The sequence below is a fragment of the Hallella colorans genome (assembly GCF_003096815.1).
GTDB lineage: Bacteria > Bacteroidota > Bacteroidia > Bacteroidales > Bacteroidaceae > Prevotella > Prevotella colorans.
On record NZ_QENY01000002.1, the window covers coordinates 173,014 to 220,798 of the forward strand.

General features: G+C 46.3%; 29 protein-coding genes and 1 rRNA gene (1 of these 30 cut by a window edge). 20 read left to right on the plus strand and 10 right to left on the minus strand.

The annotated features are described in order from the left end of the window. Window positions 1–587: the 5' portion of an MORN repeat-containing protein gene (locus C7379_RS01730; RefSeq protein ID WP_243406678.1), read on the minus strand. 538 nt of this gene lie to the left of the window's left edge; the window shows 587 of its 1,125 coding nt (coding positions 1–587); the start codon lies at window positions 585–587; its stop codon lies off the left edge, out of view. A 164-nt stretch (window positions 588–751) separates the two neighbouring features. On the opposite strand from C7379_RS01730, the gene kdsB reads away from it, so the two are divergent. After that, the gene (gene kdsB / locus C7379_RS01735; protein WP_116615714.1) at window positions 752–1,501 is read left to right on the plus strand and encodes a 3-deoxy-manno-octulosonate cytidylyltransferase; all 750 of its coding nucleotides are present in this window, start codon (window positions 752–754) and stop codon (window positions 1,499–1,501) included. 59 nt (window positions 1,502–1,560) lie between these two features. Here kdsB and C7379_RS01740 read toward each other — a convergent pair whose 3' ends face one another. The 3 genes from C7379_RS01740 to C7379_RS12650 form a co-directional block, all read right to left on the minus strand. Beyond that, a complete protein-coding gene (locus C7379_RS01740; protein WP_116615757.1) occupies window positions 1,561–2,112 on the minus strand; it encodes a 3'-5' exonuclease in 552 nt (183 codons plus the stop codon). Window positions 2,113–2,371: 259 nt separating this feature from the next. After that, a complete protein-coding gene (locus tag C7379_RS01745) occupies window positions 2,372–6,916 on the minus strand; it encodes a T9SS type A sorting domain-containing protein (protein WP_207773382.1) in 4,545 nt (1,514 codons plus the stop codon). A 197-nt stretch (window positions 6,917–7,113) separates the two neighbouring features. Beyond that, on the minus strand, window positions 7,114–7,278 hold the full coding sequence (locus tag C7379_RS12650) for a hypothetical protein (protein ID WP_165815001.1): 165 nt from the start codon (window positions 7,276–7,278) through the stop codon (window positions 7,114–7,116). Window positions 7,279–7,681: 403 nt separating this feature from the next. On the opposite strand from C7379_RS12650, the gene C7379_RS01750 reads away from it, so the two are divergent. Further along, a complete protein-coding gene (locus tag C7379_RS01750) occupies window positions 7,682–8,554 on the plus strand; it encodes a hypothetical protein (RefSeq protein WP_116615758.1) in 873 nt (290 codons plus the stop codon). Window positions 8,555–8,625: 71 nt separating this feature from the next. Here C7379_RS01750 and C7379_RS01755 read toward each other — a convergent pair whose 3' ends face one another. Further along, window positions 8,626–10,773 (minus strand): DNA topoisomerase 3, encoded by a 2,148-nt coding sequence (locus C7379_RS01755; RefSeq protein ID WP_116615716.1) that lies wholly within the window; start codon window positions 10,771–10,773, stop codon window positions 8,626–8,628. Window positions 10,774–10,888: 115 nt separating this feature from the next. On the opposite strand from C7379_RS01755, the gene C7379_RS01760 reads away from it, so the two are divergent. Genes C7379_RS01760 through C7379_RS01770 form a run of 3 tightly spaced genes read left to right on the plus strand, consistent with a single transcriptional unit; the run spans window position 10,889 to window position 13,611 of the window. Next, window positions 10,889–11,629: a (Fe-S)-binding protein gene (locus tag C7379_RS01760; protein ID WP_116615717.1), complete on the plus strand. Its 741-nt coding sequence runs from the start codon at window positions 10,889–10,891 to the stop codon at window positions 11,627–11,629. An 11-nt stretch (window positions 11,630–11,640) separates the two neighbouring features. Further along, the gene (locus C7379_RS01765) at window positions 11,641–13,014 is read left to right on the plus strand and encodes a lactate utilization protein B (RefSeq protein WP_116615718.1); all 1,374 of its coding nucleotides are present in this window, start codon (window positions 11,641–11,643) and stop codon (window positions 13,012–13,014) included. Window positions 13,015–13,029: 15 nt separating this feature from the next. Next, entirely contained in the window at window positions 13,030–13,611 is a 582-nt protein-coding gene (locus tag C7379_RS01770) for a LutC/YkgG family protein (protein WP_116615719.1), read from the plus strand. A 547-nt stretch (window positions 13,612–14,158) separates the two neighbouring features. Here C7379_RS01770 and ispE read toward each other — a convergent pair. Beyond that, window positions 14,159–14,998: a 4-(cytidine 5'-diphospho)-2-C-methyl-D-erythritol kinase gene (gene ispE, locus C7379_RS01775; protein ID WP_116615720.1), complete on the minus strand. Its 840-nt coding sequence runs from the start codon at window positions 14,996–14,998 to the stop codon at window positions 14,159–14,161. A gap of 196 nt (window positions 14,999–15,194) precedes the next feature. Here ispE and dnaB point away from each other — a divergent pair, with 196 nt between their 5' ends. The 4 genes from dnaB (at window position 15,195) to C7379_RS01795 (ending at window position 24,392) form a co-directional block, all read left to right on the plus strand. Continuing rightward, entirely contained in the window at window positions 15,195–16,715 is a 1,521-nt protein-coding gene (gene dnaB / locus C7379_RS01780; RefSeq protein ID WP_116615721.1) for a replicative DNA helicase, read from the plus strand. 505 nt (window positions 16,716–17,220) lie between these two features. Next, the gene (locus C7379_RS01785; protein WP_116615722.1) at window positions 17,221–19,212 is read left to right on the plus strand and encodes an NAD(+) synthase; all 1,992 of its coding nucleotides are present in this window, start codon (window positions 17,221–17,223) and stop codon (window positions 19,210–19,212) included. 393 nt (window positions 19,213–19,605) lie between these two features. Next, entirely contained in the window at window positions 19,606–22,872 is a 3,267-nt protein-coding gene (locus C7379_RS01790; RefSeq protein ID WP_116615723.1) for a TonB-dependent receptor, read from the plus strand. Between the two features lie 17 nt (window positions 22,873–22,889). After that, window positions 22,890–24,392, plus strand: a complete 1,503-nt coding sequence (locus C7379_RS01795; protein WP_116615724.1) for a BACON domain-containing protein — start codon at window positions 22,890–22,892, stop codon at window positions 24,390–24,392. A gap of 225 nt (window positions 24,393–24,617) precedes the next feature. Here the strand turns inward: C7379_RS01795 and C7379_RS01800 are convergent, their stop codons facing one another. Next, window positions 24,618–25,751, minus strand: coding sequence for a glycosyltransferase family protein (locus tag C7379_RS01800; protein ID WP_116615725.1), 1,134 nt, complete (start codon window positions 25,749–25,751; stop codon window positions 24,618–24,620). A gap of 1,818 nt (window positions 25,752–27,569) precedes the next feature. Between C7379_RS01800 and C7379_RS01810 the strand changes: the two genes are divergently transcribed. The 4 genes from C7379_RS01810 to C7379_RS01825 all read left to right on the plus strand — a co-directional run bounded on the left by C7379_RS01810 (window position 27,570) and on the right by C7379_RS01825 (window position 33,912). Next, entirely contained in the window at window positions 27,570–30,956 is a 3,387-nt protein-coding gene (locus C7379_RS01810) for a DUF2723 domain-containing protein (RefSeq protein WP_116615727.1), read from the plus strand. A 62-nt stretch (window positions 30,957–31,018) separates the two neighbouring features. Beyond that, window positions 31,019–31,645, plus strand: a complete 627-nt coding sequence (locus C7379_RS01815; protein ID WP_116615728.1) for a polysaccharide deacetylase family protein — start codon at window positions 31,019–31,021, stop codon at window positions 31,643–31,645. Next, window positions 31,623–32,558 (plus strand): tRNA epoxyqueuosine(34) reductase QueG, encoded by a 936-nt coding sequence (queG, locus tag C7379_RS01820; protein WP_116615729.1) that lies wholly within the window; start codon window positions 31,623–31,625, stop codon window positions 32,556–32,558. Before C7379_RS01815 ends, queG begins: the two co-directional genes overlap by 23 nt. A 31-nt stretch (window positions 32,559–32,589) precedes the next feature. After that, the gene (locus tag C7379_RS01825; RefSeq protein WP_116615730.1) at window positions 32,590–33,912 is read left to right on the plus strand and encodes an MFS transporter; all 1,323 of its coding nucleotides are present in this window, start codon (window positions 32,590–32,592) and stop codon (window positions 33,910–33,912) included. A gap of 171 nt (window positions 33,913–34,083) precedes the next feature. Here C7379_RS01825 and C7379_RS01830 read toward each other — a convergent pair whose 3' ends face one another. Both C7379_RS01830 and C7379_RS01835 read right to left on the minus strand, forming a co-directional pair. Next, the gene (locus tag C7379_RS01830; RefSeq protein ID WP_116615759.1) at window positions 34,084–34,710 is read right to left on the minus strand and encodes a hypothetical protein; all 627 of its coding nucleotides are present in this window, start codon (window positions 34,708–34,710) and stop codon (window positions 34,084–34,086) included. Between the two features lie 5 nt (window positions 34,711–34,715). Beyond that, on the minus strand, window positions 34,716–35,237 hold the full coding sequence (locus C7379_RS01835) for a lipocalin family protein (RefSeq protein ID WP_116615731.1): 522 nt from the start codon (window positions 35,235–35,237) through the stop codon (window positions 34,716–34,718). A 228-nt stretch (window positions 35,238–35,465) separates the two neighbouring features. Here C7379_RS01835 and C7379_RS01840 point away from each other — a divergent pair, with 228 nt between their 5' ends. The 7 genes from C7379_RS01840 to C7379_RS01875 all read left to right on the plus strand — a co-directional run bounded on the left by C7379_RS01840 (window position 35,466) and on the right by C7379_RS01875 (window position 47,263). Further along, window positions 35,466–36,020: a glutathione peroxidase gene (locus C7379_RS01840; RefSeq protein ID WP_116615732.1), complete on the plus strand. Its 555-nt coding sequence runs from the start codon at window positions 35,466–35,468 to the stop codon at window positions 36,018–36,020. 110 nt (window positions 36,021–36,130) lie between these two features. Then, the gene (gene trxB, locus C7379_RS01845; protein WP_116615733.1) at window positions 36,131–37,060 is read left to right on the plus strand and encodes a thioredoxin-disulfide reductase; all 930 of its coding nucleotides are present in this window, start codon (window positions 36,131–36,133) and stop codon (window positions 37,058–37,060) included. 869 nt (window positions 37,061–37,929) lie between these two features. After that, window positions 37,930–38,991 (plus strand): DUF4876 domain-containing protein, encoded by a 1,062-nt coding sequence (locus C7379_RS01855; RefSeq protein ID WP_207773383.1) that lies wholly within the window; start codon window positions 37,930–37,932, stop codon window positions 38,989–38,991. A 106-nt stretch (window positions 38,992–39,097) separates the two neighbouring features. Continuing rightward, window positions 39,098–41,824 carry a TonB-dependent receptor gene (locus C7379_RS01860; RefSeq protein ID WP_116615736.1) on the plus strand — a complete coding sequence of 909 codons (2,727 nt, stop codon included), beginning with the start codon at window positions 39,098–39,100 and terminating at the stop codon, window positions 41,822–41,824. Window positions 41,825–41,828: 4 nt separating this feature from the next. Beyond that, complete coding sequence (locus C7379_RS01865) at window positions 41,829–43,445, plus strand: DUF6850 family outer membrane beta-barrel protein (protein WP_133241854.1); 1,617 nt, start codon at window positions 41,829–41,831, stop codon at window positions 43,443–43,445. Window positions 43,446–43,461: 16 nt separating this feature from the next. Then, window positions 43,462–46,326, plus strand: coding sequence for a S8 family serine peptidase (locus C7379_RS01870; protein WP_116615738.1), 2,865 nt, complete (start codon window positions 43,462–43,464; stop codon window positions 46,324–46,326). Window positions 46,327–46,330: 4 nt separating this feature from the next. Beyond that, window positions 46,331–47,263 (plus strand): PorV/PorQ family protein, encoded by a 933-nt coding sequence (locus C7379_RS01875; protein WP_133241855.1) that lies wholly within the window; start codon window positions 46,331–46,333, stop codon window positions 47,261–47,263. A gap of 428 nt (window positions 47,264–47,691) precedes the next feature. On the opposite strand, the gene rrf is transcribed toward C7379_RS01875, so the two are convergent. Beyond that, a 5S ribosomal RNA gene (gene rrf, locus C7379_RS01880) occupies window positions 47,692–47,785 on the minus strand; the annotation flags it as partial.

Genomic DNA, 47,785 nt, shown 5'->3' on the forward strand with positions numbered 1-47,785 from the left:
CCGTCTGCATATTTGTTTACGCCATAGCCCGACCGTTGGTTATTGTCCCACTCTCCTTCGTAAATGGTGCCGTCTCCCCAATCGAAAATGCCTCGGCCTTGTTTTTTATCCTCTTTCCACTGGCCGTCATAATAGGCTCCATTAGAATATGTATACTTGCCCTTTCCCTGACGCATGTCATGAAACCAGTTGCCATCATATTTGTCACCATTGAAGTAATACATGACACCATGCCCCTGCTGATAGTCGCGAAACCATAGCCCCACGTATTTATTGTTATTGCTGAAATAATAGGTTCCTTTGCCATGCTGTTGGTTAAGCAGCCATTGGCCCTCATATTTCTCACCGTCGGCAAAGGTGTAGGTGCCATAACCTTGGCGTTTGCCTTTGACAAAATCGCCCTCGTATGTATTTCCATTGTCAAAAATGACATTACCCTTGCCGTGTGGTTTGTCAGAAACCATCTGACCTTTGTAAACGCCCTTAACGCCCATCTCTTCTACTTGACAAGAGCCTAAAGTTATCTTTTGTGCACAGACATTGAGAGATGAGACTATAAATAATAAAGATAATATCAGATTTTTCACTATCAATGGTGTATGTTAAATTCAATTTCAAAGATAGTAATAATAATTGGATTAGATAGTTTAGGGTGGGATATTTAAGGCATTAAACTAACTATTTAACATTATTAAATATCCGATGATGGGGTAAAATTCGTAATTTTGTAAAGATTTAAATACGAATGAGAATGAAAACCATCGCTATTATTCCGGCTCGATACGGCTCTTCACGTTTTAAGGGCAAGCCATTGGCCATGCTTGCCGGCCGACCTGTGATACAACATGTGTACGAAAGGGTTTTGCAAGTGGTCGAGGACACATGGGTGGCAACCGACGACGAGCGCATATATGATACGGTCAAAGCTTTCGGAGGAAAGGTCGTGATGACACGCACCGACCACAAAAGTGGCACCGACCGAATACAAGAGGCGGTGGAAAAGATTGGAACCAAAGCCGATGTGGTGGTCAACGTACAAGGAGACGAGCCGTTCATACAGACCTCGCAGATTGAAACCATCTGCCGTTTATTTGACGACCCGGGCACGCAGATAGCCACCATAGGAAAGCGTTTTGAAAGCATGGAGGCGGTGGAAAATCCCAACTCGCCCAAGATTGTGACGGATGTCAATGGGTTCGCGCTATATTTCTCACGTTCGCCCATACCATTTGTAAGGGGCGTGGAGCGTGAGGCATGGCTCGGGCGATACCCATTTTTAAAACATCTCGGCATTTACGCCTACCGCCGCACGGTGCTGGCAGAGATTACCCAACTACCAATGTCGCCACTTGAAAAGGCTGAAAGTTTGGAGCAACTGCGCTGGTTGCAAAACGGCTATCGCATCAAAGTGGGACTGACCAATGTGGAAACCATTGGCATCGATACCCCGACGGACCTTGAGAAGGCTGAGAAATTTATTCAAGAAGCGCAACGCCATTGAACAAAAGGGGCTTTCACTATAAACCCTCGTCAATCATTCGCATAGTATGGCAGGCTCAATCAAAGCACGCCATCGCATCCAGACATGTCGGAAAGCCGCATAGCGCCAGCATCTTGCATCTCGCGCAAAAACAAACGGGCACACATCTCGGCGTCGGCCCCGGCCCGATGGTGACACTCACAAGGTATCTCGAACACTTGACAAAGATAGTCTAACTTGTTGCAAGGATAGCGATAAATGCGGCGGGCGGCTCGCAACGAGCAATAATAAGAAACGGCAGGCTTGGGCAGCCCATAACATTCGAGCGATTGTCGGATACAACTGATGTCGAAAGCCGCGTTGTGAGCAATAAGCACAGGACTATCATCAAGGTATTTTTCTATCTCGGTCCACACGGCAGGAAAATCAGGAGAGCACTCTGTGTCTTGCGGAGTGATGCCGTGTATGCGTATGTTCCAATAGTCATACCAGTTGTCTTGTGGTTGCACCAACCATGAACGGGTCTCCGTGACCTCGCCGTCGCGCACCACGCAGATACCCGCCTCACAGATGGAGGCATGGCTACGAGTGGCTGTCTCAAAGTCGATGGCTATAAAATTAACTCCGTGTATCATTTGCTTTCTTTTTCGTCTTTGCAGCATTAAAATCTACTCGCTCACTGATTTGTCCATGTTTTGCGATTAAAGCGTCGTAGAAACATTCAAAAGTACAAAAAAAAGGAGAAAACATCCAAACTTTCACGCACAAAAGAAGTGCGCCATTCCAATATCGTATTTGTACGACACGTCATCCATATATAGCATCTTGAAAACAAGAAGTGGCTTTCACAACATATTGGAAAGCCACTTCTTTATTTAAGATGAATGGTTATCACTTGACTATCAACTTGCGATTGGTCGTCACAGTTCCATTTTTGGCCGAGACAATATAAACTCCTCGGCTCAAGCTCTTCTTCATCGTGGTCATGTCATGAGGTAGGTTGAAACGTGCCACCACATGTCCGGACAGCGTGTAAACGGTGGCATCGCCATTGATGTCGCTGTCAACAGACGACACGCTCGTGGCCCAATCCGCAAATGATGTTGCCGTTGTGTTGACCAATGTAAATCGGTCTGTAGCCGTCTCGCCTTCACCAGCGGTAAACATGTAAGACAGTTTGTTGTCATCAAAGGGTACCAACTGCTGCAGCTTCAGGTCGACAAGCTTCAAGTCGGAATACTGGTTAAGCCTTCTACGGGTAAGGGTTAAGGTGTAATTGCCTGCCTTTCCTGTTTTCACGGTGATGTTCGCCTTGGTCAAATCGTCCGTGGTGTTGACCTGCAACATACCTGGTTTGGCATTGGAATAGATGGTTGTAGGCATCGATTCGGCTCCAAGTTTGAAACCATCCCAACCGTTATCAAAATCGTCAGACGTGTTGACATTTTCCAACAACCACATCGTCTCGTGTGCATGCTCACCAGTTAGCTCAAACTTCACAGAACCAGAAGTCTCGCTTGGAGCAGCACCAAAACGCTTAGCCAACTGTGGACTATTGGTATCTAATGTCACAACCCTGTTATAATCCAATGTCAACACTGCGTTGTCACCATTTGGTTTGACTTCCTCTGGCGTAAATTGCAACAAGAAACCTTGCATAGAAGGAATTACATAGAAAGCCAAATCAGAAGCAGCGAACAATGGAACGGCCTGGTAAGAACCCGCTCCGTCTTCAAAGTTAGTTTCGAACTTATCTCCCCAGTCTTTTCCACTGCCTGTATGATACAGGTAAGCGGTGTTCTCCACCTTATGGGTGGATGCGACAACTTGTGCCAAAGCAGCTGAGCTTATGGGTGCCGTATATGAGTTTCCAAATAGGTTTTGCCCCAACCCCCAATAATTCACGGCGTCTTTTTGATTTGTGGCGCCATTCACTTTCGGGGCTTTTTGGGTGAGCGTCAACGTCACATTGTTAAAATCGAGGTATCCCTTCATGGTTTTCATCTTAGGCGTTGTAGACGCGTTTCGAATTGAATAGCCAGCAAAAGCGGTCATCGGTGCCTTAGCTTTCAAACCAACAAACTTTTGATAGAACTGGTTTTGAGCGTTATGCGCCTCATCATATTTGTAAATATATGAACCGCCGAGCATACCCGATGACATCTCTTTGAACGGTATTCCAAAGAATTGATCCGTATATTTCACAGGGAAAGTCGTTCCCTTGGTAGGCGAACCCTCCAAATTATCCGTCCATGATGTAGGCTGCTCAAGCTTACGTGACCTGACATACATTTGCACCTCGGCATATACTTTGTCTGATGCCGCACCGGGATATTGTGCAATGAATGTTCCGTTTGGCACATCTTTGGCGGATGCCTCAATCTTCAAGCGAACAGGATCTACGCTTCCATCTTGTTTAATTTCATGCGCGAAGCCCACCGTTCCACTCTTAACAACCAAGGCACTACCTGCTGGAATAACCATCGCCTTGCCGCTTTCATTAATCAAACTGGCCGCCCAAAACGAAAGAGTAGACTCTCCTTCTGTCAGTCGGCAATCCCTTTCGGCAGCATGTCCGTTGTTATTCTCTTCCGTAGCAAACACGATGTCCTCGTCATAGGTAGGTACCTTGTTTGCTGTCCAGTTGGAAGCGGTGCTGAAATCTTCGCTCGTCGAGCCTACCCAGAAGTTGGGTTTGTCGGTCTTCGTGACGTAGAACTTCACAATTCGGTCACCACCTGAGCTTCCCGGACACGATGTGCGGTCAGTAAACGTGGTGCGAACCTGATAGGTGTACACACCTGGCTCGTTGAATGTCACGTTGATATCGTTACCGTCAAACACTTTCTTTTCGGGAGTGTTGGTAATGTCGTACCATTCCACATTATATATATAAGGAGAAACTGGCAAATAAAGATGCAGCGGTTTCATACCGTCGGTAATGTCAAGATTGATAATGCTCTTCACCTCGAAACCGTTTTCAGTCTCCACCGAAGGCTCAGGAATGTCGGTAGGTGATACTTGAACAAATTTCTTTCCTTCGCATGTGCCGTTATAAATGGTACGAACGAGGTACTTCCCTACCTCCACATCTTTCCATACTACATTGAGAACATCCTGTGTGGTGGTGGCTTTGTAAGTTCGAAGCGGCTCTCCTGTTAGGGTCGAACCATCCTCCGTCTTATACAATTCGTATTTAACGGGCAACGCTACATTCACGCCTTTAGCGACGCCAACACTCACCATGCCAGTACCTTTACCATCGCGATTGCACATGGCACCAAAGACTTCGAACGCTGCCTTGTCAGCATAATCGGTGAAATCAAACTTGTATGTCTTGCGGGCATAATCACCTGGCTCCGCAGGTCGGATAGTAAACTCGTCACTATTATAGTATCTGTCTTCTTTCGCTATGGCAGAGTAGATGTTGTTCCCTTCAGAATAGCTGTGACCATTATATAAACTCGGAACAAAGGCAGCACCGAAATAGTTGGTGCCTGTCAGTTTTTCCAATGGAGTGATAGGATCTACATTAGATGCCCAAGTCTTTCTGCTACTCGACGCTCCTTGTTCCCCCGTGCTGGCTCTATAAGCATAAGCAACATTGTCTCCTTCCGGACCGAAATCAAACTTCACAACATTGTTGCCATTGCAATCAACTCCTACATACACTCCGTCCTTGTATCCCTCATCGCGCTTGGGCTTGTAATGCTGAAGCTTGCTCTCTGGAATTTCAAAGTTATAGGTTGCGGTATTGTTGCAATTGTCTTTCAAATCAAGTGCGTATTTGCCAGCAGGCAGGTCAGCGATGAAATAAGCGCCACGCAACTTGTCGTAGGTTATATCCTGTGGGAAATCTATATGCTTGGTGTACGGTTTGTCATCCGCAAAGTCGGTTATGACAAAATCTCTCTTGTCATCAAGGCGTTTCACGGTCAGAGTCAACGGAGCGGAAACATTAGCAAGGCCTATTGCCAAGCCAGCGGTATTGCCATGTATTCCCAGATTCTGGTTAATCGTAGGAGACATCCAATCGTTTCGTACAACAAATTCAGGCTTGATGGGGTCAATCACAATTTCCTTTTCTATACGCACTTGGTCGCAATCAGAGCCATATACGAATTTATACGTTCCCGGTTCAGCCACTTCTATTGTCTGTGACCATCGGGTATCAAACTCGTTGATGGGCATAGGCACATCCGTCTTGACAGGTGTATCAGGATAAGTGCCATCCTCATTTTGCTTGAACAATTTGGCATAGCGGTGCGCTTCGTCCATGAAGTAATAAGAAAACATATAGTCATCATCGTTGCCACGACTATACCCTCCCTGAAAATCATACTTAATGGTGAACTTAGCGTCTTGGTAAGAACAGTCAGCAGGGTTCAAACTTCCCTTTGACGAAGTGCTAAAGTTCATCATTTTATCAAGTGTACGCACATGCGCATAGTACTCACCCGTTGTTTTTTCTCCACTACAAAGAGTGGAATATTTCAAGCCATAAATCCTATTTCGTCCTTGTGACGAGAGTTTGGCAGCAGATGCAACCTTGTAAAAACGATAATACTCGCCTGGCGAATATGGCACCGGCATGTCGTAAGCCGGCACATGATCCACATCGTAATATTTACCATCAGCATAACTACGCAACTTCAATGTCTGCGCAAGGAGTTCGGTCTGAGCATCCAGCGCATCTTGGTTTTTCGTTTCAATGGTTGCTCTGAGGTAATAATCAAATGTGCAATCGCCTGTCTGCTTGATGAATATATTCTGCCCAAAAGACACAGTTGTCTTGCCGAAGCCCACCAACTCAGATTTTTTTGTGTCGGTCTTGCCTTTCGAATCTGTAACGGTCACGTCGATATACTCACCCGATGCCAATCCGTCTACAATCCATGCGCGGTTCGGGGTGTTCTCCAAGGTTTTCTCCTCAGTGGTGTTGTCTGCGTGATGGATTGTCGCTTTATAGGTAAAAGGAGCTACGCCCTTCTCCACATTCACTGTTATGCTACCATTTTTTGTGTCTGTTGGCGACGTGTTACATGTGGCGTCTTTCACTTTGAACGAGATAACAGGAGGATCTGTTGAAGGTATCTCCACTATCTCCACGTCGTGCAAGAATGTGTGTGTGGTTCCACCGGATTGCTGGAAATACACCTTATATTTCCCTACTGGCACATTCAGCCATGTTATTTCCCACACATTGGGATTTACGGTTTTCTGTTTCAGCACATTGTCAGAAAGAAAGCCACTACCATTATTGACAAGGGCTGTCTCATCGGTACTTGTCCGCAACTGTGCCTGTCCGTTGAGAGCCTCGTCGGCACCCAACGTCACGGTCAACGTGATGCTGCTTAGCTTCTCACCCACGTCAACCTTCGTCACTGTGCTGTTTTCAGGGGTCACATTGACAAATGTAACCGCTGATACTACCATACATAATGGCAACATCAACAGCAATAACGCCATTCGTTGTAAATAATTTCTCATCATTGATATCAATAAATTTATTTTGTACTTCATATCACATGCCACGCTGCATAGACAAATGCTGGCAGGAAGAATAAAAAGATTAGCGACACACTCCCCAAAAAGCTATATCATCAACCGTACAGCGTATCATTAGACATGCGTCACTCATCTATCCAGCCAGACCACTTTGCGGGTGTAGTGTTGTCATCATTCTCATTGGTCTCTGGCTGCAATTCCGCATCATCATCACCAGAGCCAATGTTTGGTCCCACAAAGGCTTGAGACGCCAATACTATAGCACTGGGAGAAATGTAATTTTTCTTCATTGTTAGTTATTTTCTATTTATTTTATTTTTCAAAAGACATCAATTCGCCATAGGATTAGACTGCCATACGCACATCTATACATGTCAAAAAGCACATGTATCAGCAATGACACATCGTACCATCTATACCCTAAGCTAAAAAATCGTTTCCGCACAAGCCCCAAATAACAATTGGAGATTGCGCTGCAAAGGTAAAAATTTTACCCCCCCATTATTATAAAATATGTTAATGTTATCTAAATTAAATATATTTTAAAAGCCTGCAGCAGTAAAAAAGCATTGCGTTTTACGATAAAAAACTTAAATTTGCACGACGATAAAATAACATTTACACATTCTAACAATGTGATTTCGGCAAAAACCAATGCTCCGCATAGTGACGAACTCACACAAATTGAAAACAATGAAAAAGAAAATTCTCGTTCCTATCATATTGATTATCGTGCTCCTCGCGGGTGCTATCGTATGGCTTTTCATTGACCGTGACAAGCAACAACAAGAAAAACAACAGATGATAGAGTTGGCCGAGATGGACAAGAAAGAGATGGAGAACCAATATGAACAGTTCGCTATGCAATACAGCGAGATGAAAACACAAATAAACAACGACTCCATCATTGCCCAACTGACTCAAGAACAGGAGAAAACACAGCGTCTGCTGCAAGAGCTTCGACAAACCAAAAGCACCGACGCTCGTGAGATAGCGCGGCTCAAAAAAGAGTTGGCCACGGTCAGGGCGGTACTGCGTAGCTATGTCATCGAGATAGACTCTTTGAACCGTCTCAACCAAAACCTCACGGCAGAGAACACGCGTATAAAGGGGCAATACGAGGAAGCCAACAAACAAATAGCCGGTCTCAACACCGAGAAAGAGAGCCTTTCCGAGAAAGTGGCCATCGCCGCACAGCTCGACGCCATCGGTATAGACCTTACGGGACTTGACAAACGCAACAAGCCCACCAAGAAAATAAAAAAGACCAAAGCCTTGCAGGTAAGCTTCGCATTGGCTAAAAATGTCACGGCACAGAGTGGCAACAAAGTGGTTTATGTGCGCATCAACACTCCCACGGGCACTCTCCTTGGCGGCGCAGGCACTTTCGCGTATGAAAATCGCAGCCTCGAGTGCTCCATGAAACGCAATGTCGAATATGGCGGCAAAGAGACTCCGGTGACACTCTATTGTGGGGTGACCGAGAGCTTGCAAGCCGGAACCTATCGCGTGAGCATCTTTGCCGACGGCAATATGATAGGAAGCAAGAACTTTGTGCTACAATGAGATCTGATTGGGCACATGAGTTGACATATCACATAGAGCCATGACTCCAATCGGTCATGGCTCTTTTCATTTTATAACGGCATGCGAAAATCGCATCCCTCTCGCCAACGCGAGCAGCCCAAAGCGGTCTTGCCCCTGATGACCGTGCCCTGTCCACACTTGGGGCACACGTCTCCCACCTTGACAGCAAGATTTGTGGCTTTGGCGGCCGTGAGGTTATCGCCAACGCTCTCTTTGTTGACCGTGTGCCCATCTTGCGCCGACGCAGCCGCCATGCCACCCTCGCCCACCATTTTGGCTGGCCTCTTCGATGTTTTTGAACCACTCGCTTTGACGCCTCGCACTGTCTTTTTCTTGGCCGAGCCAGTGGGTTTTGGAGCTGGCTCCGGCTCCGCGCACGCTATCTGTCGGTTGCTACTGTCGTGCATCACGTCTTGAACAATCTTGTAGACCTGCTCTTTCAATTCGCCAACAAACTGTTCGGCGCTGTATCGATGATGCTCTATGTCGCGCAGTTTCTTCTCCCAAATGCCCGTCAGCTCACAACTTGTGAGCAGTCGTTCGTGTATGGTGTCTATCAACTGGATACCCGTTGGTGTGGCCACAAGGTTCTTGCGTTCCCTCCTTATGTAATGACGCTTGAAGAGTGTCTCTATGATTCCAGCCCGCGACGATGGCCGCCCAATGCCGTTTTCCTTCATGGCAGCCCTCAGTTCGTCGTCGTCAACAAACTTGCCAGCCGTCTCCATAGCCCTCAAGAGAGTGGCCTCGGTGTAGTGTTTGGGTGGCGTGGTCTGCTTCTCGGTCAGCGTGGGATGGTGCTCTCCCGTCTCGCCTTTCACAAAAGTGGGCAGCGTGCGCTCCTCATTGGCTTTTTTGCCATCGTCCTCGTCCTGCTCATCATCCTTGCTATAGACAGTTCGCCAGCCCGCATCCAAAATTTCCTTGCCGGTGGCTTTTAGTTCCACCTTGTCAACGACACCCAGCACTGTGGTGGTGGAAAACTTGCAATCAGGATAGAACGCGGCCACAAAGCGACGGGCAATCAGGTCGTACACCTTCATTTCCATATCCGACAGCCCCACCGCTTGCTGACCCGTGGGAATGATGGCGTGGTGGTCTGTCACCTTGGACGAGTCGAAAACACGTTTCGGCTTGGGCAACTTGGCACTCGTCATGGCCAATGTCTTGATGATGTCGAGATAAGGTTTCTTGCCCGACACCTTAATTTGGCTCACACCATTCAATATATTGGGACATTGCGGATAGATGTCGTCAGGGAGATATTGAGTGTCCACGCGAGGATAGGTGGTCAGCTTTTTTTCGTAAAGCGCTTGTATCAAGTTGAGTGTCAACTCCGCCGAGAATCCAAATTTTCGATTGCAATCCACCTGCAACGAAGTCAGGTCATACAACTGCCGAGGCTGCTCCTTGCCTTGTTTTTTCTGCACGCGAGTCACCGTGAAAGGCGTGCCGTCTATGAGCGCAAGGTCTCTCTCACCCTCCTCCTTGACCATGTACCTGCCCTGCGTGGCCGTGAACAGGGTGTCTCTATACACCGTGGACAGCACCCAATAGGGTTCTGGCACAAAATGGTCTATCTCTTTCTGTCTACTCACGATGAGCGCGAGCGTTGGCGTCTGCACTCTTCCCACCGACAGCACCTGCCGATCGCGAGCGTACATCAGCGTATACAAGCGCGTGGCGTTCATCCCTAACAGCCAGTCGCCTATGGCGCGGCACAGCCCCGCCATGTACAGGCTGTCATAGTCGGCCTGTGCCCGAAGGTTCTTGAAGCCGTCCTTGATGGCCTCGTCAGTCATTGAGGATATCCATAGCCGCCTGACCGGGCACGTCGCCTTGGCCAACTGCATGACCCACCGCTGTATCAACTCACCCTCTTGCCCAGCGTCACCACAGTTCACTATCTCGTCAGCGTTGGCATAGAGACGCTCAATGGTTTTGAACTGACGCTCTATGCTGTCGCCCGGTATGAGCTTAATGCCAAACCTATCCGGCACCATGGGCAAGGCTGCCAATGTCCAAAACTTCCAATTGGTGAGATAGTCATTAGGCTCTTTCAATTCGCACAGATGCCCAAAAGTCCATGTCACTTGGTAGCCATTGCCCTCCATGTAACCGTCCTTGGATGCCGTGGCACCGAGAATACGCGCTATGTCGCGCGCCACGCTGGGTTTCTCCGCTATACAAACTATCATACTTCGTTTCGTTCAGAAGCACAAAGTTAGTAAAATCTTTGGTTAAATAATGCCAAAATAACTATCTAATCACAAATAATAGGTAAATTTGCTTATCGGTTCTAACAAGAACATTATGAAGATTGGATTATTTATACCTTGTTATGTAGATGCCCTATTCCCCGAAGCGGGTATCGCCACCTACAAACTTTTGCAGCATTTAAATCTTGACGTGGTGTATCCCGAGCGACAAACTTGCTGCGGACAGCCCATGGCCAACGCTGGTTTTGAGCGCATGGCCGTGCCGTTGGCGCGCAAATATGGCGACATGTTTAACGGCGTGGACTATGTGGTCATGCCATCAGCGTCGTGCGCCGCCTACGTGCGCAATTTCTATCCCAAGCTGCTCAACACCGACGAGCACCCATGCGTCAGCGCACAAAACACCATGGATATTGTGGAGTTCCTGCACGACGTGATGAAGGTGAAATCGTTGCCCGGCAGTTTTCCCCACGTGGTGAGCGTGCACAACAGTTGCCACGGTGTGAGAGAGCTTGGGCTATCGTCGCCCTCGGAGCGTAACATTCCACCTTACAACAAAATCATCGACCTGCTGAAGCTCAAGCAGGGTATTGACATTCGCCAGCCCGAACGACCCGACGAATGCTGCGGTTTTGGTGGCATGTTCGCCGTGGAAGAGCCCGACGTGTCTATCCGCATGGGCACGGACAAGATAGACAGGCACATGGCCACGGGCGCGGAATATGTCACCGCCCCCGACTCCTCGTGCCTCATGCACATGGCCGGACTGGCCAAGCGGCAACATAAAGACATCAAATTCATCCACGTTTCACAAATATTGGCCGAAGGCCTTTAAGCTATCACACATTGACTACCATACACGCACAACGGGCGCGGCAACTGCTGCAAGACCCTGAGAAAATTTCACGCCACGACCAGACTTTCTGGTTGATGCGCACCAACAGAGACCATGTGGCCCAACAACTGCCCGAATGGGAGTCGTTGCGGGAACATGCCTCCGCCATCAAACGTCACACCATCACCCATCTGGCCGACTATCTGGAGATGTTCTCCAAACAGTTGGAGAGCCGAGGGGTCATCGTGCACTGGGCCCAAGACGCCCAAGAGCTGAACGAGATGGTGTATGGCATACTCGAGACACACAAGGTGAACAAACTGGTCAAGTCCAAGTCCATGCTCACCGAGGAATGCCAACTGAACCCTTACCTTGAGGCACGCGGCATAGACGTGGTGGAGAGCGACCTCGGAGAGCGCATACTCCAACTGCTGCACAGCAAGCCCGCGCACATCGTCGTGCCCGCCATACACATCACCCGGCAACAGGTGGCCAAGCTGTTCGAGGAGCGTGGCATCTCTGCCGACAAGGGAAACGACGACCCCACCTATCTCACCTATTGCGCCCGCAAGAACCTGCGCGGCGAGTTTATGCAGGCGCAAGCCGGCCTGACGGGCGCCAACTTTGGCGTGGCCAAGACCGGCGACATCGTGGTATGCACCAACGAGGGCAACGCCGACATGACAACGTCCATGCCCAAGCTGCACATCGTGACCATGGGCATAGAGAAATTGGTGCCCGACTACGCCTCCTTGGCGGTGTTCCAACGGCTGCTGTGTCGCAGCGGCACAGGGCAGCCCACCACGTCATTCACATCGCATTTCAGGCAGGCTCGGCCCGGCGGAGAGATGCACGTGGTGCTATTGGACAACGGACGGAGCGAAATACTCGCCAACGCCAAGCATTGGGAGACGCTCAAGTGCATCAGATGCGGCGCATGTATGAACACCTGCCCAGTGTATCGCAGGTCTACGGGAGCGAGCTACACCTATTTTATTCCCGGACCCATCGGCGTAGACTTGGGCATGCTCAAAGACCCCGCCAAATACTGCGACAACGTATCGGCATGCTCGCTATGCTTGAGTTGCGACAACGTGTGCCCCGTGATGCTCAAGCCCGGGTCGCAAATATACGACTGGCGACAAGATCTTGAGAGCATAGGCAAGGCCGACACGATGAAGAAACTCATGTCGGAGGGCATGAGCTTGTTGTTCGATCACCCATCGCTATACACCACGGCACTGAAAGTGGCGCCGATAGCCAACTATGTTCCCGACTCTATGGTACACTCGCGCAAGCTCAACGCATGGGGCATAGGGCACGCATTGCCCAAGTTCGCGGGCGAGTCGTTCCATGAATGGTGGAAAAAACATCACACCAAATAACCACACGCGCACATTATGAGAAAAGAAGACCTGTTAGAAAAAATACGCCAAAACACCACCGAGCAATACGACATGCCCGACATGGAGATTGCCGCCACAACCTATCCGGACGTTTACGCCAAATTCGTGGAGACCACAAGAACAGCGGGTGCCAAAGTGGTTGAGGCGCGAAAGACCGACGACCTCAACCAAATGGTGCGCAACTTGTACCCAGACGCGAAAGTGTTCGCGTCCAATTTGCCATATATCAGCATAGCGCAAAAAAATCCGGACACGGTGTCGGAAGCCTCTGATCTTGACCACACCGACGTGGGCATCGTGCAGGGAACCATTGGGGTGGCGGAGAACGCATGCGTCTGGGTGCCGCAAACCATGAAGGAAAAAGCGGTGTGTTTCATCTCGGAATATCTCGTCATACTGCTTGACAAGCAAAACATCGTGAGCAACATGCACGAGGCATACAAACGCATAGATATGGACCCACGGTATAATTTCGGAACATTCATCAGTGGGCCGTCCAAGACCGCCGACATAGAGCAAGCGCTCGTGATGGGCGCCCAGGCAGCGCGCGGGGTGACGGTGATGATACTCGATTGAGTGGACCGGATGGCATAATTGTCTTGAAAAAATCTGACAAACACTCTAAAATGCCGCGCTTATTTGAAAATGAAAAGGCAAATGGCGCAAATACGCCGAAAATGAGGCATGTTTAGCAACCGTCTAAAAATCAAAAGGATACAACGACGAGGCCACGTTTTATAGCCGAAAATATTATTTTCGTGTTGCCATTAATACCTAATCACATTCCGATTAGATATTGATGGCAACGTGTTTAACGCTGAATGGTCAAGGTAACAGGCCTTATTCACACCGCAAATAGGTATCAATGGCAATGATGTTAAGTTCATGCAGCGTTCCAGAAAGTTAAAAAGCATGCAGATTCTTTTATTTTCCTCGCTAAAAGAGCCAATTAGCACAACACAGTTTTAGTGATTGTTTTTTTACACATCGGCACAGTCTTCTCGTGCGAGAAATGACATGTCACGCTACGATATCACTGCATGGTAGTTGTCGTGATTAATGAGTTCGGGTATATACACTTGCCCATTGACAACAGCTAACAGCTCTCAGGCCAAGCCAAACGTCATAACTGCCCTTGAAACGTGAAACACCCGGGGAAGTAGGCAGCCAACTCAGACGGCTCGCTCTCAAAAATGCCGAAGAGCGCGCTGCCACTGCCACTCATCTGTGCGTACACCGCGCCCAACTCATACATTTTGCGCTTGACGGTGGCCAACTGTGGATGGACGCGAAAAACAGTGCGCTCAAAATCGTTGGACAGCTCGGCTTTCCATGTGCTGACAGGCTGGCGCACGATGTCCCGACAGCATTTACAGGGTTGACGGCAAGCTATGCCAGCAAAGGCCTCGCGCGTGGACACCGCCACGTCTGGTTTGACAATTCCTATATAATGGCCCTTGAGATTGGCGCAAAGATCATCCAATGGCTCCAAAATTTCGCCGCGACCCGTGGCAAACGATGGTTGGGCGGCGATGAAAAAAGCACAATCGGAGCCTAAGCGCGCGGCGTGTCGCTCCATCTCTGGCCGACTGATGTCGAGATGGAACAGCTCATTCAACAGGCGTATCATAAAGGCGGCATCGGCCGAGCCGCCACCCAAACCCGCCTGCGAGGGTATGCGCTTGGTTAAAAGGGCTTGCACGGGGGGCAAATCGTGGTGGGCGGCCAACAAGCCATAAGCCCTCGCCACAAGGTTGTCCGCCGCGGCGCAATCCACGTTGCCGCCCATAACCTTAAGGTCGCAGGGCGAGACCGAGGCAGAAGCCCCGGCTATAGGGCGCGCCTCCAGCATGTCGCATAGTGGGACAGGATAAAAAACGGTCTCAAGATTATGGTAGCCATCATCTCGCTTGGAGATGACATTCAGGCCTAAATTTATTTTCGCACAAGGATATACAAGCATGGCAATGTGATATTAGCGTTATATAAATAGGTATGACAGCAAGTGTTAGGTATCATCTATTAAATTACTACATTTTTCCATCTGTCACAAAATTACGTTTTTTTTGCGGGGCTGCATACCGAAATTTGCTTTTTTTGATGCTTTAAGCCCTACATTGAACTATTTTTTGTAAATTTGCCACACCAATAAAACAATCATGCCACAAAATAGCAACAATAGCCGCACAGGCAGGTCCACTCGCAAATCGACCGCACCCATAGACCCCACTTACGCTCATTTACAGCCCCAAGCCACCGACGTGGAAAAGGTGGTGCTGGGAGCGTTGATGATAGACAAGGACGCCTTCTCGGTGGTGGCGGAGACCCTTAGGTCTGAAACATTTTACGAGCCAATACATCAAAAGATATTCACCGCCATACAAACGCTGAACATGAACGAAAGTCCGGTGGATATCATGACCGTGACCAACGAGCTGCAAAAGGAGGGAACACTCGAGGAAGTTGGCGGTGCATCATACGTGGTGGACCTCGCATCGCGTGTGGCATCGTCGGCGCACATAGAATATCACGCCAAGATTTTACAGCAAAAATACTTGGCACGTCAGCTCATTTCATTCGCAAGCGTGGTGGAGACCAAGGCCTTCGACGCCACGGTAGACGTGGACGAACTGATGCAAGAGACCGAGGGCAAGCTCTTCGAGCTGTCGCAAAAAAACATGTCGCAAGTGTACACGCAGATAGACCCGGTCATCAGACAAGCTATTGAAATCATACAGAAAGCCTCGGCTAACTCTGACGGACTGACGGGGGTGCCATCGGGTTTTACCAAACTGGACGACTTGACCTCTGGATGGCAGAAAAGCGACTTGGTAATCATTGCCGGGCGACCAGCCATGGGTAAAACATCGTTTGCGCTATCTATCGCCAAAAACATAGCCGTGGAATACAAAACGCCCATCGCTTTCTTCTCTTTGGAGATGAACAACGTACAGCTTGTGAACCGCCTCATATCCAACGTCTGCGAGATAGAGGGCAAAAAAATAATGAATGGGCAGCTTGCCCGCGATGAGTGGGAACGCTTGGACAAGAACCTGGCCAAGCTGACGGGCGCACCTGTCTATATAGATGACACACCGGGCATGTCCATCTTTGAGCTTCGCACCAAGGCCAGACGACTCGTAAGAGAGAAAGGCGTGCAGGTGATCATGATAGACTACTTGCAGCTGATGAACGCCAACGGCATGCGATTTGGCAACCGTCAGGAGGAGGTGTCAACGATATCACGCTCGCTCAAAGGCTTGGCCAAGGAGCTGGACATCCCTATCCTCGCTCTCTCACAGCTGAACCGAACGGTGGAAAACCGAGAGGGTCTGGAGGGCAAACGCCCCCAACTGAGTGACCTTAGAGAGTCGGGAGCCATAGAGCAAGACGCCGACATGGTGCTTTTCGTGCACCGGCCAGAATATTATCACATCTATGAGGACGACAAGGGTAACGACTTGCGGGGCAAGGCACAAATCATTATCGCCAAGCATCGCAAGGGCGCAACGGGCGACGTGCTGCTGGCTTTCCAAGGACAGTACACGCGATTTGCCAACCCAGAGGACGCCATGCTGGCTCCTTTGCCCTCTAATCTCGGCGGCGGGGAGATTATCAGCTCGCGACTCAACCAAGACGACGACCCACTTGGGGGCGTGCCTACAGGTGTTGCATTCTGAGATTGGCCACAAAACAACAGGTGCTCTATGCTCCCAATTATTATTTTTGAGACACTGATGAAATCTTGATATGGGCTGGCCTTAAAAAAAATGTAAGGTTTTGAGTTTTATTTACTATGCCAAAATATTAAGATGGATTCAATGATTTTACCACCAAAACAATGTGCGTGTTTATGTGTGGTTGCGTCTTGCCATCTTTAAGATTAATTTTGAGGTATACCAGAGGTTCGCGCTTTCATCACTATTAGGATATGCCGCGGCATGGCCAATATTAAGACCAGATTAGTTTTTACATGTGTAAAAAAGTATAAAATACGTGGTATGCCATGCAAGAAGAATATATTAATAATCAGACATAAAAAAGAAAAATAACGAGTTATTATTTGTTAGTTAACAAAGATTAGCTATATTTGCACGAAAATTCAAAACTTACATATCCAAGATGCTCACTATGAAAACATAAACAACATCTTGTAACCTATGAAGCAACAAACGTGAAGGCATTATGAAATATGGATTCATCAAAGTGGCAGCGGCCGTGCCAACAATCAAGGTGGCCGATTGTCAACAAAACGTGGTGGAAATAGAGTCGCTTATCGCCCAGGCCGAAGGCAAAGGAGTGGAGATAATCGTGTTTCCAGAACTGTGTATCACTGGCTATACCTGTCAGGATCTTTTCAGACAACAATTCTTGTTGGACGCGGCAGAAAACGGCGTGATGCAGTTGCTCGATTTCACGCGTCACCTCAACATTATCTCCATCGTGGGACTGCCCATCGTGGCCGGAGACCTGCTGCTAAACTGCGCGGTAGTGATGCAGAAAGGCAAAATATTGGGAATCGTGCCCAAGACCTACCTGCCCAACTACAATGAGTTTTACGAGAAGCGTTGGTTTGCCTCCTCACAGGTGTTGCGCCCCACCACCTTGCACTTTGCGGGCGGCGTAATCAGGGTGTCATCAGACCCGCAACTGTTTCGCACATGCGACGGAGCGGTGTTTGGCGTAGAGCTTTGCGAGGATGTGTGGGCACCAGCGCCACCCAGCAATAACTTGGCTCTGGCGGGGGCCGATCTCATCTTCAACCTATCGGCAAGCACCGAGCAGGCTGGCAAGCACGCCTACCTAAAGAGCCTCGTGGCACAGCAAAGCGCACGCACCATCACTGGATATGTGTACAGCAGCGCCGGATATGGAGAGAGTACACAAGACGTGGTCTTTGGCGGAACTGCCCTTATCTATGAGAATGGCACACCATTGGCCATTGGCAAGCGATTTGCCATTGAGAGCACCATGCAGGTGGCTGAGGTAGACGTGGAACGACTACGTAGCGAGCGACGCAACAATACCACCTTCACAAACGCCCAACGAGTAATGATACGCGAGGAAGTGGACTTCATAGACATGGAGATGACGCTGCCACGCGAATTTACGTTGGATCGATACGTGGACCCAACTCCTTTCGTGCCCGACTCACAGCACATGAAAAAGGCATGCGACGAGATTATGAACATCCAAATGATGGGATTGCAACAACGGCTTAGACACACTGGCTGTAAGACCGTAATTATTGGCGTGAGCGGCGGTTTGGATTCCACCATGGCACTCTTGGCCTGTGTCAAGGCATTTGATGAGTTGGGCAGAAAGCGAAAAGATATCATCGGCGTAACAATGCCTGGGTTTGGTACCACTGACCGCACCTACAACAACGCTACCACGCTGATGGACCAATTGAATATCACAACACGCGAAATTGACATCACCAAGAGCGTGATGCAACATTTTGAGGATATCGGCCACGATGTCAACGTGCACGACGCAACTTACGAAAACGCACAAGCTCGAGAGCGCACGCAGATATTAATGGATTTGGCCAATAAAATGAATGGATTGGTAATAGGTACTGGTGACCTGTCAGAGTTGGCATTGGGCTGGGCTACTTACAATGGAGACCACATGTCCATGTATTCCCTGAACAGCTCCGTGCCCAAGACACTGATGCAGCACCTTGTAAGCTATGTGGCCGAAACCATGGACGAGAAAACGGCTCGCACGCTACGCGACATTGTGGCCACCCCAATATCGCCAGAACTAACACCGGCCGATGACGAGGGTAACATTAAACAAAAGACAGAAAATATTGTGGGGCCCTACGAGCTACACGACTTCTTCTTGTTCTATTTCTTACGCTATGGCTTCGGCCCTCGCAAAATCTACATGCTGGCGTGCAAGGCATTTGGTAACCAAGCCGCAACGAAAGACCAGCCCAATGCCGGCCGCGTACTTGCCACCCACTATGACGAGGAGACCATAGCACACTGGATGCAAGTGTTTTTCCGCCGGTTCTTCAGTCAGCAGTTCAAGCGTTCTTGTCTGCCCGATGGTCCAAAAGTTGGCTCGGTGAGCCTCAGCCCTCGTGGCGACTGGCGTATGCCTTCAGACGCAGTCTCAACCATGTGGCTGCGCGAAGTGGAAAACTTGGGCAAAAAAACGAAATAGCACAACTATGTAAAAAATCTGCCAATAGTGGCATGGACTACAAAACATATATAGAGACAGCTATGTAAGAGCAAAAGTCAGGTAAGTTGGATTGGCATGAGAAGTCCAACTTGCCTGACTTTTTCGACACCCCAAAATAGCTCCATAGTCCCCTTGCAACACCATGCGTCCTCTCCTCCATGATTTATTTATGAAGCTACATTTTAATAAGGTATAAATCAACCTATTTCTATTTTTGTAATATTAATTGCAAGTTTTTGGGGGTTCATGAGACAAATGCTCATATTTTAATAATTTAGTAACATTCGAAAGAATCTTTTTTATTAATTTTGCACTCACAAGGTATTATTGGGAATTACCTCAACATTATTTAATTTAAAATTTATAAATCTTATGCAGAAGAGATTGTTATTTCTGGTGGCAATGGTATTGATGCTCACCACATCGGCCATAGCGCAGATCACAACTTCCGGTATTAATGGCAAGGTTACGGCCGATAACGAAGATGTAATCGGCGCTACCGTTGAGGCCGTGCACACACCATCGGGCACACGATACATGGCCGTTACCAATTCCAAAGGTATGTTTACCATCAACGGTATGCGTGTGGGTGGCCCGTACGAAGTGAAAATTTCGTACATCGGCTATCAAACCAAAGAAGTGAAGGACATTACGCTCCAGTTGGCACAAACGTACAGGCTGAACGTGTCACTCACAGAGGATGCGCAGCAGCTCGGCGAGGTGGTGATTTCGGCTAAGGGCACCAAGTTTACCACAGAGAAGACAGGCGCCTCGACCAACATCTCAAACACGATGATGCAAAACATGCCCACCGTGAGCCGTAGCATTACCGACTTCACGCGGTTGTCTCCTTATGGCGGCAACGGCATGAGCTTTGGCGGAACGGATGGTCGCACGGCGAACTTCACCGTGGATGGAGCCGACTTTAACAACAACTTCGGCCTGTCGAGCGCACTGCCCGGTGGCGGCAACCCCATCTCCATCGACGCCATTGAGGAGATGCAAGTGGTGGTATCGCCGTTTGACGTGCGACAAACCAACTTTATAGGTGGCGGCGTGAACGCCATTACCAAGTCTGGTACCAACACGTTCAAAGGCACAGCCTATATCTATCACCGCAATGAGCAAATGCGTGGCGACGCCATCAATAACATCCAGATACTCGGCGCAAGGGAGAAAGACCGCAGCACCACTTATGGTTTCACGCTTGGTGGACCCATTATGAAAGATAAACTCTTCTTCTTCGTCAATGGAGAAATGGTTAAAACGCCCAAGGTGGCCAATCGCTGGAGAGCCTCTGAAAATGGCGTGATGGACGCAGACAACTATCAGTCGCGCACCACGGTGAAAGATTTGGAGACCGTTTCCAAATTTGTGAAAGACAAATACGGCTACGACACTGGGTCATACAATAGTTTTCCGGGCGAAGAATCAAACTATAAAATTTTGGCTCGATTGGATTGGAATATCAATACCATGAACCACTTGGCCCTGCGTTACAACTACACCAAGAACCGTCAATGGAGCGCACCCAACGCATCCTCGATGGATGGAGGCTCGAGATCGCCCTACGCCCGACTCTCACAATATTCCATGTCATTTGCTAACGCTATGTATGCAAGGGATGGCATCGTAAACACAGTATCGTTAGACCTGAACAGCAGAATTAACAATAGCCTCTCTAACCAATTTCTCGCAACTTATTCTAAACTCGATGACGTGCGCTATTCTGACTCGTCGGAGTTCCCATTCGTCGACATTCTTGATGGTAAGGGCGTGAACTATATGGCTTTAGGATACGAGCTCTTTACATGGAACAACGCAGTACATAACAACGTTTGGAACGCAAAAGACGATATTACCTATTACACTGGTAACCATAAGATCATGGCTGGTTTGAGCTACGAGCATCAAATGGCCGACAACCAATACATGCGTAGCGGAACTGGCTACTATCGTTATAAAACGTTGGACGATTTCTTGAATGGCGCCGCTCCTGAGATCGTGAACCTTACATACGGCTACAATGGCGAATCTTCGCCAGCGGCACGTGTTATCTATAACAAGTTGGGCGTATACGTGCAAGACGAATGGCAAGCCACCGACAAGTTCAAACTGACCTACGGCCTACGTATGGACGGCATGTTCTTTGACAACTCCAACTTGATGACCAACAATGCCATCAAGAAACTTGACTACTTTGGACAGCACATTGATACTGGCAAATGGCCAAACAATAGCTTGACGTTATCCCCGCGTGTTGGCTTCACCTATGACGTGCTCGGCAATGAGCGCTTGAAAGTGCGTGGTGGAACAGGCTTGTTCTCCGGTCGCCTGCCCTTAGTATTCTTCACTAACATGCCAACCAACAGCGGCATGGTACAGTATCAAGCTCAAATCAACGCTGCCGAGGCCCAAAAAAAGGGCTTCAGTATGGACACATTCGCTGGCGGATTGGTAACAGACGCCAATGGCAAACCCACTATTGCAGCGCTACAAGGCAAGCTAAAAGAATTGGGCTATCCCATGACAATAGATCCAACAAAGGGTACTGTGCCTAGCTCTTTATGTGGCGTTGATCCTAAATTCAAGATGCCACAGATTTGGAAAACATCTTTGGCTGTTGATTACGCCATACCCGTATCATTCCCATTGAATGTGACGGTAGAGGGCATTGTCAACAAAAATATCTACTCCGCCGTATTAAGAGACTGGAGTGTTCCCTATGTGGGTGGCTTCGCACGGTTCAATGGGGCCGACAACCGCCCTATCTATCCTACTGGTTTTACTGTGAACAGACATGCATACATGCTCGAGAACACACAAAAAGGATATGGATGGATATTTAACCTGAGCGTGAACGCACGTCCATTCGATGGGATGGAACTTATGATGGCCTACACACACACGGCTTCCAAAGAGTTAACGAGTCTGCCAGGTTCTAACGCTTCATCAGTATTGAACTATATGTCTACAGTGACCGGACCTAACTTTGTGAGACTGCACAACGCACAAGACGTGACACCAGATCGCCTAATCGCTTCACTTAACTTACACGACAAGAGTGGAAACCATTACAGTTTCATTTACGAAGGTCGACGCGGCACATACAACTACTCGTTTATGACAGTGAACGACATGAACGGTGACGGATATAACTTTGACGCCATTTACATCCCAACAGACCAGCAAGTGGCTGACAACCAATTCCGTTTTGTTTCTGAAGACGACAAAACTCGTTTCATGGACTATGTTCATAACAATAGCTATCTGAAAAATCATCAGGGCGAATATGCTGAGGCATACAGTTTATACTCTCCATGGGTTCACCGTATCGATCTCAGTTACAAGCACGATTTCAAGGTAAATGTAGGACAAACCAAGCACTTGCTGCAGCTCAGCTTTGACATGAAAAACATGCTCAACTTCTTCAACTCAAGTTGGGGCGTGGCCAAAATTTTCAATCCTGAAATCGCGGGCGACCCACGTATATTGAAGTACGAGGGCGTGGATGCCGATGGCTATGCCACATTCTCAACTCCCACTGCCATAAATAAAAATGCTAAAACGTGGGCTCCCAACCATAATCTCGGCCAGTGTTGGTACGCATCTGTGGGTATTAAGTACATGTTCAACTAATAAAATGCCAAATTAACATGAAATTAAAATATATCATACCGTCATTTGTGGCCCTACTCATCCTGATAGTAGGATGCAACGATGTGGACTATAACTTTGAGCTGTCAAAGCTTCAGCTCTCAACTTCTTATGTGACTATACCGCAGGACGGTGGCTCCACAACTATCACCGTCAATGCCAACGACGAGTGGAGCATTGACACAACTGGCACCACCAAATGGCTAAACGTGTCGCCCATTAAAGGAAGCGCTGGCAAAACAAAGGTTACTTTCACCTCGCCCAAGGCTGTGGACGGACACCTCGCTGACTTGATTGTCACATGTGGAGACCAGAAACAACATCTGAATGTGATGCAAGGATTGCCCAAGCCCAAGCCAGCCACATGCAAACAGGTTAACGCCGGTATTGATGGCAAAACCTATATGGTAACTGGTGTTGTCGGTAAAATAGAGAATGATGAATGGGGTAACTACTGGCTCAAGGATGCCACAGGCAGCCTTTACATATATGGCACATTGAATAAAAAAGCCGAACCAAGGAAGTTTAAAACACTTGGCATAGAATCTGGAGACGAAATCACGGTGCAAGGCCAGAGGGGTACTTACAAAGGAGTGCCACAATTAAAAGAGGTTATGGTCGTGAAGATCAATAAATCGCTAATCAAAGTTGACTCCGTCAAGAACGCCCAACTGCCATTAGAGGGTGGAGAATTTGTGGCATACATCACTTGCAAAGGTCTGGGTGTATCGGTTGACATACCTAATGACGCCAAGCAGTGGCTTTCCATATCGTCTATCAAGACCAAGGGCAAGAACGCAGTGGTGACATTCAAGGCAGCCGCAAATACTGGTGGCGACCGAAAGACAACCATCACTTTCCATACTACGGATGGTAAGAAAGATTATGTATCGGAAGCCATGCTTACGCAAAAGGGTGCCATCGTTCCCGCAACCATAGCCGAATTTCTTGCCGCCAAAGTAGGTGAGAAGCAATATCGGGTGTCGGGCATCATCACAAAAATCGTTAATACCAAGTACGGGAACTTCTACATCAAGGACTTTTCCGGCGAGACCTTTGTTTACGGATTAGCCAACTTTGTCAAAAATGGTTACAAAGAGGGCGACATCGTCACCTTGGTGGGTAAACGATCAGAGCATAATGGCAACGCCCAAATGAAAGGCGCCGTTGCCGAGAAGCATGTGGTAGTTGGTAATGCTACTATCGCAGAACTATTGGCCAAGGCAGACAATAATACGTCTTACTTTAAGGTAACGGGCAAAATCACCAAAATTACCAATCCTGACTATGGCAACATGACCATCAAAGACGAGACTGGCGAGATATTCCTTTATGGTGTACTACCCTACTTTGGTGTTACAGGCGACGCACGTAAAGGTTTGGTTAAAAAAGTAGGACTGAAAGAAGGCGACGTGCTCACCGTAATTGGCTATAAAACATCGCACAATGACAAACCACAACTTGGCGGTAGCATATACGTAAGCCACAAGGCTTCGGAATAAATTCAAGAAACGCAAAATTAATGGGGCATGTCAAAATTGTTGACATGCCCCATTTGTTTTTTGTTGTAAATGATTACATCCGCATTCTCATCAGAATTTAAAGATATAAAGATAGAGCCTTAAAACGATTTCATTTACATTACTGTAGACATAGATCTTGCACAGTTGTAATGGCATAGCATGGGTCTCACAATGGTTTCGTGCCACGAGAATGATCTAAAATTATCAAGCTGGCATTGTTTTACCCACACTGACGACACCTTTAGACCTTTCGTTAACATATTGCTGTACAGCACCCTCCAACCGAGAAACTATCATAAGTTCAGCTTTATTTTCCCACATTCTGAACTCTATATTCTCTTCATATTGTCTACTAAATTGTATCAGTTGGTCTAAATCAAAAGAGCCAGCAACAACGCCACACCCATTGAGTTGTGCTTCGTGAGCGTTGCACTCTTGCTCCACATGTGCTGGTACCATCAATGCAGGTTTGCCCATATACATAGCCTCACATACCGACTCGAAGCCACCCGTCGTGGCATATGCTTTGCAATTGGCAAGAAAATATAAAAATTTTTGGTCGTCTATCTTGTGAAAAGAAAGTGTTTCGTCATATCTTGTAGTTTCTGACGCATCTTTTTTATCCCAGAAAAAATGCAAATTCAACATTGGATTTTTCTTATGCCACGCTATAACTGTTTTGCTAAATCCTGCGTTAAGTATATATCCCGTGATGTAATCGCCATGATGACGGGGCATCTCTGACACTTCATCACGGAGCAATGGTGGCACAACTGACAGTTTTGAAGCTTCAACATCATGCATGTCATGAAACGAAAGTCCCAATAATTTGCAAGCTCCGAGACAGGTGGCACGCGTAAATTGTATCAAAAGGCGTTGGCTCTTCTTATGTGCTTCAGGGAACTGATAATCTGGGTGCAAGAACATATATTGATGCCCTATGCACACCATGGGTACACGAAGGTTTAGGAAATGATTGGTAAGGCCAGTTAAAATTTCATAAAAATTGACCACCAAGTCGGCTCCACTGGTCCTTATTTCATGGTATAAAAACCGAATACTACTCATATATTGTGGTGCTTTCAGCATGTTGTAAGCAATGGAACGTCCTAAACCAATGTGCTGGTTAGACTTAGATGGCAAAAAATTTGGACTTGGAAAGCCTTGTATTGGTGCCTTGGTCTTATTTATAAAAAAGCGTGGAACCTCACGCGATTTACTTCGGGCAACGAGGATTTTTACCACCTCATGACCATGCCTATTAAGCATTTTCTCTAATGTGAGCGCTTGTGTTAGATGTCCACGCCCCTCTCCTTGTACCACAAATAATACTTTCATAGTCAATATATTGATTGATTTGTGGCAAAGTTAGCACTACAATATTTCAAAAATATGTAGAAAATAATAAGAAATTGAAAAGAATACGGCTCAGCTGATATTTAATGGGGGAGCAAAAGGCTCAGTAGGCATTTACTTTGGGGAAGATACCGTAGGTCACTACGATTGTGGTAACCATGTATAACCGCAAACAGGATTAAAAACAGGAAGATATGATGCAGGCATAAAAGTTCATACGTGTAAATTTCTACCGCGCTCAGACGCTTCTTGAAGCCAGTATAGTTGTCTTCATTCATTCTTTGCTCCCCACTCTTCACTCCTTACTCCTTATTCTTTATCCTGTAAAAAATAATTACTGTTTTTTGATCATTATTTTTGAGTCATCCAGAGCAAAAAGGGCTATCTTTTTTTGTCAAAACCAAGTCGGGCGTTACCAAAAATAATAAGAGGGCTGCGATTGGTGCTTGCTCATAGCATGATTAGGCCTTATTCGCAGCGCGGAAGAGCCTCCATCACGCTGCGATTACAACCTTATCATCATGCCATTTGATACTCAACCGCAGACCACAAAATAGGAGAATAAAGGCTGTTTTTAAAAAGATGCTGAATGTCAGCCATTTACAAACTATCGCAGATTTCGCGTATTTCGGACGAAGGCAAACTTATTTTTAAATAAGCGAATTTGAGAGGGTTGTTTGTTCAAATAATTGACAATTTCTAATTTTTCAAAATCTGCGTTCGGGACAAGCAGGGTTCTAAAGAAAAAAAACGAAAACACGCAAACATTCTGTCGCTATCTCGAAGCGTACTCACGCCTCATTCGCCCACCTATGTTGTACATGGTGAGCGTCTCTTCAAAAAACATACGGCCATTTAGTGTACCAAGGGGTTAATCTCAAAAGCAAAATGAAACCCCATACTTTTTCTACTGGGCCAAGAATACGCATAGACAACTAAGAAAGATGTAACAAAAAGACGTTACTTGTCAAATATGCGCCTCTTGTCTTTTACACATTCATTGCCAGACTCTAATGTATTGATAGGTTTATGTTCAAAGTGTCCTTGCAATTTTTTTTGTCGCGCACATGTATCTTTCAGCTGGCAGCCGTCGCATGCGGAATTAGGTTTGGATATAGTGCGACAAATGCGGTAAATTGCCATACCAACACATACAGCAACTATGCTAATTATGATAATATATTGTATGGTCATAAAAAACAACTATAACATAAAAGCATAAGCAAAAAAGTTCCGTATCTTAAGATGACTAACAACTTTCGCTATCAAATTATTCTATTTTTACAAAAGTAATGTTTATATTGGAAAGTACCTAAAAATGGAAAAACGATTTGTAATAGTTGTTTTTTTTTAACGAATGAAAAACATGAAAATAAGCTATCATGTATATTTAACAGAACTTTCGTAATTGAATTTTCATTCTTCATGCTACATTTAAATTATACACTATTGTCCCTTAAAACTATATGGTATTTAAATAAATATCTAATAAACAATGTTTTACAAATATAAAGCTATGTGTTATATTTAGTTTCGCAGTTTTGCTTGCGTAACCTGATGCGTAGACCATGATTACAAGTTGGGCTTATAAGATCATTTCCTCTACTCTTCACATTACAAGTCTATCCCAATTTTAATTGAATAAAATCAAAATGACAGAAAAAAGAAATAAGTTTAGTTTTTAAATCGTGCTGGAATGGAAAATAAGGTAAAAAAAACTTATTTTTGAACGTTCTCTCTTAGCTTTTTGTTATCTTTGCAAGCAATTATTGCAATAAGACCAATTATATTAAATCATCAATGAAACAGTACAGATTAGTGGACAATGTGCTGGGTTGGCTCGCGTTCTTGATAGCTGCCACGGTGTATTGTTGCACCATTGAACCAACAGCCTCGTTTTGGGATTGTCCAGAGTTTATCACAACGGGTTACAAATTGGAAGTGGGACACCCGCCGGGGGCACCATTCTTTATGTTAACGGCTAACCTCTTCAGCCAGTTTGTCAGTGATCCAAGCCAAGTGGCTCGTATGGTCAACACCATGAGCGCGCTACTCTCCGCTACCACCATCATGTTCTTGTTTTGGACTATCACCCATCTCACACGCAAGCTTATCGTGAAAGATTGGGACAGTCTTTCAACGAGTAAACTCATTGCAATTGAGGCAAGTGGTTTGGTTGGAGCGCTCATCTATACTTTTTCAGACACTTTTTGGTTTTCTGCCGTGGAGGGAGAGGTCTATGCCTACTCGTCAGCTTTCACAGCCGTCGTGTTTTGGCTCATCCTGAAATGGGAAGACCATGCCGACGAGCCGCATGCTGACCGCTGGTTGGTGCTGATTTTCTACATGACTGGCCTGAGCATTGGCGTGCATTTGCTGAACTTGCTTTGTATTCCCGCCATTGTACTGGTTTACTGCTATCGTCGTTTCCCGAATGTGGAAACCAAAGGCTCGCTCATAGCCCTGCTTATCTCGTTTGTCATCGTTGCGGCCGTGCTCTATGGCGTGGTACCGGGCATCGTGACCGTTGGCGGATGGTTTGAGCTGTTCTTTGTCAACACACTTGGGCTGCCGTTTAACACAGGTTTGGTGATTTATATAGTTCTACTCGTCTCAGCAGTGTTATGGGGTATATACGAGAGCTATATAGGGAAAAGCAAGCAAAGGGAAAACGTTTCTTTTCTTGTGGCTTTCGCATTGATTGGCATACCTTTTTATGGTTATGGCTGGAGCGCGCTGGTGATTGGCGTGTTTGTATTAGCTCTCGTGGCATTCTTGCTCAAATATAAGAAGCGATCGGATGGCAAGATGGTCAACGTCGTAACTTCTCGTTTCAAGAATACAGCTTTGTTGTGTGCGCTGATGCTCTTGATAGGCTATTCAAGTTACGCCTTGATAGTGATACGTTCGGCAGCCAACCCACCCATGGACCAAAATTCTCCAGAGGACATCTTTACCTTAGGTAACTACCTAAGCCGAGACCAGTATGGAAACAGGCCGCTCTTGTACGGGCAAGCTTACACCTCACAGGTGGCCCTTGAGCAAGAGGGTAACCTTTGTAAACCCAAGCAGAGCAAAGGTGCGCCTATCTACAGCCGTAAGGAAAAAGCCTCCAAGGATGAGAAAGATTCTTATTTTGTGGTGTCGCACAAGAACAATTACATTTTTGCGCAAAACATGCTGTTTCCACGCATGTATGACGCTGACCACGCACAAGACTACGAGTCGTGGATGGGCGGAGTGGAAGGTACGCAGGTGCCGTATGACCGTTGCGGTGAAGCCATGATGGTGAAAATGCCCACCCAGCTTGAGAACATAAGATTTTTCTTGTCTTATCAGTGCAACTTCATGTACTGGAGATATTTCATGTGGAATTTTGCCGGAAGGCAAAACGACATACAAGGTCATGGAGAGCCAGAGCATGGTAATTGGATTACCGGCATTCCATTCATAGACAACATGCGACTGGGCGATCAAAGTAAGCTGCCAGACGCTCTGAAAGAGAACAAGGGGCATAACGTGTTCTACTGCCTACCACTCCTGCTTGGCTTGGTAGGGTTGCTCTGGCAGTCGTTCCGCGGTCGTCGTGGTATCAGGCAGTTCTGGGTAGTGTTCTTCTTGTTTTTTATGACCGGACTTGCCATCGTGTTCTACTTGAACCAAACACCCGTGCAACCGCGCGAGCGCGACTATGCCTATGCTGGCTCATTCTATGCGTTTGCCATCTGGTGTGGCATGGGCGTAGCTGCCATCATAGACCTGCTGAAGAAATATTTGCACGCGGATGGCGTGGTGGTGGCAGCAGTGGCGGCAGCGGTCTGCTTGCTCGTGCCCATCCAAATGGCCTCGCAGACATGGGATGACCATGACAGATCTAATCGTTACACATGTCGAGACTTCGGGCGGAACTATCTCATGACGCTACAAGACGAAGGCAATCCTATTCTATTTACCAATGGCGACAACGACACGTTCCCACTGTGGTACAACCAAGATGTAGAGGGCGTACGCACTGACGCGCGTGTATGCAACTTGAGCTACAGTCAAACAGACTGGTATATTGACCAAATGAAGCGACCGGCTTACAAATCTCCGTCGCTACCTATCACATGGCCTCGACTTGATTATTGCTCGGGAACGAACGAGTATGTGGAAGTGGTACCAGATATGAAACAGAGTATCCTTGAGTTGTACAAGCAAGATGCGGCGACCGCCAAGAAACTGTTTGGTGACAACCCATTTGAAGTGAGCAACGTGATGAGCAAATGGGTTCGAGGCAACATCACGCCAGAGCAAGCCACTATTCTCGCACAAGTTTTTAACGTTCCAGAGACCAAAGTTAAGGAAGCCATGCACATGATTCCTACCGACACCCTCTATGTCTCCATCGACAAAAACGCTGTGAAAAGAAGTGGTATGATGATGGCAAGCGATAGCATACCTGACAAGATGGTAATATCGCTGAAAGGCAAAAACGCTCTTTACAAAGGCGAGCTGATGATGCTGGAGATCATAGCCAACTGTAATTGGACACGACCGGTGTATGTGGCCATGACAGTAGGTGAAAACAACTACATGAATTTAGGTGACAACTTCGTTCAAGAGGGATTAGCCAACCGTATAACACCATTCCTCACCAACACGAATGGTGCCAAGAATTTTGATACGGAGAAGACTTATAACAACTTGATGAATAGATACCGCTATGGTGGATTGAAAACCAAGGGGCTGTATTTGGACGAAACTATCATGCGCATGTGCTACACCCACCGTCGTCTGTTTGGCATGCTCGCATTGCACTTGATAGCCGAAAATAAAAAAGACAAAGCTCTCAAGGTATTACAAAAAGTTGAAAAGGAAATTCCCGCATATAATGTACCGCTCAATTATATGAGTGGCGGAGCTGACATAGCCAAAGCTTACGCACTATTAGGGCAGAAGCAAAAAGCATTGGATGCAATCAACGCTGCATGGAAAGAAGCTTGCCAATACGAGACATACTATCTGAGCTTGGATGGCACAAAATTCGCGATATCACAGCGAGACTGCATGATACAGCTTAGCATTATGTCGCAACTGTCTGAAATCACCAAGATGGTGGACAAAAATTTGGCGGCTAAACAAAAGACACAAGTGGACAATTACTACCGTGTCTATATAGGAAAAGGAGGTCAAGCTGGAGAGTAAAATCTATAAAGGCAAAAGTTCCTACGTAGGAACTTTCGCCTTTCATACTTTCAAACTGACGCATGTTTAACAGGAATAGATTTATAGAACAACCAGCCAAGTGGTTACGTTGGTTGTATCCCAACGCTTTGTGGCGAATGGACCCCAACGACCACTCGGTGTATCTTACGTTTGACGATGGTCCGATTCCGTCCTCCACTCCGTTTATTTTGAAGACGCTGCGAGAGTATAATGCCAAAGCTACATTTTTCATGGTGGGCGAGAACGTACTTCGATATCATGATCTTTACAATCATATCGTGAAAGAGGGGCATCAGGTTGGCAATCATACCTTTAATCACATGGGGGCGTTCAAGCATTGGACTATATCGTATGCCATGAATACGGCAAGAGCCAACGAGCTGATAAAAAGCCACCTGTTTAGACCACCACATGGGTGGATGCGCCCATCTGAATATTGGTGGCTTCAGCGTAAATACAAGATAGTGATGTGGGACCTTGTGACTCGTGACTACTCCAAATGGCTCACGGCCGACGACGTGCTGAGAAACGTCAAAAAATACGCACGCAATGGATCTATCATCACATTTCACGACTCAACGAAAAGCATTGACAAGCTACGCAGCGCACTGCCCGCAGCACTGAAATGGCTGAGGGAACAAGGCTATGAATTCAAAACTTTCGAGTGATATCAAGGCCGAGGCCAAACGTTTAGGATTTTCGGCTTGTGGCGTGGCCAAAGCCGAGAGAGTGAACCAGGAAGAGGAGAGGCATCTCCGCAGATGGCTTAGAGACGGCATGAACGCAGACATGACATGGATGGGTAACTATTTGGAGAAACGTATAAACCCATGCTTACTGATGGATGGCGTGAGGTCGATCATATCGGTCGCGATGAGCTATGCACCCGCAAAGAACCTGCCCAAGGGAGAGCCACAGATAGCAGCCTACGCACTCGGACAAGACTATCATGACGTGGTGAAACACAAGCTACACAAGCTGGCCACCTATATTTACGGCCCAGAAAATGTTCAAACTGCCAACTATCGGGCATTTGTGGACAGTGGGCCAGTACTTGAGCGATATTGGGCACAACGAGCTGGAATAGGCTTTGTGGGCAAAAACCGCCAACTTATCATTCCGAAAGCTGGCAGCATGTTCTTTCTTGGTGAGCTGTTTGTAGACTTTGAGACTGACTATGACGAGCCTATGAATAATAAGTGTGGCTCATGTACATGTTGCATAGACCACTGCCCCACACACGCATTGAGCATGGAACATGATTTCGACGCAAAGCTTTGCCTGTCTTACCAGACCATCGAAAACCGCAAGGAACTGAGCGAAACAGCCAAGAAAAATATGGGAAACGTGATATATGGCTGCGACAAATGCCAACAATGGTGTCCATGGAACAGATATGCCACACCTAACAATATACCTGAGTTTCAACCCAAAGAAGAACTACTGAGCATGACATCTGAAAAATGGCGCAGCCTGTCAATAGATGATTACCGGAGATTGTTCAAAGGTTCAGCCGTGAAAAGAGGGAAATATGATGGACTGATGCGAAACATTAAAAACTATTTTAATAATTATAAATAATATTCTAACAAACCCTTAAACTAAGGAAAAAATGCAAACAATCAATTCTAAATCGCGTTACATCGCTATTATTGCTATGATATTCCTCTTCGGAATGATAGCTTTTGTTACCAATCTTGCCGCACCAATCGGTGTTATTTGGAAAAATCAGCCTACTCTTGAGGGAAGCAACACTCTTGGCATGTTGGGAAATATGATGAACTTTCTCGCCTATTTATTTATGGGCATCCCCTCTGGCAAACTTCTCACCAAAGTGGGTTACAAGAAAACCGCACTTATCGCCATAGCTTGTGGCTTTGTTGGAGTGTACGTACAATATCTATCTGGACAAATCTTCACCGACAGCATGATAGGCGGGTTGCCAGCCAACTTCTACATTTACTTGCTTGGAGCTTTTGTAGCAGGTATCTCGGTTTGTATGCTTAACACGGTGGTAAACCCAATGCTCAATCTTCTGGGTGGCGGCGGAAACCGAGGAAACCAGTTGCTTCAAATTGGCGGAACGCTCAATTCGTTTATGGGAACACTCACGCCTATGTTTGTAGGAACGCTCATTGGCGAGATAAGCAAGGATACAGCCATCACTGACGTCAATGCTGTGCTCTTCTTGGCTATGGGGGTTTTCGCAATGACCTTCATCATCTTGAGCTTTGTGCCGATTACAGACCCAGAGGGCAACCATAGTAGCGAAACTGTTTTCGAACGGTCACCATTCGCTTTTCGCCATTTCACATTGGGTGTCATCGCTATTTTCTTTTATGTCGGTACAGAGGTAGGCATCCCTGGTACACTCAATTTTTTCCTATCGGACACAAGCGCTTCTGGTGCAGGCCTGAATGTGGCAACGGCAGTTACCATAGGTGGATTTGCGGCTGGAACATATTGGTTCTTGATGCTTATAGGTCGTCTGATTGCAGGTTTTACGGCATCAAAGGTTTCGAGTAGAACCATGATGATATTTACAAACTGTCTTGGCTTGTCACTAATACTTATTGCTGTTTTTTTACCAAAGACGGTAACAGGAAGTATGCCCGTATTTAATGGATCTGGATTTGAGATGGCCACGCTACCATTGAGTGCCATTCTCCTTGTCTTATGTGGCCTTTGCACTTCGGTAATGTGGAGCTGCATTTTCAATCTTGCCACCGAAGGGCTGGGCAAATACACGGCTCAGGCAAGTGGCATTTTTATGACGATGGTTGTTGGAGGTGGTTTGTTGCCTCTGATACAAAACTCTATTGCGGACCATATAGGTTACATGGTATCGTATATTGTACCGATGGTAGCCATGATTTACATGCTATTCTATGCCCTTTGGGGTTATAAAAATGTGAATAAAGACATTCAAATATAAAAAAATAGAGCTGTAGATTAAGCTTCCTGCTTAAATCTACAGCTATATTGAAACCGCAATTTTTATTTTCGAGGGATAGACTGGTTGGCTACAATGATCGTCGATGTTATTTCTCCCACTTAGGAAAATAGCTTGATAAGCATGTCGTCAAGGTAGCGATGAACAATGTGTCTACCTAAATACCACCTTGATTTTTTTTGCACCTTGTTTGCTTGAAGCTCGGGTACCATTATAACGGTCAAACCAAAAATCGTCCACCTCGCGACCATCTTCCGCCCACAGATACCCCGTGAACGTACGATTGTTCATATTCAGATCGTCATAGGCCACGCGCATAGTGTAGTTTCGTGTGGTACCATCTGCATTTTGTTCTTTGTAAATGAGGTATATGTCTCCGGTTTGTGGGTCAATATACCAAGTGAAATCGCGCTTCATCCCCAATTCCTCAGTGTCGGGATGAAAGTCATACTGCGTTCCTGTGCCAGAAATGCTTTGACGGTTATATTGTTTGAACTCTATATCCGTGACATAAAATAAACTATCTATTGCATAACCATGGTCGTCAATCTCGTATGCCATCATATTGCCGCGCCATTGTCCGGCAAGAGTCTGCGCCATCAAGACGAAAAAATCGTCATTGCTTACGTTCTCATTGTCAGGCCGGTGGTTGTAATCGTTGCCCCACGACCAATCGTCATACCAAGGATCATCATACCAAGGGTCACTGTTACAGCTTGTCAAAAGCGTTGGCAGGCTCATCATCATGGCCACCAACATCATTGTAGTGCACTTTTTCATATACATCATTTCTTAAAGTTTCGTTTTATTCCTGCATGAGCATCAATACCCGCTCGTGTGTTCTTAGCATAACTATTGCCCCATGGCCAATACGAGGTGCGTCCCAAATCGAGCCTTGCCACCTCATAGCCGTCCATGGTTTCAAGAATACCACTCAGACGATAGTCAGACAGCTGGTAGTCGCGTATCACCAATCTGTCACCGTTGCGGTAATAAAGATATATGCTACCATTGACCACTTCCCAATTGAAGTCATAATATTTAAAGTCACTCCACATGTCAGGATCGTAGTCCACCTCTACTCCTTCGCCTCGCATGCTGTAGTCGTCATAAGTTGCAAACCTGAACTCCGTCTCCCATTCGTCATAGCCATCCCCATAGACAGTGGTATAATACTGCCCAAGAGAGCCATGCCATGTGCCGTTTAGCACAGTCGCTCGATCCACGTCATCATAATCACAAGCTGAAAAAGACATGGATAGAATGGCCAAAAGTGCCAATGCGCACAAGTTGATAATTTTTTTCATATCGTTTGGTATTTTGTCGTATTGTCTTTGTTATTATTGCAAAGTTAGCTTTTTTTACATTTCAAGACAAGATAAAACGTATATTATTATGTAGGATTTCCCTACATATCAAGGGGATTTCCCTAAATATATTTAATTCTAAAAGAAATGTTAAACAGCAATTTCTTATCTCCATTCTTTTTTGTAATTTTGCCTAAACACCATTATTAATACATAGAAGACAAAAAAATGAAAACTGTTTACGATTTCACCGTGAAAGACCGAAAAGGTAAAGAGGTGTCGCTTAAAGAGTATTCCAATGAGGTCTTGCTCATTATTAACACCGCTACACAGTGCGGCTTCACGCCCACTTACAGTGAGTTGGAGGATACATACCAGAAATATCATTCACAGGGTTTCGAGATTTTAGACTTTCCGTGCAACCAGTTTGGGCAACAGGCACCCGGCACAGACGAGACCATTCACGAGTTTTGTAAACTCAACTATGGCACCGACTTTCCACAATTCAAGAAGATTAAAGTGAACGGCGACGACGCAGAACCTTTATACAAATTTCTAAAAGCACAAAAAGGATTTGCCGGATGGGACGAGAGCCACAAACTCACACCTGTGCTCGATAAGCTATTGTCAGAGGCAGACCCACACTATAAAGAAAACGCCGATATCAAATGGAACTTCACTAAGTTTCTTATAAACAAAAAAGGACAGGTCATTAAGCGTTATGAACCCACCGAAAAGATAGAACACATATGCGCTGACATCGAGACAGCGCTTGCGGAGTAGTCCGTCTCTATACAAGCGTATGCAGTGGTGCAACAACAAACATCGTTCACCAAGCAACAATTACACTTAAAAAATAACCATCTCCTCATGGAGATATAGAAACAAAAAATATGGAACATACCAAATGCTTAATCATAGGCAGTGGCCCTGCAGGCTATACGGCCGCACTCTACGCAGGCCGCGCCAATCTTGAGCCAATCTTATATTGTGGCTTGCAAACTGGTGGCCAACTCACCACAACCACCATCGTGGAAAACTTCCCCGGCTATCCAGAGGGTGTTGATGCCAACGAAATGATGATGCAATTACGCCAACAAGCAGAGCGGTTTGGCGCAGATATACGCGACGGCGTGATTACCGAAGTGAATTTTGACATCAAACCCTATATAGTGACAACCGACCGAGGCGACCAAGTAGAAGCAGATACCATCATCATTGCCACGGGCTCTTCTGCCAAATACCTCGGTCTTCCAGACGAAGAAAAATACAAAGGACAGGGGGTTAGCGCATGCGCCACATGCGATGGCTTTTTCTATCGCAAGAAAGTGGTGGCAGTTGTGGGCGGTGGCGACACCGCATGCGAGGAGGCCAATTACCTCGCCGGGCTATGCAGCAAGGTATACATGATTGTGCGCAAGGACCACCTCAGGGCTTCGGACATCATGAAGAAGCGCGTCGAGGATAACCCAAAAATTGAAATCCTTTTCGAGACTAACACCGTGGGGCTATACGGTGAAAACGGCGTTGAAGGAGCTCACGTGGTTTTCCGTAAAGGCAAAGATGACGAAAAGAGATACGACTTACCCATAGATGGTTTCTTCCTTGCCATTGGTCATACGCCCAACACAGATATTTTCAAAGGCAAATTGGACATGGACAATGTGGGATATATCAAGGTTGACGGTAGCAGCACACGCACAAATGTGGAAGGAGTGTTTGCGGCAGGCGACTGCGCCGACCCTGTTTACAGGCAGGCCGTGGTGGCAGCAGGTTCGGGTTGCAAAGCTGCGCTTGAGGCTGAGAGATACATCGGCCGTTAGGCAAACTTCTTGGTTGAGACACATATATCACATTACCCCCACCATTCTTTCAAGATCGCGTGGGGGTATTTTGTAATTATCTAATATTATCCACCTTTATGTGGTATAGCGTGAGCATTCGATATTTGCCGATTTTACACTACAAATAGCCCTTTATATGTTTGGAAGCATATAAGGGCTAATTGTTATTAAAAACAGGCAACAATACTTAAAATCGAAAAAAACATTGAAGAAGAAACTGACAAGAGCAGTCATGATCTCCGTACGGCTCATCCGTCTCTTACGCATTCGGTGCTTGACGCTATAGTGTTTCCATATATCCCATTTTTGATATCCAACGTAAAAATCCTTATTAAAAGTCATCCGCAATACAAAAGTCTCTGAATTTTCATGAGCTTGCAAAAAAAGTCTTTGATTGCCATCTCTCTTATATTTGTAACTTTCTGATTATTATATATAAAAATGTAATATAACGAGATTGCCATTTTTTTTCATCACTTTTATTCCCGAACTCAGGTGAAGGGTGTTTAACAAGCGGACAATCCGAACGGTTAAAATGTCAGGATTATAGTATTAACCTAAAGCCCGCAACCTGTTGCGTTCTCTTTATTTAATAGAAAGGACATAGTATAAGGGCACATTTACAAATACCTATTAATAGGTATTGCAACAGAATGTTATAATCTATATTTTTGCAAATAATATTTTATCTAACATATTCAAACACTTAAAAATATCTTAAAATGAAAAGTTATTTGTGGATGTTCGTAGCTGCACTTTCCTTTATTACGCTATTTTCATGTTCAGAAGATGAACAAGATCAACTGTGTGCGCTATCCATACAAATTGAAGGCGTAAATGAGGCTTCTATGTACACTAAGTTTCAGGTTAAAATGACCGAACAAAAATCGGGAGCAATGACTACGGCTACCGTCAATGACAAGGGGATTGCCACAGCAACGGTGCCACAGGGTACATACAAAATAATAGCCGAAGATGCGGAGAATGGTGTTTGCACCATGTATGGCGCCATAGACAATTATACGCTTAGCCAAAAGAACGCCGAACTGAAACTTGTCGTTAAACCAATTTTTGAGACTTTAGACAAGACCTTTGTCTTGGATGAGCTGTTTTTCAACTGTTCCTCAAACGATGGGGCATACGATCGTAATTATTATGAAGAATATCTCACCATTAAGAACATCAGTGACCAACCATTATACGCAGACGGTTTAAGTATCGCGATTGCTGCAGACCCTAATGATTCAGAAGCGGGAGAAATGACTGAATACCTCAAAAAGGACAAAATTGTCATCAGTCAGCTTTACACAATTCCTGGCAAAGGGCGTGAGCACATCGTGCAACCCGGCCAAAGTATAGTCATTGCGCACTCGGCCGTAGACCATAGCGAAGGTGGAAAGAAAGCAAAAGCGCGTAATTTGACAGGAGCCAACTTCGAGATTTTTGTTCCCCACCAATATGCCACGACGGTTGACAATCCAGAGGTAGACAACATGATTGTAAACTTCTCCACGTTCCAAGCCTTTCAATGGGGATATGGAGGAGGTATCTCCATTATGCTTGTAAAAACAAAAGAAGACCCTACTCAATATTGCAATGCAAACAAGGTGGCAATGAACAACCCAAATGCTTATATGACAAAAAAGCAAGACTATGTTATCCTTCCGACCAATACTATCATCGATGGTGTTGAGATTGGCGCCAAAGGGTCGCTCGTTCACAAAGCTCTACCAAACAACATTGATCGCGGTGCCGTGTTGATTGACGACACGCCGGGCATGATGGGCGGCTTCAAAGGTCTGTTCGTACAACGTAAAACGGCCAAGAAAGGTTATCTGCAAGATACCAACAACAGCACTGACGACTTTGTTGTTATAGCCAATGGGCAGAAAAACTATATCAAAAAATAGACATCTGATTGAGCGTGCAACCCTTTATCAGCTGCACTAAACGACGACACTAAGGGACATTACACATGCGACTTAGTGTCGTTTTCATATATTGTTTCTAATCTTTATGCGTTACAAATTGTTTCTCACCCTTGTGTCTCTGTTAAGCCTCGCATCTGTTTCGCTCGCTCAAAACATCCTACAAGGCAAAATATACGATACCAAGACCAAGCAACCAGTGAGTTTTGCCAGCGTCTACGCTATAGATATTGGCAAGGGTGTTATGGCCGACGTACAGGGGAAATATGTCTTTCGCCATGCTTTTAGCGGTGATTACCGACTCAGAATTTCATGCATGGGCTACGCCACGCAAGAGATAAGCGTCAAGGCAGGCACCGCATCCTTGGATGTCGCGATGGTCGAACAGAGTGTCACGCTCCGCGACTTTACTGTCACCGCTAAATATAACAGCAAAATCGGGAGCGAGGCCACAATCAATCAAGAAGCCTTGGAATACATACAACCCACGTCTTTAAATGATATTTTTGTATTGTTACCAGGTGGAAAGATGGGCAGCAACAACATTCAAAACAACACACTTATCAGCTCTCGGCAGGTGGGTACAGACCTTGCCACTGCCTTTGGAATGGGCGTCTCTATCAATGGAGTGCCCATACAAAATGATGGCATGCGTATGCAACTGAGCGGACTGACAGGGACATCTATGGCTGACCCTAACGGCAATGTGACTGCCAACACCGGTATAGACCTGCGAACCATATCCACAGACCATATCGAACGCATCACAGTAACACGAGGAATATCGTCGGCCAAAGAAGGCAACCTTAGCTCTGGAGCTATCAAAATAGATTTGAAGCAAGGTAAAAGCCCATTAAGGATAAGAGCTAAGTTTGACCCTTTAAATAAACTGGCATATGCTGGCAAGGGCTTTTTGTTGTCGGAACAGTTGGGAACGCTATATATTGGCGCAGATATTGTGCAGTCTGCCGCAGATATAGCCGACACGCGCGGAGCATACAACCGCGTCACAACACAACTCAATTATAACAACAAACGTCAGTGGTGGGGCAAAGCCGTAGACTTAAACATGCGCGGAAGCTGGGTGACATCATTCAACAATAACAAGACAGATGCATTGATTAAGGCTTACCAGGAGAAATATAACACTTTATACCAACGCCTTGACTTCTCTGCCAAACTGAAGATGGCTCTTGAACTACCTTGGATTGACTATCTCGAACTGGTGACGTCGGCCGACTATACCAACAACAAATTGGAACATCACAAGCATGTTGTCAACCATTCTGTCACTCCCATGCCACAGTCCTATGGCGAAGGTGAGCACGACGGAATCTTCCTGCCATCCACCTACGACACATATTACGAAATTATCAATCGTCCCATCAACACATTCGCACAACTTTGCGGACAAAAATTTGGTCAGTGGAGCAAACACCTAAACTACAACCTGTTACTCGGATCCTCTCTGAATTATACCAAAAACTTAGGAGACGGAACGATTATGAACCCTCAACGTCCTCCATTTCCGACAAGCAGCTTCATACGTCCGCGCAAGAATAGCGACATCCCCGCATTGGTCAATCAGGCCGCGTTCGCGGAAATGACTTTGCGTTTCCATGCACGACGCAACGAGGTTAACATGCGCATAGGCGTTAGAGAGGCCATGATGCTCAATCTCCCACAACATTATGACCTGCACGGCAAACCGTTGTTAGAGCCTCGTATACAATTGGCTTATACCATAACAGGATCTCATCACATGCAAAACACGTTTCGCATAGGATATGGAGTTGAAAACAAACTGCCCTCCGCCGACTATCTGTATCCTGATAAGGTATACCATGATTTGATGGTTATGAACGCCTACTTCAACGACGAGAGTAAGCGACGGCTCATACTTGACACGCATATAGCCGACCCTTCCAATCCGCATCTGCATGAAAACAAAAACAAAAAGTGGGAAATAGGCTACGACTTTTCTTGTCATGGATGGAAAATAAACCTGTCGGCGTTTCATGAAGAGATGAACGATGGCATCGAATACTTCACGCAATACGAGCCAGTGACATACACCTATTATTATCAATTGAAACATCCCGTTAGCACAAAACCCTCGCGCAAAGACTTCCTCTCTCGGACCATGCACTCTTTTGTATCTAACCGAATGCCCAAAAACAGTGCGAAAGTTATCAAAAAAGGATTGGAATACCGAATACACATTCCCACTCTAACCGCGATAAAGTCAGACATAGAGGTCAACGGCGCTTACTATCATACCATCTATACCGACGGTATTCCTGTCATGTATTGGCCGGGCACTATCCAGAATGACAAGCCCTATCCCTACGTGGGGCTGTACGATGGATTTGAGAAGAAATATGCATCAAGCCTCAATACCAACATGTGGATTAACACAAGATTACCCCAATGGAAACTCATCTTTACCAATTTTATACAGACCGTATGGTTCACTAAAAGCAGATTAGGCAAGGATGTCGATATATATCCGGCAAATTACCTCGATTGTGATGGTGTCATTCATCGTTTTCGCTATGAAGAATTGGAACGAAATCCAATACTACAATCGCTCAAACGTGAATTTACAGGTGCTCGGTACAACGAAAACAAGGCTCCCGTCTCACTTCTATGGAATATAAAATTGACAAAGGAGATGGGACGCTCGTTCAAACTTTCGTTCTTCGCCAACAATATTATACAGATTAATCCTAAATATGTCAATGCATATTATCAAACGACGAGAAGCTGGCACAAACCATTCTTTGGCGCAGAACTCACGGTCAACGTTTTTTAAACACATGAGAATACCTATTTACATTATCGGCTTGTTGCTATCCATTAGTGTTCAAAATATTTTCGCGCAGAACAACTTAACCTATCTGTTGAGTGGAGACAGGTTGGCAAGATCCCCCTATGTTGAGCCAACGCCATTTCATAATACTGACATTGAGAACTGCGCTGTACATCTTATGCGTGAGAATGCCGCGCTCTTTCATTTCATGCAATCGCTCAACGATAGCAGCACTTACTTCAAAAGTCGCCGTCGCGATAATGTCAACATACTCAAATCAAGCATTAACCATGTCAATACGTCGGGAAAATATCTGTCGTACAATGGATGCAAACTCTTTGATGGAGACATAGCCGCATCAGGAACATACCGCACCAATCATGGTACCATTTTCGGAAACGCGACTTACATATATCGTGGCAAAGACGGTGTGACATATAATTATGCCACCCAACCAGAACTTTACAACCCCTATTTTGTAGGTGACACTCTATCCAAGGGATGGCTGCGCCAAGAAATTTATTATCTTAAAGGTGGCTATGGCTTCCGATTGGGCAGGCTCTACTATGGCATCGACGCTCTATACGAAGGCAGTGCGCAGTCACGCCCGGACAACCCCAAACAGTCAAATTACTCCTATTGGTTAACATTGGGACTAAACATGGCATACGTTCACCGACAAAATCTTTACGCCATAAAAGTAACGCCCGAGCTAAACAGGCAGTCCATATCGGCCAACACGGTGTCAGACGGCATACGTTTTTTCCAGTTTTATGGATTTGGGCAATGGCATCGTCAGGAGAGCAAAGGCACGTTGGCATACGGAAGGACACAAAAAATAGAAGGGGTTACAACCGAAATGCTCTGGCAAAGAGACGGGAAAACTAAAAGCAAATGGGCCGTTGCCACCCATCTGTCATACAATTACCGCCACGCCTGCACCGAGGAAACTTCGTTCAAAAACCTATTCGAACTTCACACCCACAGGTTCAGCCAACAAGTAGTACTGGACAGGCGGTTCGAAAGCTCATCCCTGCACATACAATTGACAGGCAATGAGAATGTCAAAAAAGGCGTGGAAAATATCTACGAAAATCAAATACAAAATAAAGAGCAATACATTTATGACGCGAAAAAAGTGGGAAGCGGACAGCTATACAAAGCCCGGAGCCAGTCTGTAGACCTACGTGCCAAGTACATTCTGCCTTTGTCCATAAAGCATCAGGTATACATGATGGCGGCAGCCAACTATTATGGTTACCAAGAGAGTTACGTTTCGCCAAGAATGAAGATAACCAATCACTCCTTTTCTCCATCGCTTGGCACCGGCTATGCCATGAGTAACACTAAAAATAGTCTTGTGGCAGACTTTCTTCTCGACATGCGGCAAGGAATAAAAAATTATTATTCGGTGCCCATTCCTTTCGACAAGTTTGTCGATGCTCATGCTTACACGCCCTATTTGCTGCGTGGAGAGAACGCTCAACGTTTATCGATGCGTATGGGCTATGCCCGAAACCTAAAAGGAAGGCAATGGTTCGGTATCGAAACAACCTTGTCCTACATGCGCTCTGACTATCGGAAAATAACAGCAATGCACTGCAGTTTGTTCTATTTCTTCTAATTTTTATACTTGTCACATGTTCTCAAACAGCATAACATACAGCTTTCATGTTGCCCAACAGTTATTGGCAGCAACAGCCATTATTGCCTTTACGGCATGCACCGACACGATAACTACCACCGATCTGACACGTCAAACGGAATCGCACGACGTCTCTATCATACCCAACAGATTAAATATCAAGCTAAAGGCATGTGTCATACAGCAAATAGATAACTCAAGAAACACGTTGTCTACACCAACGGGAAGTGACTTGCTGGATAAATATTTACATGATGTCGGTGCCAATAAAATAGAGCGTATCTTTCCCTTTGCCGGCAAGGATGAGCATAGGCAACGAGCCGCCTCACTCAACACATGGTACTCCATGGCCATGGACAGCACCAAAGCGTGTGGAACGAGGGCTGCCACCCAACATCAATTAGAATCTATCGCAGACTATACCGAGCCCGCTTACCATGCTGTTTTGGAAAACTCTGAATACATACCAGGCGATGACAACTCGCAGACACAAGCAAGCGAGGACACATATTTTAACGACCCCTTGTACGACAAACAGTGGAACCTACATAACAATGGCAATATAGGGAACTATACTGACGCTACGGGAAAGCGCATCATAAGCAGTATTGCGCATGCCGACATCAATGCCGAAGCGGCTTGGCGGCAAACAACCGGTGATCCGTCAGTGGTCGTTGCCGTCGTGGATGGCGGCATAGACATTCACCATGAAGATTTGCAAGAAAGCATTTGGATCAACAAAAATGAAATACCAGACAATGGCATTGACGATGACAACAATGGATATGTGGACGATGTGTACGGCTATAACTTTACGGAAGATAACGCACTCATCACTCCTACTCGCCACGCCACGCATGTCGCGGGGATTATCGCCGCTCGCAACAACAACGCCAAAGGTATCAGCAGTATAGCAGGAGGAAACGGCAATCCCAACACGGGGGTTAGATTGATGTGCTGCCAGATATTCAGAAACAATCCCAATTATAACCCTTCTGACAAACACTCCTCGGAAACCATCGGCACGGGAGACCGCAACCGCGAGGCGGCGGCGATCGTATATGGTGCCAATAACGGAGCGATAATTAGCCAAAACTCATGGGGATACGATCTTATCATGAAACAAACGCCACAAGTTATTAAAGATGCCATCCATTATTTTAACACCTATGCAGGTGGCAACAAGACCGACAAAGCATTGATGCAAGGTGGATTGGTGGTATTTGCCGCCGGCAACGATGCCACATCCGCCCCCAGCATGCCTTCGGCGGAATCGTCCGTGGTGTCGGTATCATCTTTCAACCCCGACTTCAGCGCGTCTTGGTACACCAACTATGGTTCGTGGACCGACATCTCGGCACCAGGTGGTTCAAAACCGGTAAATGGGCTTTATCCGTTGCAGGATGGCCAGCCCACGTCTGCCATATTGAGCACCGTACCCGCCACCACGGCTCATCCCAACGGCGAATATGCCTATATGCAAGGCACGTCAATGGCCACACCACACGTATCGGCCATCGCAGCGCTAATAGTTTCCAAATACGGCAACGCGCGTTTCACCGCCAAACAACTTAGGGAAAGACTTCTGACAGGTGTTCGCCCAATAGATTACAACAAGTATTTAACCGAGACATATCGCAACTCCATGGGCAGTGGCTATGCCGACGCACTCGTGGCACTGGCTGATTACGACCACGAGACGACCCCCACCGCACCTTTCTTTCTTGTCAATCAGGCCAAACCGGACTATGGCAAGATAAGGATGGCGTGGACATCAAAAAACAATGGGGCTGATGGCTCATTACAAAAATATGTGCTCTACTGTTCCAAAAATCCCATTACAACAGCCAATTACACCAACAAGGATGTTCAAGTGTACAACATTCCTGCTCAATTTGCCAAAGAAAACCAAGCGATTCAATATACCGTCACGCATCTGGATAACAACACAAAATATTATTTTGGCATATTGGCAGAGGCAAGGAATGGACACCAATCATCTTTGACCGTATTGCCAAACAGCATTGCGACACTCAACAACACACCTCCACAAATTACGCCTGACACCGAGAGCGAGCGCATAACGTTAGCCGGCAATGACACCAGGGATATCACGCTGCGCATCGAAGACCATGAAAACCATAAATGGACCGTGGCTTTCAGCACTGTCGACAAATTGCGTATCGTACACACTAAATCCGGGGTGAACATACACATTGAGGCCAAACAATACATGCCTGGCGTTTATCCAGTCACGGTTAGCGCAAGAGACGAGCTTGGAGCCAAGAGTTCCTATCGGTTTATTATAGAGGTGGTGGCGGACAAAATCCCCTCCATGAAAACCCAAGCGCGGAAAATACGATTGCGGCTGGGGGAGCGCCGACAAATTGATTTGCGCGAAATAACGGACGATGAAGACGTGAACTCAGTCCGGTACGACCTGATAAACAATGAAGACCAAGGAACAGATATCTCCATCAAAGATGGCCGTATGAACGTGGTGGGCTCCACGTGGGGACAGCGACAAATACACATAAAAGCCACAGACAAGCACGGTCAGAGCGGCACGATGACCTTCGACGTGTTTGTATATCGGAATGAAGGTATATACAGTTTGTTTCCCACGATAACCTCCGGAATGTTATACCTCAAGGTGGGAGATACCATTGATGGGCATGTAAAGTGGCAAATAAGGAACGTGGCGGGCAAACTGGTTAAAGCAAACGCTTTTGACACCTCCTCATTAGATGCCGACAAACGCACCTATACAATGAACGTATCAAGTCTCACGGTAGGCCAATACACGCTCTACATAACCTGCCAAGGAAAGACCTATCAAGAAATGTTCGTTAAAAGATAACTCAATGAATAAATATCTCCTGATCATAATCGGATGCCTCGTTTCATGCCACGCGATGGCGCAAGGCCGCCCCTTTCCCATCGTGGATTTACCCTCGTCAGCCAACTCCCTTGCCATGGGCGGAACTACGACCCTGCGAGAAGGCGGTTGCTACCCCTACACACAGCCATGCAATATTTTCATGACGAATGACACGACCATAAGCGCCGACTACCAATTGGGCTATATCGACAACGCCGAGTATGTTAACAACTATATATGGCACACGCTTACAGTAACGTGGCGGCGTGAAAAACAGGCAATAGGCGTAGGAATGCGATACCTTGACATGGGAAAACTAAAACAAAATGTGGACAAGAACATGAAACAAATGCCCCCAAACAGCAAATGCATGTATAGCGTCTCATTCGACATGGGATATGCCTTGCAATTCAACAGTAATTTGTCCATATATGTCACAGGGGCGCTGATGAGTGAAAAGACACTGATGACCACCAATGGCTGTGCGCTGAACGCGGGTGCGGCCTACTCCACGCATTGGCACAGCATGGCAAGTTCCGTCGCCTTGGGAATTCGGAACGTTGGCTTTTACAGTTATCAAAACACAACCAAAATGCTTACGCCACTCGTATATGCAGGCGGAAACATTTCTTTACCCACATGGAGCGACCAAAAACTTACCATCGCCGCAGAAGGAGGATACTATAGGGGCAACGGACGCGTCAAGAACAGTGGCACTCTCTCAATAGGCACAGCCTACTGCGTATGGCGTTATCTCAGCCTACAAATGGGAGCGCATTGGGGAGACGAAGACAACTATGTGGCATACGGATTAAACGCAAGATTTGGGAAAATGACGATCGAAACTTCTATGAAAACACCCATAACAGCCAACGTTGGCAAAATGTACATGGCTGGGGTTGGGCTGATTTTTTAAAAAACAACACCCTAAACTCGGCTCAGCTGATATTTAATGGGGAAGCTAAAAGCTCGGCAGGTATTTACTTTGGGGGGACGCCGCAGATCCCTACGATTGCGGTAACCAGTAACCGCAAACAGGGTAAAAACAGGAAGGCATGATGTAGGCTAAAAGTTCATGCGTGTAAACTTCTACCGAGCCCATACGTTTCTTGTATCCGGTGCGGCTGTCTTCATTCATTCTTCGCTCCCCATTCCTCACTTCTTGTTCTTTATTTTATAAAATATAATTACTGTTTTTTTGATCATTGTTTTCGAGTCATCCAGAGAAAAAAGAAACGCCATACTTTTTCTACCAAGTCCTAAACTCTCGATGCCACCACCTTTGCCAGAAAAAATGATATCAAAAAAGCCCTCAGGACATAAAATCCTGAGGGCTTCGTTGAAAAAAGGCGGCTACCTACTCTCCCGCATTGCATTGCAGTACCATCGGCGCAAGCGGGCTTAACTTCTCTGTTCGGAATGGGAAGAGGTGGGACCC

Coding starts and splice junctions, on each gene's coding strand:
- C7379_RS01810 (WP_116615727.1), top strand. CDS start 27,570: ATGAAACAGTACAGATTAGTGGACAATGTGCTGGGTTGGCTCGCGTTC.
- kdsB (WP_116615714.1), top strand. CDS start 752: ATGAAAACCATCGCTATTATTCCGGCTCGATACGGCTCTTCACGTTTT.
- C7379_RS01790 (WP_116615723.1), top strand. CDS start 19,606: ATGCAGAAGAGATTGTTATTTCTGGTGGCAATGGTATTGATGCTCACC.
- C7379_RS01840 (WP_116615732.1), top strand. CDS start 35,466: ATGAAAACTGTTTACGATTTCACCGTGAAAGACCGAAAAGGTAAAGAG.
- C7379_RS01830 (WP_116615759.1), bottom strand. CDS start 34,710: ATGAAAAAGTGCACTACAATGATGTTGGTGGCCATGATGATGAGCCTG.
- C7379_RS01825 (WP_116615730.1), top strand. CDS start 32,590: ATGCAAACAATCAATTCTAAATCGCGTTACATCGCTATTATTGCTATG.
- C7379_RS01835 (WP_116615731.1), bottom strand. CDS start 35,237: ATGAAAAAAATTATCAACTTGTGCGCATTGGCACTTTTGGCCATTCTA.
- ispE (WP_116615720.1), bottom strand. CDS start 14,998: ATGCTTGTATATCCTTGTGCGAAAATAAATTTAGGCCTGAATGTCATC.
- C7379_RS01800 (WP_116615725.1), bottom strand. CDS start 25,751: ATGAAAGTATTATTTGTGGTACAAGGAGAGGGGCGTGGACATCTAACA.
- C7379_RS01760 (WP_116615717.1), top strand. CDS start 10,889: ATGAAGATTGGATTATTTATACCTTGTTATGTAGATGCCCTATTCCCC.
- C7379_RS12650 (WP_165815001.1), bottom strand. CDS start 7,278: ATGAAGAAAAATTACATTTCTCCCAGTGCTATAGTATTGGCGTCTCAA.
- C7379_RS01860 (WP_116615736.1), top strand. CDS start 39,098: ATGCGTTACAAATTGTTTCTCACCCTTGTGTCTCTGTTAAGCCTCGCA.
- queG (WP_116615729.1), top strand. CDS start 31,623: ATGAATTCAAAACTTTCGAGTGATATCAAGGCCGAGGCCAAACGTTTA.
- C7379_RS01855 (WP_207773383.1), top strand. CDS start 37,930: ATGTACACTAAGTTTCAGGTTAAAATGACCGAACAAAAATCGGGAGCA.
- C7379_RS01870 (WP_116615738.1), top strand. CDS start 43,462: ATGTTCTCAAACAGCATAACATACAGCTTTCATGTTGCCCAACAGTTA.
- C7379_RS01755 (WP_116615716.1), bottom strand. CDS start 10,773: ATGATAGTTTGTATAGCGGAGAAACCCAGCGTGGCGCGCGACATAGCG.
- C7379_RS01770 (WP_116615719.1), top strand. CDS start 13,030: ATGAGAAAAGAAGACCTGTTAGAAAAAATACGCCAAAACACCACCGAG.
- C7379_RS01795 (WP_116615724.1), top strand. CDS start 22,890: ATGAAATTAAAATATATCATACCGTCATTTGTGGCCCTACTCATCCTG.
- C7379_RS01785 (WP_116615722.1), top strand. CDS start 17,221: ATGAAATATGGATTCATCAAAGTGGCAGCGGCCGTGCCAACAATCAAG.
- dnaB (WP_116615721.1), top strand. CDS start 15,195: ATGCCACAAAATAGCAACAATAGCCGCACAGGCAGGTCCACTCGCAAA.
- C7379_RS01865 (WP_133241854.1), top strand. CDS start 41,829: ATGAGAATACCTATTTACATTATCGGCTTGTTGCTATCCATTAGTGTT.
- trxB (WP_116615733.1), top strand. CDS start 36,131: ATGGAACATACCAAATGCTTAATCATAGGCAGTGGCCCTGCAGGCTAT.
- C7379_RS01750 (WP_116615758.1), top strand. CDS start 7,682: ATGAAAAAGAAAATTCTCGTTCCTATCATATTGATTATCGTGCTCCTC.
- C7379_RS01745 (WP_207773382.1), bottom strand. CDS start 6,916: ATGGTAGTATCAGCGGTTACATTTGTCAATGTGACCCCTGAAAACAGC.
- C7379_RS01875 (WP_133241855.1), top strand. CDS start 46,331: ATGAATAAATATCTCCTGATCATAATCGGATGCCTCGTTTCATGCCAC.
- C7379_RS01815 (WP_116615728.1), top strand. CDS start 31,019: ATGTTTAACAGGAATAGATTTATAGAACAACCAGCCAAGTGGTTACGT.